The sequence below is a fragment of the Nostoc sp. ChiSLP03a genome (assembly GCF_034531215.2).
Classification (GTDB): Bacteria; Cyanobacteriota; Cyanobacteriia; order Cyanobacteriales; family Nostocaceae; genus Nostoc.
The window spans coordinates 1-57,671 of record NZ_JAVRBQ020000036.1; the positions used below are offsets into that span (position 1 = coordinate 1).

Here is a 57,671-nt window from a genome sequence, read left to right on the forward strand (position 1 = left end):
TTCTCTTCTTTACAAGCTTTACGCGAGCGCATCCAAGAAATCTTCGACCAACTCACATTTGAGCAGGTAATTTCTGTCTCTTCTTATAACTTTATCTTGGAAGCTCTATTCTATGCAGCTTCATATTAATTTGGTATCAGAAAGTTATATTAATTTTTGCATACAGCAATTTTCCTGTGGATGTAATACAGGTTCTCTCAATAAATGTTCTGTAGCTTGTACAGCTATTATGCTTGCTTCAAAAAATGTAATATGACGCGATCGCAGAAGTTGTGTTATAAACACGGGCAAAGTCTTACAAAATACAAAAATCTTTACTATAAAGCTTTTTCGGTAAATGCGTAATTCTTACAGTAATAGAATCAAATGCTACTGTCAGCAATTAAGCTTTAGCGTTTAATCATCAGTAATCTTTAAAAAATAGAAAAAATTATGTTAAGTATTCCTATTAACCTGAATTTACCTTCTATACCCCGTTTAGTAACTTCTTTACCTGGGCCTCGCGCTCAAGCAATTGTACAACGCGATCGCGCCGTAACTTCTCCTTCTTATACCCGCGATTATCCGTTAGTTGTATCTCGCGGTCAGGGCTGTATGGTAGAAGATGTGGATGGCAATGTATTTCTGGATATGACCGCAGGTATTGCCGTTACCACCACCGGACACGCTCACCCGGAAGTTGTCAAGGCAATTCAAGAACAGTCGGCGCGGCTGTTGCATATGTCAGGGACAGATTTTTATTATGAGCCGATGGTGGAACTAGCGGAACAATTAGCAATTCGCGCTCCTTTTCCCCACCCACAAGGTAATGCTGGGTTTCCTGCAAAAGTATTTTTCACCAATTCCGGAGCAGAATCGAACGAAGGAGCAATCAAACTAGCTCGATATTACACCAAGCGATCGCTAATCGTAGCCTTCTTAGGTGCATTTCACGGACGCACTTATGGAGCGATGTCTCTCACTGGTTCCAAAGCAGTGCAGCGAGCTAACTTTGGGCCTTTAGTTCCTGGGGTAACTCATATCGCTTATGGCACTCACGCTAGCTTAGATTACTTGGAACAACAGCTATTTACGACGATTTTACCACCGCAAGAAGTAGCGGCGATCGTCGTCGAACCGATTCAAGGAGAAGGTGGATATATCGTACCCGAAGATGGTTTCTTGCAGCGAATTCGGGAGATATGCGATCGCCACGGTATTCTGATGGTAGTGGATGAAGTACAAGCAGGAATGGGGCGGACTGGTCGCTTATTTGCGATCGAGCATTGGAATGTGATGCCTGATATCATTACTACTGCTAAAGGTATCGCCAGTGGTATGCCATTAGGAGCGATACTTGCTAGACCACAGTTAATGACTTGGCCTCCTGGTTCTCACGCTACTACATTTGGCGGCAATCCCGTAGCTTGTGCTGCTGGTATTGCCACACTGCGATTGTTAGAAAGTGGTTTAATGACCAACGCTACCCAGATGGGAGAATTCTTACAAGCTAGTCTTACCCAGTTGCATCAAAGATTTCCAAGAGTATCGCCGCCACGAGGTAAAGGTTTGATGGTAGCGGTAGATTTATTAGATGAACAGGGTAATCTCGATTATAAATTGCGCGATCGCATTATTCAAGAAGCTTTTTTACGCGGTTTATTATTGTTAGGTTGCGGTAAAGCAGCAATTCGTTTCTGTCCACCTTTAGTTATCGACAGCAACCAAATTCAAACTGCCCTTCAGATTATCAGCGAGATTTTAAGCTCTTAAAATATTAGGGGGAACAAAAAAGAAATAACCAGTGCTTAACGTCCAATGACAAATGACAAATGACAAATGACAAATGACAAATGACAAATAAAATAGCCCTTAATTTATGGAAATTACTTTGGCAAGAATACAGCGCTAGGGTAAATCATGCCCGTACCTACCAGCAAATGATTACTGCTGCTGGTGGGACTGTCACCAACGACCACATCGCCTTTCGGTCATTGCGTTTATTAGTAGATACTCCACAAGGTAAACTTAACTTAGGAATTGACTACCTTGGACAACTTGCAGAAGCCTTGGGTTACGTGGCGGCTGGAGAGTATATTTTTGCTCAAACTCATTTGTACGCCCGTCATTATCATCATCCGCAGCAAGAGGAATTTAATTTACCCAAGCTGTTTATCAGCGAGTTGATTGTCGAGGAATTGCCTAGCAATATTGCCCAACTCATCTCTAAAACAGTATCTTCAATCCCAAAGGAACTGACCTCACCCCTTACTCTTCTACAAAAAGACGCGGACTTGGAAATTATCGCCAAACAACTCCAACAAGTCTTCACCCGTCCTTGGCTACCTCCCCAGCGTTCTGTTGTCGAAGAGGTGAATCAGGTTACTCAGTATGGGGCTTGGGTGTTGCTGCATGGATATGCCGTCAACCACTTTACAGGTTACGTTAATGGACAGAATACCCCAGAATATCCAGACATTGATACTACTGCTAGTGGTTTGACTAACCTGGGTGTACCAATGAAAGCAGAGATAGAGGGAAATGTTGCTTGTGGTTTGCGGCAAACTGCAACTCAAGCAGTAACAGAAATGGTGACGGTATTAGATGATAACAGTGGTGCAGAAATTCAGATTCCTTGGACTTATGCTTATTATGAAATTGCCCAGCGCTATCTAGTAGAAGTGGAATCTGGAAAGCAGCAGCTTTTTGATGCTTTTCTAGGAAGTAATGCCCAGCAATTGTTTGAAATGACTCGTCTATCTAAATAGCCTAAAGATGTTAATTAAAAATTTAATTTCAAAGTTTTGAGTTAGTAGTTTGATGTTCTGAACTCAAAGTTTGCTGTTCCAAGCGAATTACGCTTGAATAATAAAACGTGCTCTTACGTCCAAACAAGCTAGGCGCAGCCTCTTGTCGAGAAGCGTTAGTGAATCTTCTCTGCAACCTGCTCTTGCGTTCGAGCGTCACAGTCTGTCGTAGACATTGCACTCTTTTTTACAGATTGGGTTGAGGAATCAAACCCCACATTTGCGCGTTTGTTGACTAACACTGTGGTTCAATACAACTTAAATCACAGCGTTAGTAACTAAAATGGTGATTTTGTAACAAAAATTTCATGCTTGTAACAAAAATAATGAATTTAGTAACCAAAATGGTTTTTTTCTCACAAAATTTATAATGTTTGTAACAAAAATAATGAATTTAGTAACCAAAATGGTTTTTTGTAACGAAAATTCTGATGTTTGTAACAAAAAAATGGGTTTTTATAACGAAAATTGCGACTTGAGTTAGTTAAGTCGCAATTTTTATAACTAAAATTAGGGTTAATGTTCAGAGAATATTGCGTTTTGCCAAATATTGGTACGTTTGCCAACGCGCATCTACTTCAGCTTGGGCTTGTTCTAATAAGTATTTGGCAACGTCGGGTTTGCTCTTGGTGAGCATTTTGAAACGATTTTCTTGATACATCGAATGTTCTACAGATTGCGTAGGCGATCGCATATCCAATTGCAATGGATTTTTACCCTGGTTAAGCAACTCTGGATTATGCCGATACAGCAACCAACGACCTGATTCTACCAGAGTTTTCTGATGATTCATTCCTGTGGTCATATTAATGCCGTGGGCAATGCAATGGCTGTAAGCAATAATTATTGATGGGCCATTATAAGCTTCTGCTTCTAAAAATGCTTTCAGGGTATGTTCATCTCTAGCACCAAGCGCTACACTCGCTACGTAGACATTTCCGTAGGTCATGGCAATCATCCCTAAGTCTTTTTTTGGTGCTGGCTTACCACTGGCGGCATATTTGGCAACTGCGGCTTTTGGCGTCGCTTTAGAAGATTGACCGCCTGTATTAGAATACACTTCTGTATCCATCACCAAGATGTTGACATTTCGACCACTAGCAATTACATGATCGATACCACCAAAATCGATATCATAAGCCCAACCATCCCCGCCAACAATCCAGACGCTTTTTCTCACCAAGTAATCTGCAAGGGATTTGAGATTTTGGATTTTAGATTTGAGATTAGGATCGAAAGTTACGATTTCATCTAACTTCTGCTGCAACAGTTCTATTCTTTCACGCTGTTCCCAAATGTCAGCCTCAGATTTTTGTTCAGCTTTGAGAATAGATTGAACTAAATCTTCAGAAACTATTTCCCCACTTCCCAGTTGTTGCAACAATTGTGCCGCAAACTCAGCTTGTTTGTCGAGGGAAAGACGAAAGCCAAAACCGAATTCGGCGTTATCTTCAAATAAGTTATTTGACCACGCGGGGCCGCGTCCTTGGGCGTTGGTTGTCCAAGGAGTTGTAGGAAGATTCCCACCATATATTGAAGAACAACCTGTTGCATTGGCAATGACGGCGCGATCGCCAAACAATTGTGTTAATAATTTTAAGTAAGGTGTTTCACCACAACCTGCACAAGCACCAGAGAATTCAAATAAAGGTTCTTGCAGTTGTTGTTGGCGAATCTGGTTTAATTTTAGCGATCGCCTGTCAGGATTAGGTAAACTCAAGAAGAAATCCCAGTTTTTTCGCTCTTGCTCTTGTAAAGGCAACTGCTGCGCCATGTTAATTGCTTTTAGCGATGGCTGAGATTTATTTTTAGCAGGGCAAATATGCACGCAAATCGTGCATCCCGTGCAGTCTTCTGGGGCCACTTGAATGGTAAATTTTTGATTGGCAAAGTCTTTATCTTTTGCACGGATTGACTTAAAGGTTTCTGGTGCATTGACTAACTCATCCGCTTGATAAGCTTTTGCACGAATGGCACTGTGGGGACAAACCATGACGCACTTACCACATTGAACGCAGACATCCGGTTCCCACACAGGTATCTCTTCGGCAACGTTACGTTTTTCCCACTTGGCAGTACCTACGGGAAATGTGCCATCAACAGGTAGGGTGCTAACAGGTAAATCATCACCTTCCCAAATCATGATTTTGCCTAGAACTTCTCGCACAAATTCGGGAGCAGAGTTAAGTGAGGAGTTAGGAGTTAGAAGTGAGGAGTTAGAAGTGGGGATTGTTTGTGGGATATCTACTTTATGCAAGTTGTCTAAGGTATTATCTACAGCTTGCAAGTTCATACGGACAATTTCTGCGCCTTTTTTACCGTAAGTTTTCTCAATCGCTTGTTTGATTTTAGCGATCGCTTCTTCTTGCGGCAAGACACCCGCTAAAGCAAAGAAGCATACCTGCATAATGGTGTTAATTCTGCCACCCATACCACTGTCACGGGCAACTTGGCTAGCATTAATCACATATAATTTCAAATGCTTATCGATAATTTGCTGCTGCACCTTTAGCGGCAGATATTCCCAAACGGTATCTGCATCATAAGGACTGTTAAGCAGCAAAGTTGCCCCAGGAATAGCAGCCTTCAAAATATCTATGCGTTCCAGAAATCCCCAGTGATGACAACCAATAAAGTTGGCTTGGTCAATTAAGTAGGTGGAACGAATTGGCTCTTTACCGAAGCGGAGGTGAGAGACGGTCATTGAGCCAGATTTCTTGGAGTCAAAGACAAAGTAGCCTTGGGCGTAATTATCGGTTTCTTCACCAATAATCTTAATAGAATTTTTATTAGCGCCAACAGTACCATCAGCACCTAGCCCATAGAACATTGCCCGAACAACGTTATCCGATTCTGTAGAGAAATTAGGGTCAAAGCTCAAAGAAGTATGACTAACGTCGTCATTAATCCCAATCGTAAAGTGATTTTTCGGTTTAGCTTGAGCAAGATTGTCAAAAATGCCCTTCACCATCGCCGGAGTAAATTCCTTAGAAGAAAGACCATAACGACCACCGATGATTTTAGGCAGAGGGGAATCTAATCTTAATTGCTCCTCTGCTCCTCTGCTCCCCTGCTCCCCTGCTCCCCACCCCTCATACAAAGCTGTAACTACATCAAGGTAGAGAGGCTCACCAGCGCTACCTGCTTCTTTGGTGCGATCGAGAACTGCGATCGCTTGTACACTAGTTGGTAATACTGCAACAAACCTTTGGACATCAAAGGGGCGGTAAAGTCGCACTTTCACTACACCAAGTTTTTCACCACGGGCGTTCAGGTAATCTACTGTTTCATGGACGGTTTCACAACCTGAACCCATCAGAACAATAACGCGCTCAGCATCCTTAGCGCCGTAATATTCATAAATTTGATAATGCCTTCCCGTGCGTTCTCCAAATTCATCCATGATCCGCTGGACAATTTCTGGACAGGCGTTGTAATAAGGGTTAGCACCTTCACGTCCTTGGAAGTAGACATCGGGGTTTTGGGCAGTCCCGCGCAATACTGGACGATCTGGGGTGAGGGCGCGGCTGCGGTGAGCGAGTATTAAGTTATCGTGGATGAGCGATCGCAAATCATCATCTGAAAGCAGTTTGACTTTCTGCACTTCATGTGATGTGCGGAAGCCATCAAAGAAATGCATAAAGGAGACTCGCGCCTCTAAAGTAGCAGCATGAGCAATAAGAGCAAAATCTTGACTTTCTTGCACCGAAGCGGAACACAGCAGAGCAAAGCCAGTCGCACGAGCTGCCATTACGTCGCTATGGTCGCCAAAAATTGATAAAGCATGAGTAGCCAAAGAGCGGGCAGCAACGTGAACCACGGCGCTAGTCAACTCACCAGCAATTTTGTAGAAGTTGGGTATCATCAACAATAATCCCTGAGATGCCGTGAAGGTAGTACTCAGAGAACCTGTTTGCAAAGCTCCATGTACAGCACCAGCCGCTCCTCCTTCGCTCTGCATCTGCACGACGCTAGGAATAGTACCCCAGAGGTTGGGACGACCTTCTGCTGACCAAGCATCTGCCCATTCACCCATCGCTGAAGAAGGGGTGATGGGATAAATGGCAATCACTTCATTTAATTTGTAAGCAACACGGGCAACAGCTTCATTCCCGTCGATGGTTGCAAAGGTTTTGTTCATAATATGATTTTTGTCCCCGCCTCTAAGCTGCATTATTCAGAACACGTGAATATAAGAATCAGAAATAGCCAGTACTAGAAAGTAAATATATTATCTGCATTAAAAATTTCACGGTAGGATTTACTCCGTGTTTAAAGCATAGTTTGTTGATACCTTTAGGCTCTTAAATTAACTTTCAATCAATACTGCATCTATTAATATCTCATCTGCAATACTGCATCTATTAATATGTATTAATAATGTACTCAATGACAAAAGTCTTTGTTTTAAAAGACTTTTAGATAATTTATTCTTTTTTGTGGGGTATAGGGACGGGAATATTACATTACTAATCGCCGATTTCCATACCATTGACTCAAATCACCCTCAATCGCCTCAAGAATCGCGATCGCCTCAGTTATTGATTTTGTATCGGCAGCTAAAAGTGCAAACGCTCGCTCAACCCGTTGTTGATAGTCCTGCGGGCAAATAGTAAACTTATTAGCAATTGCAATCGCCCCTTTTTCATTCAACAGGTAATCTTCATTGAGCGCGAATAAAACTTGATTCATACAGGCCACACTGCGGAAACAACAACCTGCTGCGTAAACAACATCATCGCGTGCGATTGCCTTTTTTGCGACCAACAGCGAGAAACTTATTTCCCAGGCGAAAGTATCAATAGTTGCCTGTTTCAGCCCAACTGGATACGGTTTTGTTTTTACCTTCAAAGCTTCTAAAACACCATCAGGGTTGTAAAGTACCTGACAAAAAGCAATTTCCCCCATATAAATAGAGGACACAAAGCCATGAGGGTGTCCTGGTTGATAATCAATAGTAATGCGCCCGTTATGGCAATCATCAATAACACGATTTACCTTCACCAAATCGCGATAGAGAAAATCCACACCTACACCTTGAACCTTTAGCCAACCACCACCGTTAATCCACTTTCCCCATCCCCCGATCGCAGTAATCAAATTTACGCGATGGTTATCATCAAGCTCACAAGCGAGGTGATTTAGAGCAATTAAATCGGGCGGGTTTTCTGGATTGTAATAAATTCCCAAATCCACATCTGACTTTAGGGTATGGTTGCCCCGTGACCGCGAACCACCCAGTGCGATCGCTATAATTCCCTCAATCGATCGCAAACTTGAAACAATATAATTGATGAACTGAGGCGATTCTTTATTCATAGATTTTTGCATTGCGATCGCCATCCAATGCCAAGGGCGCAAACAAACTAATTACCTCTGCTTCTTGGTTCTAGCCGTCCTAATGCAGCTACTTTTTGAATGTTGGGTGTGGTTTCAACTGGCTCAGATTTCTCAGCTTGACCAACTAACCCAAACTGAGAAATCCCATAAACAATAATTCCAGCCGTAATAGCACTAGCTGCAATTACTAATGTTACATTAGCATATTGACTGCTGGTATGTAAAAACACGGTTAATCGATCTAAATCGAACATGCATTATAGTTTAATCTGTTTTGCCTTAGATGTAATATTTCTCAATTTTCATCTTTGCCACTTAAGTATGAAACTATGATTTGAATTGGAAATACTCCGTAAATTCTGGAGATAGAACAGTCAAATAAGAACCAGTATCTTTTTTATACGGTAAAATAATAATCAATGGATTTTTTATTAAGTGTAATTTATGACTTATCGGAGAAATTTTTTAAGGAGAGCAGGATACACAACCCTTTCTGCCTTATTAACTATGGGGTTTTTACAAAAGGATAACCAAAAACAAGACCAAAATACGAATGCTATTGCAGCAGATTATACAAATAAAAATTTAAATTCTCCCCTTCGGCAATTAGCTGCCGCCAAAGGAAAGCGTTATGGTGCAGCAATTTCTAATGAATTTTTGCTTAAAGATAAGGATTACGCGAGTCTCATGGCTCGTGAATGTTCGATTGTGACACCGAATGGTGAATTAAAATGGGACTCCACTGAACCACAGCCAGGACAATTTACCTTTGAATCAGCAGATGCGATCGCTAATTTCTGCCAAAAGCATAATATAGAATTGCACGGGCATACCCTTTTCTGGCACATGGGAAGACCAGACTGGGCAACATACCCTCCTACACTTAAGATGATCGAACGCCATGTCAAAGGAGTCATGGGACATTATCGCAATAGTCCCGTTTTAAAGTCTTGGGATATTGCCAATGAAATTATCGCTGATAGTGAAAATGAAACTGATAATGCAACAATCGGTTTGCGTAAAGGGGTAAAACCAGAATTGATTCGAGACTTATTTTTAATTGCCGCTTCAGTTGATAACAGCAAGAAATTTTACCTAAACGATTTCGGCATCGAAGGCGCTACATGGAAATCAGAGCGTTTCTTAAAAATGGTCGAATATCTGAAGAATAGTGGTGTTAAAATTGACGGGGCAGGTCTCCAATCACATCTATGGTTTTCTACTGCATATCCTTTTGACGAGAAAGGACTTAATTCGGTCTTAAAACGGCTTAACGATCTGGAAGTGAAACCAATAATTACAGAATTAGATATTATCATTGATACCCCGCTACCCGATAGTATCAAAAGCCTAGACCAAATGGTAGCCGATAGTTACAAGCGATATCTTGACCTATGCTTTGAGAATCAAGTCGATACTGTAATTACATGGGGACTTACCGACCGTCATACCTGGATACGTCACCCTGAGTGGATGCCAAGAAAAACCTTTAGAAACAATCCAAGTCTCTGGAAATTTCTGCGTCCGCTTCCCTTCGATGAGAACCTGCAATCTAAACCAGCTCGCAATGCTATAGCCCAGGCTTTTCAGGAATCAACTTAATACTCCACTTAGGTATAAAAATAGTATTTCCTCAGCAACTGAGGTACACCCAAATATTGTTTACCAAGCTTAGTAGCTTTGAAAATGTACCTCACTATGCCGGGAACTGCTATAGGATTTTTAAGTATTATTCTAAACAAAATAAATGCAAATATTTTTAGTTATTCACGATTATGAAAGTTGAATAAGGCTTCCTGACTAATCAATCATTAAACCTTAGTACAACATTTCATAAATTCGTGACAAATTGAGCGACCTACTGGTAAGAGTCTAAGAGACTCGATCAAGCTACGAACTTTTGAAATTTCGTACTTATAAATACCAGGAGGTTATTTTTTTTTCGTTTACTTGAGATACTCCAAATTTCTCGTAAAAATAATGTGCCAACAAACCAAGGCTCTAGTAAGTAACGTCTCCAAAGTCTTTTCGGTTCAGACAACAAGCGATACAACCATTCTAATCCCACCTTTCCCATCCAGCGAGGAGGAGTAGGTATTGCTCCTGCTATATAGTCCATACAGGCTCCACTAGTCAAAATAGTATTGGTATGAAGATGTTCAAGATTTTCGTAAATCCAATACTCTTGGCGTGGCATACCCATTCCCACCATTAATATATGAGGTTTGTAAGCATTAATTGCAGCTACAGTGGCGAGATTTTCTTGACTATATTTATCTATATCAATATAGCCATGAGCGCAAGCAATCTGTAAACCAGGAAATTTCTGGCATAAAATATTTGCTGCTGTTTCAGCAACTCCTGGCTTTGAACCTAAATAGAATACACGCCAGCCTTTAGTAGCAGCTTCTGCCATTAGAGGACATACCCAGTCAGCATAGGTTACTCTTTGTTCGCGTTTAATTGGAAAACCCAATAGCTTTCCAATAAACACCAAAGGCATACTATCAATATGGGTATATTCTGCCTTGGAATAAAAAGCTTGCATTTTTAGATCGTTATGGAAGAGATAAAGACTATGTAAGTTGTGATTAGCAATAATCCATTTTTCATCCCGATCAATAGATTCTTTAATCAATGAATTTAAGTCAAGGATAGACAGTGCATCTACTTGAGCACCAATAATTTTATAAGAAAATCGCTTTTTCATATCTTATTTTTCTTTTGATAAATATGAGATGTTATCTCAAAGTCAAGGTAAGTATTGTAAAATCAATCAGGAATATTTCAATACGAAAGTACTTAAATATTGAAATATCTCAGTTTTTTAGTTAAAAATTATTTTTTGAATATAACTAAAAAGCACTTATCCTTAGAAGGATGTCTGCGATATATTGTGCTTTTGCATTCCACGAATACTTTTCGGTAATTAAACTATATGCTGTATCTACAAATGATTGATATTTATCAATATTTGAAACAGCATCCAGTATTGTGTTAGCGACTTCTTCGCTAGAGTATCCTGTTACTAACAGATGTTCCAAGTGGCGAAATTCTTCTAAACCTCGCAAACCTTCTGGCGTTGATACAACTAATTTTCTACTAGCGAAATAATCTAGTGCTTTATTGCGAGCGCCACCTGCTACTGCTTGTTTTGAAAATGGCAATAAAGCAATATCTGCATATTTCAAATGGGCGATAAAATCTTCCCTTTTAGGTAAAAAGCCTAAAAAAGAAATATTAGAGGGTATTGGTTCTGAAATATCGCTACTATCCCTACCAATGACAACAAAATGTACTTTTTCCTGATAATTTTCAAGGTATTTAGCAACCTCAATAGCCATTGATACAGACATATCATTAGTTGGAAATTGAAATGTTTTAGGAGCAATGATAACGACTATTTTAGCTGGTCTGAATGCCTGATAGGGGTCTTTATCTGGAAAAACTTCAGTATTGAGTAAGTCTTCAGTAACTCCATTCCCGATAGAATAAATTTGTTGTGGAGTTTTTCCATACCATTGGGAAATTAGTTTAGGAATTGATTCACCTGCTGCAATAATTGGACTACCAGAAAATATTAAAATTCCCTGAGCAATATATGTCTTAATACATTGTGCAAACTCTTTGAAAGGATTGGCAACTGAAAACAAGCGCATCCAGTATTCATAAGGCGAAAATGTATGAAAATCTAAGACAAGATAGGAGCTACTGTGTTTTCTAAGCTTTAGTGAAATTAAAGCAGCCAATCCAGGTAGTGTTTCTTGAGCATACACAATGTCTGGACAAAACTCGTCGATGCACTTTTCTATGGATTGAATATATGACTTCAAGCTTCTCGATCCAGTAGAAAAAGAAGGTGCATAATTAACAGATGAACAATCTAAACCTAGCTGAAAAACATCAAAATATTTAGTAAGATATTGTCCTAGATAAAAAGGTCTAGTAAATGCACCAAATGGCTGACTAGAATCGAGGGTTGAAATAATCAGTAAGCGTTTACCCATAAAATAATTGTTGATTGTTTTATAATTTTAAATTACATTTGTCAAATGATTAAGATAGTTATAATTTCTCTAAATACCATCCATCAATAACTATCGTGCAATTATTAAGCTTCTGAGTTACTTTGATTAATATCCTCAGAAAATGTCGGAGAAGTTGCTAAATTTTTGTAACCAATAATTGCTCTAATATAGGGTAAGAACCAGTACAATATCCAGAATGGCCCAGAGTGTCTGCTACAAAATATAGTCCATGATTTCAATGGAAAAGCTTTGATTTGTAGTACTTTTTTCAAGCGTTCTAAGAGATTTAAATTGGTATCTGCCCAACTATTGCGGATAGAATTTTTAGTGCAAGTACCAATATACCCAGGAGCTACCCATATTTTACAACCCAATTTACGCGCTCTCAGAGCATAATCTAAATCTCCTAAACTATGAACAAAAGCTGTATCAATATTACCAACTTTGGCAGCAACACTTTTAGGAATTAGCACGCAGTTACCATACATAGCATCGCATTGTTGGATAACGGAGCTTGGTTCTAAAAATTCAAATTTATTAGAATACCACTTTTTAGATTTTACCGCTCCTCCATAGGTTGCTTTTCCTGTAATTGAGTCTTTAGTTGAACCAACTACAATTGAGTCTCGATAACCAAGTTCTGTCAAATTTTGATGAACCTGTAATAGTTTACTCAGAGCATTGGCTTCCAAAAATGTGTCATCATTCAACCATAGATAATAATCGTATTGAGATTTGATTGCCTCACTAAAAGCTAGATGCATTCCTCCCACCCAAAATAAATTGCCATTACCTTGAAGAATTTGTACTTCTGGATATTCTGCTTTAACAGCCTCTGTAGTCCCATCAGAACTTCCATCATCGGTTAAATAAACATCACAAAAATTTTTTTGCTGATATAAAGCATTTAAACAGGCAAGAGTTGTATTCCGTCTGTTATAACATGTCATAATTACAGCTATATTCGCTTTCTTCATCTCATTTTCCTGATAATAATATGTACAAAAAGAGTTAATCTAAATAATAAATTTAGATACGTTTTGGATGGATTTTATTCATAATCTCAATTATCAAAATTTTAACTTTCATATATCGTGATGTCAGTTTAAAATTTCACCCTGTTTTCTATCCATCTACTGAAATTAATATCTAAATTAAAGCTTTTTAGTTTTTGTTCCATTCTTCTGACTGCCAACAAATATCTATGCCAAACTGATACACGAGGCATATTAAGTTTGACAACTTTTTCACATAACCATTGATATTTATCTGAATTGAAATTAAACTTTTTCAATCTTTTTATTTGTCCACACCAATCGTTATAAAAAAATAAGTTGAAATAATGAATAGATACAATATCATCCCAATGTTTAATTTGTAGTTCTTTTGATAAACGGTTATGTAAAGGTAATGGATAACTATAATTAGGGGGAAGATGTTCAACGTTTTCTTCTAAGGCACATAAAGTTACAGACAAAACAGACTGCTCAACAAAATAAATACCCTGGGGAGGAGTAATATCCAAGCGCATTACTTTTTCAAAGTTCTCTTTCCAAGTTCTAAATATACCTGCACTTTTTCTTACAGCAATCAAACCAGAATTCCAGTAAGCTCTGATTCTCTTATTACCAATGGGTGTGTCAACAAACACCTCACGCTTTACTCCTAGTACTTCATATAGTTTTTGCCAATACCATTCTTGAGGATCTTGCAAACCTGTAGAACCAATTCCTTGGCCATACTCAGGACGCATCCGCACATTACAATCTACGGGCAATAAAAATTCTTTTGGTTCAGAAAAAAAGCATTTGTCACTGTCTAAAAAAACCAATATTTCTGCATCGATATTTTCTTCTGCATAGGCACAAACTAGGGGCTTATTAGCTAAATAATATTCATGGAATTCTTGATTTATCGGGATTTGTTGATGAGTCACCTGCAATGCTTCAAAGGCTTGTTGGGTTTGCTTTAAAATCGGTTCACCTACTCTAGGATGGAAACTATATATAGGTGTATTTTTCAATTCGCCGCAGAACTTACGAATACTTTCTGCAAGCATCAAAGATTGACCTTCTAAACGACCAGGTTCTGTACAAATTATAAAAGCTATAGGTATTGACATAGTATGAAGTATTGATTTAATAAGTTAATTACTCAATGAAGATTTCTTTGCTATCATCAATATTTCCTGAAACAAGGCTGAATAACGACGTGCTTGAAGTTCCAGGGTAAATTTTTGCTCGGCTTTCTCACGTGCATAAAATGACAGTTTTTGCAATCTCTGTTCATTTTCAAGAACCCAGGTAATTCCTTTGGCAAAATCTTCAACTTCATAAGGTTTAGCCAAATAGCCGTTCTGCTGATGATCGACAATATCTTTTAAGCCAGTAGAATTAAACGCCACAACTGGAGTACCACAAGCGAATGATTCTGAAGCTGTCTGTCCAAAAGATTCTTGAAGAGATGGTACAAGCATTACATCAGCAGCTGAGTAAACAGTTGCTAAAGATATAGCATCGTGCAAGTGTCCCAAATAGTGGGTTTTGAAGCCTAAATCAGGTGGATTTTCGGGTTGAGATGCTCCAAAAATCACAACTTCCAAGTCATCTTTCCAGCCAGATTTACTCAATTCTTGTAAAGCTGGTTGCAACAAATGAAATCCTTTATTTTTATCGCTTGTCGCTTCTATAGCTCCAAATAGTATCAGCTTTTTATTTTGAGGTAGATTGAGTGCTTCGCGGGCAAAATATTGATTAATCGGTCGATATTTTTGAGTATCTAATCCGTGAGGAATTACCTCAATTCGCAAATTCTGGAATAAAGAACTGGAACAAGCGCACTCTGCTAGCCAAGAACTTGGTGAAACCAGGGTTAAATTTAAATTTTTCCAAGCTTTTGCTTTGCGTTGCCATACCCAACGGGATAAATCCCATTCATTACCACTGTTGAGTTGAGGACAAGCCCCGCAGGATACTTTGTAGCGATCGCATTCTCCAGTAACGTGACATCCTCCAGTAAACCCCCACATATCATGGAGAGTCCAAACTAAAGGGCGCTTCAGTTTAGCAAAGGTTTCTATTTGCATAAAACCTCCGCTAATCCAATGCAGATTGATTATATCTGGATTAATTTGAGCGACTTTAGGAATAACTCTATCTGGCAACCATTGAGTAAAAAATGGGGTATTTTTCTTTTGACGATAAAGCTTTAATGGCAAACTTTCAACTGTCAGCTTTGCCTTAGCGATGCCTTGAAACAGTCTAACTTTAGGTGCAATTATTGTTTTATCATTACTAGATTTTTCCTGTACTAACATTTGTGACTGTAGCCCTATATTTTGTAAACCTGTGTGTAAACGATATGCAGCCCTAGCTGCACCGCCACTAATATCATGGGTACTAATATGTAAAATTTTCATTTTTATTAACTTAATATTCACTAAAAATATTTCTGATTGTCATAAAAACTAATTGAATAAAATCTTTTTATAATTTCGTTGAGATTCAACAGTTAAAGATAATGATGTGGTGATATACATTAACCAATTCCAGCTAGGAGTTAATAATCTTGCTTCTGAAAAATTCACTATGACAATAATAATTAGCATCTGCATTGGCCAATAATCTTCTGGCTTTTTAGCGACAGAAATAATTCGAGTCAATGCCATTACGAAAAACCGGACAAACCCTGCTGCAAAAGTCAAAAACCCTAAGAATCCCAATTCTAATAATAACTCTAAAAAACCATTATGGGCGTTACTTGCCCAATCGTAAGTAGCTCTTAATTTGGATGCAGCATTACTAGTCCAAAATCCCGAAAATCCATAACCTAACCAAGGTCTCTCTAAAATCTTAGAAATTACTAGCTCCCAGAGATCAGAGCGTCCATTGAAGGTAAGGTCTTTACCAGAAGTACCAACTACAGTTTCGGCATTATTGAGAAGTAATATTGAAGAAATCATCAGCAACATCAAAGTTGAAGTAATCGTAATAACTTGTAACTTATAATTAGTTTTCTTCAGGGATCTATAGACAGGTAAAAGTAATATCATTGTCAATAAAATCGTTAAAGATGTTGTTGAACGTGAAAGGATAATTAGACATATAGACATCCCACATAGTGCCCACATCAACCAACGATATCGATGACCACTAAGAGCCAAGTGCAAAAAAACCCCTGCACTCCAAGCCATCATGTAACCTAATTCATTTTTATGACCATAAATTCCACTCCACATACCTAGTAACTCAGGCGATTCGTGAATATAACCTGGTACGAATGCAGAAAATAGCATAGATAATGATGCAGCTACCCCAAGTGCCCAAGCTATCAGCTTAATTTGTTCCTTAAGGGGATAACGCATTGCTAAATAGATGGCAAGAAAATATATTCGGATTAGACCTCTTAAATAAGTGAGACTAGAACTTAGGTCTTCTGACCATAAAAGAGAAAATATAACTATTGCTAGTAATAAAAACTGTAGTGGACTTCTAATAATTACATAAATAAAACCTTTCCAGTATAAAGTTAGGAAATAAAATAGGATTAAATATGAAACTATATTGAACAAGGTTTCTAGTTTATCACCTCCAAGTGTAGACATTGAAACTTCTTGTGCAGGGTGTATTGTTAATGCCCCTACAGAAATTAGTAGTAGCAAGATAGTTAATATTTTTTCTGTTAGTTTTATTTTCATTTCGGAGATTTAATTAACCTATTTTTTATAGTGGAATAACTCAATTTTTTCTTCAATTCTTCTTTAAAAATATCTAATACAGTTGCTTTATAAACTGTTTTTTGTATAAAATTATCTGCTTCTACATTCCTGACAATAAATGGTGGATGCTTTAAGGGAAATTCCATCGCCTGCATGGGCGTATTGATAAAGGAAAATTCTTGATTTGAAGTGAAATGAGTTGCGTCTGCACCAACACCAACGTTAGAGATTAAATTGACATTGGGAATAATACTTAAGCTTCCCTGCATCCAACAAGCAAACGTCCATTGGTAATCCCAGGTTATACCTGTAGGATTGTCATAAACAGATTGAAATATTCGTTGCCAAGAATTTACCGCTTTTTGATCTATAAGAATGTCATGTAAAAGGTTTTCTGCTTGCACCTCTTTCCAGAGTTTGATAGTCAAATCATAATGTTGCCAAGCACGTCTCCAACTTGCCCAACCCCAGCAGTGGTTGTAGCGAGAAAAATAGTAACTGTAATTTGTATGTTTTTGTCCAAGTTGAAGATTTTGAGCAGAAATTGTGGCGATTCTGGTATCATTTCTATATTTCTCCAACAATTCTTCGCTAAACCTGAAAAAAGTGGAATGAGGGATACAATCATCTTCTAAAATAATTGTCTCTTCAACATTATTAAATACCCAATCTAAACCACTTGATACCCGTTTTGCACAACCTAAGTTGATATCAGAATAATTCTTAATTACTTCACATTCCCAATCAACTCTCTTAATAATTGCCCTAGTTGCTTCACACTTTTCTGCCTCGTCTTCTCGCTCATTGCGTGGACCGTCTGCAATTACAAAAAGTTTTGTTGGCTTGGCTTTACGAATAGCTTCAAAAACTTTTTCTGTTGTTTGGGGACGTTTAAAAATAATAAAAGTTACTGGTGTTTGCATAATATATATTTTAATTAATAACAATCAATATTTGTAAAAATGAATAAGCGATCGCACCTGAAGTTTAAATAGTTTTTGTGTTCTTGAATCAAATGCGTTGCATATAAAAGCAGCAGCAGCTTGAGATATTATTGTTGCGATCGCAGCTCCAAGCCCTGCATATTTGGGAATAAGTAATAAATTGAGAATAATGTTTAGTATTGCTCCAAATAAAGTTTTACCTAAAGAAACGTGGTTCAAACCTTCAGCAATGAACCAAGGTGATGTTGCAAGACCCATAAATACAAACAAAGAAGTCCAAACATGAACTGCTAATATTGCTCCTGCATCTGCATATCCACTTCCAAACATCACTATAATTATCTTGTCAGATAAAAAGGACATTGGAAGAGCAATTGCTAAAGATATACATGTCATTAGACTGAATAATTGTCCTATTCGCTGATAGTAAAGACTTTCTGATTTTTCTTTTGCTGCATAAATTGCCGGAGCAACAGAAGAAACAATAGCCCCTGGAATAAAATACCAAATTTCAGAAATACGCACAGCAGCAGAATAAACTCCGACCTCACTATCTCCGATCATTTGACCTAACATCACCTGATCTATTCTCATAAAAATCATGATGGCGAACCCCGAAAACATTAGAGGTAAACTCTCTTTTAAAAGAGTTTTAGCAGTTGCAACACTCCAACGCCATAACCATAATGAAGACCCTTTGACTTGGTAAACAATCAGTAAGCCAATAGCACTCATTGCAAATTCTGCTAATGTCACCAAAGCAAAAGCTAGCAACGGTGCTTTTGTTAAAATTAGTGCGATTTTGATAAGAGTATTTAGTATAAATGCTGTGTTTTTAGCAATTACAGTGTATTTTGACTGTACCTGTGATTGAAACCACAGTTCAATAGTATCAGATGCCCTAAAAACTCCTGCTATTCCTAAAATTACCACTAGCCATATCTTTAATGTTTCATGCTCACCCAAGAAAAACATTGTGCTAACTGCCGATAAAACAGAAGCAATTCCACCCAAAAATTTTAGCCAAAAAGTAGTTCCTAAAATTTCCTCTTTGTTTGATGATTGACGAACAAGGTGGCGAACTACTACGTCATCTAGTCCGAGAGTAAAAATTGGGCTGAATAAGGCAACAAAAGCTAAAGCATAGTTAAATAGGCCATACTGTTGTACTCCTAAATAACGTGCTACCCATACTCCTACAACCAAGCTTGCACCCATACGTAGAATGCGATCAGCAAATAACCAACCTGTATTAGCAATAATTGCACGCAGACCAGAACGAGATTGAAATTTCGATAAGTTTTTGATTTTTAATTTACTTAACATTATTTTTATGAACTAATCATCTGAAATTATTTGTATTTATCAATCTTAATCGTGCAAATATTCAATTTTAAAAACTAATTAAAGTGGATTTGTTCAGCAATTTATCTTATTAAACGCTTACAATATTTTGAATTTACCACTAATGAAAACTTTCAAAAAATAAATGAATAGAAAAATAATGCCCTTGATTTTCCAATACAAACTATATTCAAATAAAAATATTATTTTCAAATAAGTAACAAAATCTTGATATTTGGGGCATGGTATTGTTTGTAATTCATTAATAGATGTAAAAGCTAAAAATAAGGGAGAGTTAAAATTGTTTTTTTGCAAGATGTAATTAAAGAGAGAATTACGTTTCCAGAATCTTTTGTATTCATAGTTTTTGTCTGCATCTAAAAAGTTCTTATTATGATATTTATTATGAGCGTGTATTCTATACTTTACTAAAGGTTTAGACATATAAAACTTTTTAGCCCCCACCAAAGAAGCTCCCCATACCAAACAGTCATCAGCCCTAACACGCCAATCTTCCAAATTTGGAATAGGTAAAAATTTTTTGACTATTTCTTTACGTATTGATAATGTTGAAGTTATAGAACCAATCCATTCACCATTATATAAAGTTCTAATTACTGAATAACCCAAATCTAAATCAACTTCACCGTCTTGAAATATGCCTTCTACTGCTCCAAATTTTTTATACGCACAAAATAAAAAATCACATTCACTGCGTCTATTGTAAAAATTTAGGGCGTTTTCTAAATACTGAGGTTCATAAATATCATCAGCATCTAAAAAAAATATAATATCACCAGTAGCAGCTAAAAAACCTTCATTAAAAGATGATAGTTGTCCTTGATTTTGTTCTTTAAAAATAGATTGAACATTAACTGCTTGAGTAAATTTATTGATAATTTCCACAGAACTATCTGTAGATGCATCATCAACAATGATAATCTCATCAAATTTGACTGTTTGATTTAAAGCGCTATCAATTGCGTCAGATAAGAATTCAGCATAATTGTAATTATTAATTAAACAAGAAGTTTTGATTTTAGTTTTATCCATTATTCCTACAGTCACAAAATTAGGTTTAGATAGTTGTAGTGATGATAGCTTTCACAATTCTTAAAAAAACTTAACGCTCTTTGCGAAATTTAGTTAAGCTGCTAGAAAATACTAAATCTTGTTCAATTTGTCGTTTTTTAGTGTCATAAAAATAATTATTAGGTTCATTTTTAGTATTCACACCATTGATAACTATTCCTAATACCTTCTGACCTGACTGAGTTAAAAACTCTTTAGCTGCATTTGCACTGTTCAAGTCAACCACTCCAGGACGAACGACTAATAAGATACCGTCAGTCAAAGTGCTTAAAACAGCAGCATCTGCTATTCCTGACAAGGGAGGAGTATCAAAAATTACAAGATCGTAATCTCTCCCAAAGTTACTAATTAATGTTGCCATACGTTGAGAATCTAGCATTGCCACTGGATTGGGAGGCAAAACTCCAGAAGTAAGAACTTCCAGATTAGGCATGACTTCCTGAACAACTGTATCTAAAGAAGCTTGATTAATTATTACATTACTTAATCCCATTGTATTTGTTAGCCCCCAGATATGATGCTGTATGGGATGACGCATATCTGCATCCACCAACAACACCCTACGCCCCGCCTGAGCCATAGTCACAGCCAAATTTGCAGATACGTCAGACTTTCCTTCTTTGGCAACGGAACTTGTAATTACAATGCTTTTGAGCGGTTTATCAGAACAGAGGAACTTCAAATTCACTTGTAGTATTTGATATGCATTGCCAACAGGGAAGTAAGGAATATCTCTGCCAATAATTTTGGGAATAGGTCTATCAAGTCCTGGTATAGAAGAATGATCTTTACCATTTCTACCTTGTGTAGGAATCACTCCCAAAACACTGTATCTCAAGACTTCTTTGGCTTCTTTGACGGTCTTCACCGAGCGGTCTATCAAATCTAAAGTAAAGGCGACAATGATACCTAAGAAAAAACCAACTCCTGCTCCACCAATAATAAACAGCATTTTCCGAGGCCCTTCTGCTTTATCAGGGGTTAAAGCATAGGAAATAACACGAGCATTAGGAATCTTTTGATTCTGTGCAATATCAATCTCTTGGCGTTTCTTTAAGAGTGTTTCGTAAGTCGTTTGAGCTGCTTGCAGTTTCCGTTCTAGCTCTCGTTGACTTTGTTCTAGCCTGGGCAAATTATTTGCTCGTTTGATATAGGCATTTTGCTGTTGTTTGAGTGTGGCAATTTGTCTCTCCAGACCAACACGTTCTGCCTGAGCACGAGTAATATCTGCAATTAGGTTTTGCCGCAGTTGTCCAACCTGTAAACTTCCCTGTGTTATCTGTGCTCCACCAGCTACTTGTCCTGTCCGCTCTTTCAACAAGTTCTTAAGAGCTAAGACTTTTTCTTCTAAGTTAGTAATTGTAGGGTGTTCAGGTGAAAAACGGGTACGCTCTAGTGCAAGTTGGCTTTCTGTTTCTTGAAGTTGGGCTAGCACTTTCTGAACTCCAGGTGCTTGACTCAATTCAGATTCGATTACACCTTGCCGTGAATCTATCTGAGCTTCACTGCTTAACTGTTCTAGACGACCCTTTACATCATCTAGTTGAGCTAAAGCTTGAGAAATTTGGTTTCCTAACTTAGAAATGGTATCGACTGCTGCGGCTGCTTCTTGTTCTAGAACAACAACTTTATTCGTTTCTTTAAATAGCCGCAGTTTTGATTCGGCTCTTCTGACAACTTCCTCAGCTTTAGGTACTTCCGTTACAAGAACCTGTTTGGCTGTCCGCGCTTCATTCTGATTAGCCTTGATATTTAGATCGATATAACTGTCAATAACTTCATTAACGATTTTGGCAGCTAGTTCTGGATCGCCACCTTTATAAGAAAGTTGTACAACATCAGTGCCTTTAATTCCTTCTATTTTCAGTTGTTTTGCCAAATCTGGAATCGAAAGCAGTTTACCTTGACTATCTTTAAGGTTGAGGGAATTAATCGTTTTCTCAATTACTGGATTCGATCCAATAACTCTCACCTGAGTTTCCAGGGGATTGTCGTTCACATTCAAAGCTTCTAGGCGTCCTATGTCATCCGGCAAGCCTGTGAGTGAGGAAGAGCGATTTGTTTTAATCATCAAACTTCCTTCTGCCTTGTATGAAGGTTTTAGTGAAAATGCATACAAGCATCCAAGGCTAACAGATATGGCGAAAATTCCAACTAGAGGTAGCCAACGCCGTTGAAGAACTTCTAAGTATTTCTGAATATTTACTTCTTCAAAATTTGGTAAAGATTCCATCGTCATAATATATGTAAACTTTTATAAAAAGACTATTTACTTACAGCAGATTGTTCTCAAAATTGTGACTACAGTGCTAATAAAGTCTATTCCGCAATATTAATATTTGCGTTAATTCGTAGCTAATAACTTATTGTGAGGTTTTTCAATATCTAAAGTTAATTAATAGTTATGTAAGCTGTAATTTTAACTTAGATTGATACTATAATGAGAGCAAAAACAGGATAAATCACAATTTTATCTTTGATTTAGTCGCTTTCCATTTTTGGATCTTACTTAATTTTAGTTAAATTCGTTTTATGCTACTACTTACTAATGCAAGTATTGATTAGTAAGCTAACAATCACTATCATATTATGTAAAAACATTGATTTTTATAACTTTACAAAAAATTTATACAATATACTAATATATTCATTCTCAGTCTGCTGATTTTTAAAAAACAAGAGGAGTTAATTCGTTCAGGGTAAGGAATAGAACAATTGTGTCAGTCTATAAGCAATGGAAGCATTTCAAAGATAGGCTTTAGACAGTGAAAATAGATACCTAGAAAGACTGGATGAATCTTTACAGAAGCTACTTCAAAACTTTAATTAACAATTTATTTTTGGTCTAAATAATAGTCAATTTTGGTAATAATACGGTACTAGCAATCATAAAATTGCATAATTTAGGTATTGAACCTATAAAGACTCGCAATCAGTTTAATTTGCCTTTATGTAAAAATACATTCAATTTTGTAACATAAATGAACTATATACGATTACTAGGTAAATTGGCTCCAGCTTATATTTAACGCAGTCCAGCAAACGAGCATCAAATAACAGCGTGACTAAATCGAGAAATTAATTTATATCAGACTAATCCAAAACAGCAAAAATCCAGCTACTATCTCAATTAAGCAGACAAATAGCTCAAGCAACTTGTTCAAGGTAGGCAAACTTCCGTCAGATTCTACTAGATTTCACTATATTTTTAATGAAGTTTCCCTATATTTATTATCACCTGTGTTAATCTAAGGTACTCAAGCTAGCCTGCTATTTCTTGGTTTTTATATCTAGGCAATTGTAATTATTAAACTGACATTAAATGTTGAGAGGTTGAATTATGAAATCCTCTTCTATTATCTTAGCCATTGTGATTAGCGCACTCACTCTCAGTCAAAGTGCCTATGCTAATCAAGAGAATGTTCCCATAAAAATAGGCGATCGGGCTGGAGTTTTATTGACAGAACCAGCTACGATTAATACTACATGGAGTAATTTGAGCGGACAGACTAATAATTCAAAACAAACTACTGAATCAATTTCGCTAATGCAGGAGCGAGAATGCCAAAAAATTAACCCGCTTGAGTTCATCAATAACCCAAGCGCTTTTTTTAAGCAATGTCAGGAACCAACCAAGACTCAAAGTACTGAACCAATTGAGTATCTCAAGGTTCCGAAACTGGATTCTGGTATTAGTGTGACAGTTACTAAATTTTGATATAGGAACTTTTTAACAATAAATAGCTAATTTTCGCTAGTGTGATTTATCGATTTATCTAGATAATTTACGCTCAAATATGGATGAAATATTTATGCTGGCTGCTTTAGCTCAAAGCAGAAAAGCTTTGCCGGAATGTTTGCCGAACCCACCAGTAGGCTGTGCAATCGTATACGATCAGGAGATCGTAGCTCAAGGATACACGCAAGCACCAGAAAAACACTATGCTGAAGCTGACGCACTTAAACAGATTCAAGGCAAAGCTTTCAACTTGTTTAAAATGTATGTAACTCTTGAACCTTGTTCTTTTCATGGACACACACCTGCATGTGCTTTAGCGATCGCTAAATATTGTCGGATACATGAAATATATGTATCTATACTCGATCCAGACCACCGCAATAATGGTAAAGGACTAGACATTCTCAAGAATTGCAAGAAAAATAGTTAATATTGGGTTATGCGCCAATGAGGTGAATGCTTTTCTTAACCAATATCTACTAAAGTCATAGTTGAAGAGTTAGATTAAAACTTAAATATAGTACCATTTTCCCCAAAATCTTTGCAATAAGCCAACCATCTATGTAAATACATAACTGTGCTTTTGTGCAACTAAAAGTTAAAACTAGTAAGCGAGAAAGCTGTGAGATATTCCTTCATTAGGAGTTTTAGACTATTTCCGAATTCTCCAAAAAGTGGAAATGTTGTTGTTTAAGCTATGCTGCACAACAATCAACTAGATGCCCTTACACAAAAATCTTTTCGTTTCAAGAGAATATTAGTTAGAGCGATCGCGGGTGTTGCTGTCTTGCCAAGTATCATCCTGGATGTTAGTCTTACCACTGTTAGTACTTTTAGTCCATAAAATTTATCTAGGAGTAATCGAGTTGATTATACCGCATCCAATGCAGATTTCTGCGTTAAATTCTGACACAAATGCAATTGTCACAGATATCTGCGTCTTCTCGAGCGTCCTAAATCTCAGGAAAGAGATATGAGTAAGAATGAATGTACACATATAGCAGTGCTACGTCTGTGCAAGCGTTCTGGATATCGCATAATTAATTTCAGTAGATGCCTCATTACTAAAGTATTTGACCAGATTCTCAAAGAAAGCGGTTATTAAAGAGAGGAAGCAGGAGAAGTTCTTTCTTTCATGTTTAACGATCACCCACTATGTACTTGGCTTAATATGCTTAGATTGTATTACAAAAAAATGAGGTAAAAAATGGATATTTTTTATTTAATGAGTTTTTATTTAATGAGTTAAATTTATTAATAATTAGATTATAAACACTTGAAAAAATGAACTTGTTGCAATTTTTCAGAGTCGCTATTAATAATTTATCTTTTAGATAATGGAATCGTGGTTCAGTATTTTTTACTTTTCCAGTAAACACATTGGATAACTAGACTAAATTTAATTGTTAATTGGATTTAAAAAATGCAAAAATAAATAATAAAGGAATGTAATTCCTTTAAAGTATATGCTAATGATACTTTAGGTAATTGATTTGTGACAGATGATGATGTTATTATTAAAGGGTAGGTTGATTTTGGGTTTATTATCTCCAAGAATTAACTTGTAATGTATCATAGGCCAGAATTCATCAGTGTTGCAAATTGATTAGACCTTTTGCATAAATTGCAAACTAATAAACCCACCTCGCAAAGCGTAGCTTTGTCTACCTTACCCAAAAGCGGGAAGGAAATTAAATGATGGGATGTTAAGTACTTTTGCAAGATATCTATGATTAGCAGTGTGAAATGGCTGTGGGTCTGAATATCTAGACTTGATACCAATAAATTGATAAGGTTACAGAGGAGCAAATAACCATGAGCAACTTAACATCTCCACATACCGAAGTTCAAAAAACGAAGAAAAAAAGTTTAACCGCAGATAAAAAGCCTCGATCTACAGATGATATTGTGCGTAGTTATCTGCAAGAGATCGGACGTGTAGATTTGTTGACTCGCGAACAAGAGGTTATTTTTGCCCAACAAGTGCAGCTGATGATGAATTTATTAGCTGCTAAGGATGAATTGGCTGTCAAATTAAACCACGAACCCACGCTACAAGAATGGGCAAATCGGATGGAGTTAACTGTGGAGGTGCTAGAGCAACAGCTAAATTTAGGACACCAGGCCAAGCAGAAAATGATTCAGGCTAATCTCCGGTTAGTGGTAGCTGTGGCAAAGAAATACCAGCACCGCAACCTGGAATTTATGGATTTAATTCAAGAAGGTACTTTAGGTTTAGAGCGAGGGGTAGATAAATTTGATCCCGCTCTTGGTTATAAGTTTTCTACTTATGCTTACTGGTGGATTCGTCAAGGAATTACACGGGCGATCGCTCAACAAGGACGTACAATTCGTTTACCGATCCACGTCTTTGAGAAACTGAACAAAATTAAACGGGTGCAGCGAGAATTATCTCAACAGTTAGGTCGCGTTCCTACTACTGGTGAAATTGCCACTGCCTTATCTTTGACCCCTAGCCAAGTTCGAGAGTGTTTGTACTTAGCTCGTCAACCCTTCTCTCTAGAGGCGAGAGTTGGCGAACAACAAGATACAGAATTGCAAGACATACTGGAGGATGATGGCCCTTCTCCTGAAGATTATGCCGTTGAAGAATCTCTTCACCAAGACTTACAAGACTTATTGGCAAAGCTGTCTCCACAGCAGCGAGAAATATTAACCCTGCGCTTTGGTCTAACGGATGGGTATGAACTTTCTTTAGCACAAATTGGCGATCGCATGGGTATTAGTCGAGAACGGGTGCGTCAGATAGAACAAAAAGCTCTTAGTCTTCTCCGGCGCCAAAAAGAACAAGTACGTAGTTATCTAGCTAGCTAAGGTTATTTTTTCATAATTTAGGGCATTTAAACTCAGGAAGTCACCATCATAACTGTGTAAAATTCAGTCATTATGGGCGAAAATAAACTTAGATAATCTCTCTTAATGATTTGATATGAGCACATCAAAGACAGTGCAACAGTTGCAAGTGCAATGGGTGACTCCTGAAAACTTTCGGCCTTATGGACAGGTTATTTTTGCAAGTCTTGATGGGAAAACTTACGACGGGGAAGATGCCCAGTTAAACCTGCAAAACGGGATTCCACGATTTTATCTTATGCGGTTGGAGAGAATAGGACGAAAGTTTCACAAAATTACTCGCCATGTGCAATGCACTCAATGTCTGGGTTCTTTGGAAGGGAAGGATTGGTTAATTGCAGTTTGTCCTCCTCATAATGATGTGAATGAACCAGCATTAGAAGATATTGCTGCTTTCCGCATTCCGGGAAATTGTTTTATCAAGCTACATGAGGGTACTTGGCACGCTGGTCCCCATGTTGACCATGAAGCTGTGGATTTTTATAATTTGGAACTAGCTAATACAAATATGGTGGATCATTTCACCCATGATTTTCTCAAGAGTCATCAATTAGAGTTTGAGATGGTTTAAGTAAAATTAGGTTGAATTGATATATACAAGCCATTTTCTTGAATCAGTTTAACCATTTCAATCTACTTTCTACTAAAGGAAAGATTAATTCAAGTATTACGTCAGTTTGGTTATGATGTATGGATGTGTAATTTTAGCCTAGTAATTGTATCCCAGTAGAATAGTTGCGTAGAACTTTCCACTGCTTTTGAAATTTTTCTTAAACATTCATTTTATGTCTTCTTCCAATTCTCAATCTTCTGACAAAAGCTTTGTCTACCGTGAATTTGGCAACGACAACTCCGCCGCCATAGAAAGACCAATTCCAGAACTACCCCCACAACAACAAAACCTGAAAGTACAAGCTTCCCGCAAAGGACGCAAAGGCAAAACCGTCACAGTGGTTAGCGGTTTTCAAGCCAAACCAGAAACCTTAGCAGATTTGGCGAAGCAGTTGAAAACTCAGTGTGGGACAGGTGGGACACTTAAAGACAACGAAATTGAAATTCAGGGCGAACACAAACAGAAAATTCTTGATATTTTGACCAAGCTAGGTTACAAAGCCAAAATTAGCGGTGGCTAATCTTGAGTGCGGTTTACCGTATCTAAACCGCAATCTAGATTAAGAGAGGGAATGTTATCTTTGAGAGGTACAAATATGCTTGAATAGTGGTGAATCAGTTTGCCAACAAGCTGTCTTTTCTGAGATAAACAGGAGGTTTAAATGGATTTAGTTCGGATTCTGTGTGCCATTTTCGTGCCGCCTTTGGGAGTTTTTTTACAAGTAGGTTTTGGTATAGACTTTTGGATTAATATACTTTTGACGCTTTTTGGTTACATTCCTGGAATTATTCATGCAGTGTGGATAATTGCGAAGAAATAATTTTTTGTCGGAATAAGTTAAGCGTATCCATCTCGGTGTTACTAATTCTGATAGAGGCAATTCATGAATTGCCTCTACAAATAATATTAGGAAATTAACTGTTCTGTATTCGTAATATCAGGTTTGCTTAATACTTCTAATGTTTGTAGGTTCTCTTGAGAAAGAAAACTCAATATTTGATGTTTGTTCATGTTCCGTTTCACTGGCATTTAATCCAACTTACATTACTATATTTTATTATCAGTAATCACCCGATCTTGACATTACTTTAATAAACAAAAAACTCTCACAATAATATTTTATTTTTTAAATATAGGTAAACACTGCCAATCAAACTCAATATTTAAATAAGAGTTGTAAAAACACTATTTATCAACTTTATAATGCACGCTTTGGTTTGGCTGAAAATACCGAATTAACTCTTATTTTTTAACATGGCATAGAGTCTAAACTCTAGAAGCAAGGGGCAGATGTGCAATTGCCATTGCACAGTTGAAACGTTTAAATCTTTGATTAACCCAGTGCGTATATCTAGTACCCAGCCGTGAATCATAGGTGCTTTTCGCTCATAGAGTACCTGACGCATGATGGAAGTTTGGTAAAGATTTTTCACTTGTGCCACAACATTGATTTCTGCCAAGCGATTTAGACGTTCTTCTCTTGTTGGCAAAGTATCAATTTCTTCTTGTTTCTCTAAATACAGTTCCCGAATTGGATTTACCCAGTTATCAAGAATTCCAATAGTTCTCCCTTCTAAAGCTGCCTTAATTCCTCCGCAATCATAGTGACCACAAACAATAATGTGTTCCACTTTCAGGTGTAAAATTGCGTATTCTAAAACGGCTAAAAAGTTTATATCCGTTAGAGAAACTTGATTGGCAATATTACGATGTACAAATAACTCTCCTGGTTCAGTACGGGTAAACTTTGTTAATGCCAGACGACTATCAGAACACCCAATGTATAGAAAAGGTGGTGTTTGCCCGTTAGATAATTCTTGAAAGTAAGTTGGATCTATAGCTAGCTTTTCGGCAACCCAAGCTTGATTATTTCTGAGGAGTTCATCAATGCTGTTGTATTTCATCTTTCGTCAAATTCGAGAGAGAATCTCATCAATATTTTATTTTAACCGATCTACAGTTTTGTCTAAATCAAGATGAACTTTCTCTGAACTAAAATCTGATAAAGATGACAATCTTTTTCAATCGGGGGCAACAACTTTGCTATCGTTATGATGATTGATTGACCAACGGTGATCGATAGTTACAGAGGAAAACTCGCAAATTTCTTCTAGTCGCTTTTGCTGTACAGCAGCTTTACGGAGAGTAATAATTAGCTGATTCACCTGATGTCGTAAATCTGGATTATCATTGACTGCTAACATAGTTTGTCTTTCTAAGAGTTGAAGTATAAGTTCGTAGTGAATAGGCGAAGGTAGAGGAATTTGCTCCATGAAGTTAACTTTTGATTTCATATTTGGGATTTTGTATTAATCACAGTTTATTTCTTGTTAATAAATTGTTACATAATAAATAACTAGTTGCTTATGGCTTTGGTTTGATTAGCAATGAAGATTTGGCAAAGATATTGATGATATTTGATAGCAAAGTGCTGCGTATATACGCATAGTATGCCCAATTGCTCAACTATTATGTGCAGTTGCCCTGCGCCTTTTAGCGCAGATGGGGTGTTTATTTCAAAAATTCTTCGGTAATATACGAGCGATCGCAGCGCCGGGATCTGCTTGTTTTACCAAAGATTCTCCAATGAGTACAGCAGATGCACCTGCTGTCAGCACTAAACTCAAATCTTCTGGGTTGTGTAGTCCTGACTCGCTGACAACAAGGATATTTTTCTCTTGCAATTGTCTACCTCTTGCAGCCAAAAGTTGGCAAGTAGTTTGCAGATCGACAGAGAAATCTTCCAAATTGCGATTATTGATTCCGATCAGGGAGACTCCATCTAAGGCTAACACCCGGTCAAGTTCTGCCAAACTATGGACTTCAATCAAAACTGCCATTTTCAGGTTGTTAGCAATTTTCAGGAAGTATTGCAAATCTTGATCGCTCAGGATAGCTGCAATCAACAAAATAGCATCTGCACCCTGAACCCGTGCTAAGTACATCTGGTAAGGATAGATGACGAACTCTTTACACAGTAGGGGCAAATCTACGGCAGCCCGGACTTTGGCTAAATTGTCAAAACTACCTTGAAAGAACTTGACATCCGTCAGCACAGAAAGACAACTAGCACCTCCTTGCTGATAAGATAGGGCGATCGCTACTGGGTCAAAATCTGCTCGTAAAACGCCTTTACTCGGTGAAGCTTTTTTAACTTCGGCAATCAATGCTGGCTTTGTCTTACCTTGACGCAAAGCGGCAACAAAATCACGGGTTGGTGGCGCAGAGAGTGCTTGATGTTGTAATTCCCGTAAAGGCAGCCTTTCACGCATTTGGTCAACTTCTACTTCTTTATGCCAGACAATTTCTTCCAAAATATTGTTTGGCGCTGCATCAGGTACGGCAGCCTGATAACGTAATATGGACACGGAAATAGCTGGGTTAGGTGAACGGCGACGGATTTGCATAATTAGTCATTAGTCATTGGTCATTAGTCATTAGTCATTGGTCATTGGTCATTGGTCATTTGTCCTTGTTTTTTGACAAAGGACAAATGACAGAGGACAAATGACTAAATGGCTCGTTTATAGGCTTCGTCTAGGACTTCCGAGAGTGTCGGGTGGGCGTGAACTAGATGTGCGAGACTTTGGACAGATTGACGGTTGGCGATCGCAGCTGAGGCTTCATGAATTAAGTCTGAGGCGTGTAGTCCGAAAATGTGGACGCCCAAGACTTCTCCGGTGTCTTTGCGATATATCACCTTGGCAATACCGTCAGCTTCATTTTCTGCCAACGCTTTGGAATTTCCTTTGAAGTAACTCCGACTGGTGGCAATTTCAAACCCCTCAGCTTGTCCTAACTCCTTAGCTGCTGTTTCAGTTAAGCCTACATAGCTGACCTCTGGGTGGGTAAAGGCCGCTGCGGGGATGCTGCGATAGTCTACTATTCTTTCCCTCCCGACTATATTTTCTACGGCGATGATGCCTTGAGCAGAAGCCGCATGTGCTAACATCATTTTTCCATTAGCATCGCCAATTGCCCACAAATGCGGTACGACTTCGCCTGCTGATAGTACTGCCATGCGATCGTCTACTGGAATAAAATTCCGCCGATCGAGTTCCACACCCACAGACTCTAAACCAAGATTTTTGGTCGCTGGGATGCGTCCCGTAGCCACCAAGCAAGCATCTACTTCGATGACATCTATATCTTCCTTGGTTTTGAAATCTGCTAACTCAATTACCACAGGTGAACCGGGGATGACTTTTTTGGCGTATATCCCGACTTTTGTTTCAATATCGCGGGGAGTAATTAGCACCCGTTCGGCAAGTTTGGCAATATCGCGGTCAAATCCTGGCATTAACTGATCTAGGGCTTCAATCAAAGTGATTTCACAACCCAAAGCTGAGTAAATATCAGAAAATTCTAAGCCGATGTAACCACTACCAATAATTGCTACCCACTCTGGTAGCGATTCCAATTTCACACCTTGGTCGCTGGTAAAGACAGTTTTACCGTCTACTTCAATCCCTGGAGGCACAAAAGGAATTGAACCTGGCGAAAGGATAATGTCTTTGGCTGTAATGGTTTTTTCACCGCCGTCTCCAGTAATAGAGACTTTTTGCGCCCCAGCGATTTTTCCCCAACCTCTGATGATATCGACCCCTAGACGTTTGAGGCTGTTGGTTAAGTCGCCTTGAAGTTTCGAGACAAGATTGGTAGCATGATCGGCGATCGCTTGGCGATCGAATTCTACGCTACCAATTTGAATTCCCAGTGACTTGAGGTGGTGGGCATTGCGTAACTCCCGCACACGTCCAGATGCTGCCAGCAGCGCTTTAGAAGGAATACAACCCCGATTAACACAGGTTCCTCCCATATCAGCAGCTTCAATAATTGCTGTTTTCAAACCACAACTTACGGCGTGTAAGGCTGCGCCATGTCCGCCTACACCAGCGCCGATAATTACTAAATCGTAATCATATCCTTGACTCACGTTAGTTTCCCCGTCTGCTTCGCCTATTTATTCTCAACTTGACCGACAATCAGCGCAACCCTTTTAACAGTTATCAGTTATCAGTTTTATCGCTGAACTCTAAATCCCTTACCTTACATTACCCTGACTGTTTACTGTTGACTGTTCACTGATTTCAGGTTTGGGTATTGCTAACTCAAATTATGATTCACTCACTTCTGGCGAAAATATGGATATTTTCATTATATGGGTTGGTTTTCCCAGAAAAGCGACAAGAAATTAAGTGAGTATTTGCAGGACAATGAAACTTCTTTCCAGTTCTGAGCTAGTTAATGAATAGAAATTGCAGTCTCATTCAGAATCTCCATACCTTTTTCTTTACAGCGCGTTAGCGTAACACTAAGCTGGACTTAGGATTGATCCAGAAGATTTACGCAGGCGATCGCTCGATGTCTATTCCCCAAATTAGTGAATTTACTATCCGCCGTCATGCCAACGCCAAATCTTTCCAGCGAGGCGAGGCATATTATAACGCTGGTGCTGTTAATGCCGTTATCCAACGTGGTCATCAGCTTCAGGCAGATGTTGTAGGCACCGAAGCTAGACCTTATCATGTCAACCTGAATTTCGATAGCAGTGGGTTAACCTCAGTAAAATGCACCTGTGCCTACGACTATGAAGGGTGGTGCAAACACATTGTCGCCACGATGCTCGTTTGTGCCCGTAACTCAGAAAATATTGAGCAGCGCCCCACCCTTGAGGAACTACTAAATCGCCTGAATTATATTGAAACTCAAAGGCTGCTGCAAGAGTTGGTAGCAGAATACCCCCCCCTAATTGAGGCGATTGACCGTCATGTAAGTTGGATGACGAATCCTGCTGACAACCAAACAACCCTAAAATTTGTACGCCGCAATACTCTCGATCCGGCTCCGTTTCGGCGGCAAGTACGGCAGATTCTCAAGGATACCGTGCGCTACTTTGAGGAGGGATACGAAGATGACCCAATTGGCGAAGATTTGCTGAGTGTAGTGCAAACTGCGGTTGATTTTAGCGAACGGGGAGAAGGTGAAAATGCGATCGCGATTTTGGAGGCGATTACTTCTACCTGTGCGGAAAATTGGGATGATGTTGCCGAATATGGCGCTGAAAATGATGAAGTTGTCGCAGAATTAAATAATGCTTGGTGTGAAGCAATTCTCAGCACCGAACTTACTCCAGAAGAAAAAGTTGATATTCAAATAAATTTAGAAGCTTGGCAAGATGAGTGGAATGCTGATTTTGGTCTAGTTATGGAGGCTTTACGCCAAGGTTGGGATTATCCACCACTGGTACAAGTTCTCCAAGGTAACATTACTGAAAGGGGAGCTTGGGAAGAAGACGTACCAGATTATGCTGATGATTTGGCATTAATTCGCCTGAAAATTCTCGAACGTCAAGAACGTTATCAAGAATACCTGTATTTAGCAGAAGCCGAAGGGCAAACCCAGCAATATCTGACAATGTTGGGGCGTTTAGGCAGGGTGGAAGAAGCAATTGATGCTGCTCAAACCCAGATGAACTCAATGGAAGAAGCCTTTGCCTTAGCGAAAACACTTAACGTTCAGGGGGCATTACACCAAGCACTAAATATAGCCGAGAGTGGATTAAATTTATCGGGTAATTGTCAGTACGAATTGGGAATTTGGACAAGTGATTTAGCTATTGAGTTGGGTAATAGTAAAGCTGCTTTATTAGCAATCAAGGCGGCTTTTCAAGTGAAGCCCTCCTTGGTAGACTACCAAAAAATGGCAGAATTGGCTGGGGAAAACTGGGGAAGTGTCAAAACAGACCTGCTGAGAATTATCCGTACTTGTAATGGTTGGGGAACAGAATCAACCAAGGTGGATATATTCTTGCATGAGGGGCTAATTGATGATGCAATTGCGATCGCTAATGAACTAAGTTCCGATCGTTCAGAGTTAATTCACCGAGTCATGGATGCTGCTATTTTTCATAATCCTGGTTGGGTAATTGCTAATGCTCGTCGCCGTGCCGAAAAGATTATGGATGCAGGTAAAGCCGAATACTATTATTACGCGGTTGAATGGTTGAAAAAGGCGCGTAATGCCTACCTGAAATCTGGGAAGAAAGCTGACTGGTTAAGCTATCGAGAAAACTTGATGCAAACTCACGCTCGTAAACGTAAATTGATGGGAATGTTTAAGGAAAGTGGTATGGAGTGAATGTGATTTGAACGATAATTTAGCCAAACGGTCACGAAATACTTCAGAAGCACTTAGGACAAGATATACTTCATACTTGAGACATGAGTTGTAAGAATGATAATCGTATAGTTAGGGGGAGACAAGGGTGAGCAAGGCTCACCCTTGTCTCATTAATAAAGAGAATGGGAAGAAGCTGCCGACGGCAGCTTCTTCCCCCACCCGCATGATTATCATTCTTATATCGTTGACTGTGATTCATGCCCAACAGTGTCTCGCTTGGGTTTGCGTTGTCCAACCCGTGTGCCTGACTTTTTCTCACGGCTCTTATCTGTTTGCTGTTGCGTGTCCTGGGTTATCGCCTGAAGGTCAGTACTAGAATTACTAAGTGGCGTTTCAGTAATTTCAAGATCAGGAATAGATGTAGTTTTCTTGCGAGTCTGCTTTTTCTTCGGGGCTGGCTCTACGGGGATATCGTTTGCTGTTGTGGTCGTAAATTCTTGTGGTGCAGGTACGTTTGGCTTTTTCCGAGTCCGCTTTGTTTTAGGTGGTGACTCTGTTTTCGATGAAGTGATTTCGCTACCAACGAGCGGAGTTTCAGAGGGAACTGCACTAGTCGGTACATCGGTTGAACCCATTCCTATTTGTAGCAAATGCCATAAGTGTTCGCGGCGGCTCTCCATATAGCTCAGTTTTTCTTCGCCTTCAGTTGCTTCTATTGCCATACGTTCGCACTGCGCTAGCGTTAGAGTATGCTCGTGTAATTGTTTTAAAGTTAAAGCTTTATTTCCATCATCTAATGCCGCAGCCACAGATCTGATGAGCCAGTCTTTTAGGACTCCAAGACAGCCAATAGAATGCTCATAGAAGTAAAGCCAATGCTGCATTAATTCGGGAATATTAATATCAAGAGGTACTTGCTTCAGGAGTGCCAATAACGCTGCCTGAAAATCCAAACGGTCTTGTTCATTTTGGTACAAATAGCGTGGAAAGTGGATATCCAGACCGCGCCGGGATGCTTGACCACTTAAATTCCGAAAATTTAACAGTTCGTAAGTACCAATCAGGATGTGTAAAACACCCGTAACATTGGTCATGGATTTAATCCAGTCCAACTGGTCTAAAAGCTTGCCAGAATTACTTCCAGTCCCAATCTTCATTAAATGTTGCGCTTCATCGAGGATAACCGCGCGTACACTACGTTTGGTCATCGCCTCTTCTAATGCGTGGCGTAGTTCTGGAGAATCATTAAACTGGGAAGTCTTGCTACTACGTCCACGCCCTTTTTTCTCCCATGCCTCCGACGTATCGATGTCTACAATGCTACGACGCTCGTAGAATGGCTCGTCCAAAAGCTTTAGCGCAGTCCGGTAATAGTCAGTTCGATTAAACACGCCACTATCAGGTGGACGTGTCTCTATGAGCAAAAGAGGTAATTGAGGTGCATAACCGTTGCGGTAGCTTGAGTCATTTGATACAGAATCCTCACTGTGAGGAGCATTTAAACGTCGAGCAATTTGCCGTATCATTGTCGTCTTGCCCACACCACTTGGCCCATAAACCAACACATGAGCAAATCCAGCAGGTTCTCTAATCGCACGCATGAGCAGCATATCTACCCGTGCTAACTGTGGATGTAAAACTGCATACTCCTTAAATTGAGTAAGTAAGTTTATGTTATTGCTAGAGCTTCCATTAAGGTTTAAATCCATCTATTTGTATTCCGCTAATATTGGCAGTGAACTTAGATCCAACGGTTCAACGTTTCGAGATGGTACGTGCTGCGATGTAACATCTTCACTCTGTTGTGCCAATACAGCAAATGTTGAATGAACTTGGTTTACTGATGGGTCAGAAGAATTACTAGACGTTAAATTGTCTAGTAAGCGTTTACTTTCCAAATCACGTAATCTTTGCAACAACAAGGCTTCATGTTCTTGGACATTGGCAATGAAGTCAGCTAAATGTTTAGCATTCAAATTCGTCGCCGTGGCGCTACGTTTGTTCAATTGCCTAATTTCTTGTGCAGCTAACAACACTTCTTTTTCAGTGCGTCCCACGAAAGTACTGTAATACTGAGAGATACATCTCACCCAGCGCCCATCAACATAGGCGTAAGCAACTCCCATATCAAAAGGGTCGTAGCGTACTGGTACTAATGTTTTTTCTACATTGGGATTGCGGAAAGCATCACTCCAATAGTAGAGATAATTGACTTTAATCCCATATCCCGGCTGAACTTTCGCCTGACCTTTGGGGGTGGAAGGACGTGTTGCCATGAGGAACTCTTCGTTATAGGCAATTCTTCGGTGTAAGCGTTCTCCGGCAATTGACAACCCTTCGGTATAAACAACGTCTGGAGACGCACCCAATGAGTCGTGATAATTTGAGTCGTAAATTGAGTAAGCCCATTGGGTCAGGTAAGTATATAAATCCCCCAAATTCCAGACAGCTAACTGTTTTGGGTCAACAGTTTTGGTGAGTTGGCGGGGCTGTTTACTTGCTTGGGTGTTACCTAGTAGGTTATAGATAAACTCAGTATTTGTCGTCCCAAATAATCGTTCAATTACTGACCCAAAACGGGGTTTACCACCTGGTCTTGTTTTCTTGGTGCAGTGATAACGTGCCAGCAATGTGTCAAAGTATATACTGTGGAATTCTTTGCCTCCATCAACAACAAGTGTTGAGGGAAAACGACCTTGGCGTTGGACTAAAATACGTAGCCCCATCATGCAAGACCTGTAAGAAGGTGCATCAAAAGTCAGATAAACTGCCAAGATTCGCCGGGAATAGGCATCAGTCAATAATGTTAGCCAAGGTCGTCCCAGTAACCGACCTGTAGCAAGTGATCGTAATTCAATATCAAGTTCGGTATGGTCGATATGAACTATCTCCAGAGGACGGTTTCCGTGAGGACGTGTATTTAAAGCTAGTTCCCAGACAAAAGGCTCTGTTGCGTATGCGGCTTTTGCTCCCTGACGCTTTAATGTCTGCTCATGGGTTGGGCGTTTTTTTAAACGCTGGTAGAAAGTCCGGTTACTAAGGGGTTGTATATTTAATGCTGTACAGGCTCTGACATACGCCCGATATACTGAAGCGCCTGTCGCTTGTCTTGGTGTTTCAAAATGCTCTTTAATAAATTTATCTAATAATTCACTTGAATCTGTTGGCGATTTTGGTTGACGATTCCCTTGCTGATGTGTCCGTGGTAGCAACCCGACATAACCGCAACCTAAACTTGCTTCTGCTTCACGGAACTGTTGTACCCATCTACGCAAGGTACGTGGGTTGATGTCTTGATAGATATCTGTATGGCGCTGAAAATATGCCTGTACTATATTAAATTTTCGGTTCGCTTCTTTTAAATGAACTGGAGAAGCGGTCTCCATTAAAGTCCGTACTGTTTCATTTATAGTTGCATCTGTAACTCCGTTATGGATTTTAATGGTGCCACTGTCGAATAACTGAAGAAAAAATACTGTGGGCAACTGTATTGGAAAGCCTGACTCTGGTAATAGCGTGGTTGTGGTCTCGCCATAGTTAACTAAAGTCCATAGCGCCGAATCCCACTCAAGGGCTGTGTTAGGTAGCAGTGTTGTGGGACTACTGGGAGTATTCTTTGTAGTTACAGATACAACAGATGCGTGTGTATAAGCGTCATGATTTTGTTGACTTACCCATAATCGTGTCCTGTAATGTTCAACTAAGGGGACAGCAGACAAATCCACGTACAGAAGCTCAGTTGCAATCATGATGTATATGTCATTGGCACATACATCATTTAATTCTTGTAGCAATGCCGCAATCGTTATTCCTGGATTTGCTTTTAGGTAAGCCAGAACTGAGTGTGTAACATCTGTTGTCAAATTTGATTTAAATCCCAGGTAATCTGACAAAAACATCAAGTTCTGGGTAAAGACGGGATTCAATTCGGCATCAGTACGAACGCAGTATTTTAGACCAAATTGTGATGCGTGTGCTTCTCCTGGTGGGCAACGCCAATGACCGGATGCTGTGTTTTGATAACGCCCAGGATATTTTTGTGCTAATTTCTCTAGTTCCTTAACTGTTTTCCACTCCTCCCAGCAAGCACCATCATGACGTAATACAAAAAAGTCAGGGGTATGATAGTGACCTATATTACGCCCTGCTTGATTTTTATACTGGATTTTGAATGGTGGTGGCTGGTCGTAGAACTCTAAAACTTGTGGGTCGTGTTCCATCAGGTAAATCGCCCACAATTCCACTGTATGGCTCTCGAATTGAATTGTGACCCCCATTTTTGAACTAGGGTACACGCCACAAACGTTCTTGGTTCGTCCTTGTACCCGACGTGAGGGCGGGGATTCCCTTATCTGTGCAATCAAATCAATGGTGTGGGTTGCTAGTTGCTGTTCCCTACACCAATCTTTAAACTCTAATTCGTTCATTTGAGCCTCACCTCCTTGGCGTGACCTATGTGATACAGGGAATTCACAAACTTCATAACAGTCTTCTCAAAACACCAAGAAGATGCGAATTGAATCATATCTTAGTCACTTTGAACCATATCTTGTCATCTAAGTTGTACCTATTAGTCATTTTTAGAGAATTATTCGGGAAAAGTTTTCGGTTTTTAGTTGTGACAACTCTAGGCTTTATTATGATTCACAATCAGGACACGCGGTCACAATTCTATGCAAAGTTTTATGTTCTGTTTAGGCTATAACCCTTGAAATGTCGTTAATTTTTGGTCAGGGTATGATTCAAAATTTGGTCATCTAGGGGTTAAAAGCACAAAAACCTTCAGTGGCGACTCAGAAGTAGCAGACCTAGAACAGGCAATTGGTCAGTACTTTACCTACCTTGCTGTAATGTCCCGCAATTATCCAGATAGAGTTTTATATATCGCTGTTCATGAGGATGTTTTTACTGACATTTTTGAGGAAGAACCGCTTGGTAAACTTATATTGGAAGATTACAAAATTCCTCTCATCGTTTTTAATCCAAAGCGGGAGGTTATAGTCCGATGGCTAATCTGGAGCAATACAGGCAGCTAATTTGCAGCGTTCTTACTGAACATACAAAGATTCCTTACTCTTACGGCAATATTCAGCATGAAACTATTTTTGATAAAGAACAGGATCGATATTTGGTAATGATTCTTGGTCGAGAACCAGTGCCAGAACTCTCTCCAACTGCAACGCGTCGCGTTCATGGCTGTCTAATTCACATTGATATTATTGATGGCAAAATTTGGATTCAACGTGATGGCACTGAAGAGGGGGTAGCAACGGAATTGGTGAAAGCAGGTATACCAAAAGATCGGATTGTATTGGGATTTCGGTCTGAAGAACTGCGGAAAGATTCAGAATTTGCCATTGCATAGCCAACGGTAGTTAAACTTCTGGATAATTGCCCATAGTATAGCGATCGCCATATTTTGTTTATGTAATTGTCTACAAAACTTTTGACCGAGCTATCCGTACAGAGCAAACCTCTAAATTGTATTTATGGGGGCTAGGTGCGGGCCTTCTTTTTCGCCGTCAGATTTCTTTTTAGTTTTGAATGTATGGGTTACTTGACACCTGCATTTTTCAGTATAGATTGATTTATTAATCACAAATATCTGGAATGGCTTTATGTAAATTCTTGGGGGTTGCCCGAATTCAATATAGTAACTTAGGTGAGAATGGATCTTGGGCAATTGTCGAAAAGGAAACTACAACAATTGTAGGAACAATCATTCTCAAACAATTGCCCGACAAAGATGGTTTACCTACTCAAGATTATGAGGTAGGCTGGCACTTGAGGCGAGCTTCTTGGAGTATTAAAGACTCATTCATTCACGAGTATCAAAGACTCATCCCCTATTTCCCATGCCAACGCCCAATAACAAATGACTAATGACAAATGACTAAAAAGTGGTTCCGAATTGGGATGGTGAGTGTATTTATTCTCTCACTTGCCTTACGGTTTTGGGGACTGGAGCGATTCAACACTCTGGTATTTGATGAAGTTTACTTTGCCAAATTTGGTAATAATTATCTTACGCATACACCATTTTTTAATGCTCATCCGCCGCTAAGTCAATATATGATCGGTATCGGCATTTGGATTGGCAGTCACATTCCTTTTTGGCACGATACGGTGAATGGGCTGACAGGTTCATTGCGATCGCCTTGGACTTATCGTTGGTTAAATGCCCTCATTGGCTCATTTATCCCTTTAGTTGTAGCTGCGATCGCTTATCAGTTAAGTTATCGTCGTACCTTTGCAATACTTGCAGGATTATTCACAGCTTGTGATGGTATTTTTCTAGTTGAGTCTCGGTATGCTCTAAGTAATATTTATATCGTCATTTTTGGTTTGTTAGGGCACTGGTTTTTATTATTGGCATTAGATAATCAAAATCGCCGACGTTCTTTTTGGTTAGTTTTTGCTGGCATTGGTTTTGGCGCCTCAGTTGGTACTAAGTGGAATGGTTTATGGTTTTTATCAGGTGCTTATCTCATTTGGATAGTAGCTTGGATAATGTATTTGATACATTCTTTCTCTAACTCCAAATTCTTTTTTCAATCCCCTTCATTAGAGCAGGAGGCAGGAGGCGAAAGTCAGGAGTCAGAAGACAGGAGGCAGGATAGCGCAGCGTTAGCGAGTCCGCGAGCGTCGGCAGGAAGCAGGAGTCTGGAGGCAGGAGTTTCTACTTATTCTCCCTCATTGCTTTCATCTTCCTCATCTCAATCACCACTACAAAATTTAATTCAGCTAAATATTTTTCAAATGCTGTTTTATCTAGGAATTATCCCAGCTTTTATCTATAGCATCATCTGGATTCCTCACCTTCAATTAGATAAAACTTATGGATTTATTGCAGTACATCAGCAAATTTTGAAGTTTCATTTACATCTAGGTGGTAATAGTCCTAACGTACATCCTTACTGTGCTGCTTGGTATAAATGGCCTTTGATGACTCGACCAATGGCATATTATTATCAAACGGCTGAAAGTATCAGCGAACCCTTACCTGTGATGGGGCCGCCTTTACCTGCTGGTGCTGGACAAGTTATTTATGATGTCCATGCAATGGGCAATCCATTTTTGTGGTGGTTTGGTGTTGCTGCTATGTTATTTTTAATAGGGATGCTGGTGTCACAAGCGGTAATTCCTTGGGTGAAAGAAAAGCGTTTTTCTATGCCTGCAACCCTGAGTGTTGATACTTGGATTGCTTTATATTTAGTTATAAATTATGCTGCGAACTTATTACCTTGGGTGAAAGTGACAAGGTGTGTTTTTATCTACCACTATATGTGTGCAGTGGTGTTTGTATTTTTAGCGATCGCTTGGTTTGTCGATCGGTGTCTTTGCAGTTATTATCAACAACTCCGGGCGCTAGGTGTCACCATTACTTTTATCATTCTGGCTGCTTTTATTTTCTGGATGCCCATTTATTTAGGTTTACCTCTTTCTCCTAACGGTTACAAGCTGCGAATGTGGTTCAATTCTTGGATTTGATTGAAGGGCATGGGGCATGGGGTATTGAAATAATAACTCCAAACTCCTAACTCCTAACTTATTTTTCAACTTAACATAGCTATACATATACAGAATTGTTTAATCACATGGTTTTTATATTTCTTATCGCTATGTAACTTTAGTCACTGTTAGACTTTTCAAAGCACAAGCAGATAAAACTAAGGCTGCAAAACGCAACACCAGGGCATGGGAAATTAGATACTAAGTAAAAATGATGAATGAAAAATTATAAAATTTTTACATTCATCATTCTGCATTATTATAGATACTCTAGTTTTGATGCTCCCGGACAACACAGGAGGATCGTCATGGAAATGAACTTACAATTGCCAGGTATTAATTTAATTAGCTTGAAAGAGGCACCGATTCATATTTCTAGCCAAATTCAGCCTCATGGTGTCCTGTTAGTCTTGGAGGAGCCTGAGCTAAAAATATTACAAGTTAGCACTAATACATTAAAGATTTTCGGAATTGCTCCCGAAAATATGTTGCACAAAAAACTAGAAGATTTACTAGATCCCTTTCAAATCGAGAGAATTAAAACAGGGCTGTCCGGGGAAAATCTTGATTTTATTAATCCCACCAAAGTTTGGGTGCGAAAAAAAGGTGATGAATACGTAGTATTTGATGCAGTATTTCACCGCAATACAGAAGGATTTTTAATCTTGGAGTTAGAACCTGCTCTTACTCAAGAAAATATCCCGTTTTTAAGCTTTTATCATCTAGCTAGAGCATCTATTAATCAATTAGAAAAAACAGCAAATCTCCGGGACTTTTGTCAAGTTATCGTTCAAGAAGTTCGGAAAATAACGGAATTTGACAGGGTAATGTTATATAAATTTGATGATGATGGGCATGGTTCCGTTGTCGCTGAAGAAAAGCTAGAAAGCTTAGAACCATATTTAGGGCTGCATTATCCAGAGTCAGATATTCCCAAACCAGCGAGAAAGTTATTTGCTGCTAATTCGATCAGAATCATCCCGGATGCTTATTCTCAGCCAGTCAAGCTTTTTCCTGTCAATAATCCAATTAGCGATCGCCCGATTAATTTAACCAACTCTATTCTCAGAAGTGCTGCTTCCTGCCATACCGAGTACTTGCATAATATGGGTGTTGGTGCTTCGCTTACTATCTCTTTAATTAAAGACCAAAAACTCTGGGGATTAATTGCTTGCCACCATCAATCTCCTAAACATGTTTCCTATGAATTGCGTAAAGCTTGCGAATTTTTAGGGCGAGTAATATTTGCAGAAATCTCGGCTAGAGAAGAGACAGAAGACTACTATCACCGGATAAATCTCACACACCTTCAATCAATCTTGATTGAATACATGTCTCAAGAAGAAAACTTCATTGATGGTTTAGTTAAAAACCCTCAACATCTTTTAGATTTGGCCAGCGCTCAAGGTGCAGCCGTTTGTTTTGGGGGAAATTGTACAGTAGTTGGTGAAACCCCTAGAGAAGAAGACCTGAATTTTTTAGTCCAATGGCTGAAAAATAATGTTGAAGAAGAAGTATTTTATACAGATTCTTTGCCACAGATTTATCCAGATGCCGAAAGTTTTAAAAATGTCGCCAGTGGTTTATTAGCTATTCCCATCGCCAAGCGCAATTATGTTTTGTGGTTCCGGCCAGAAGTAATTCAAACTGTAAATTGGGGTGGCGATCCTAATAAGGCGTTTGAAGTTAACCAGTTAGAAGGAAATGTCCGTCTGTGTCCGCGCAAATCATTTGAACTGTGGAAAGAAACGGTTCGCTTAACATCTTTACCTTGGAAAGATGTAGAAGTTAAAGCAGCATTAGAATTGCGGAAAGCAATTGTTAATATTGTCCTGCGTCAAGCCGATGAACTAGCTCAGTTAGCACAAGATTTAGAACGTTCTAACGCCGAACTGAAAAAGTTTGCCTACGTCGCCTCCCATGACTTGCAAGAACCACTCAATCAAGTTGTGAATTACGTCCAGCTGTTAGAAATGCGCTATAGCGAAGAACTTGACGAAGATGCTCAGGAGTTTATTAGTTACGCTGTGCAGGGAGTTAGCCTGATGCAGACGTTGATTGATGACGTGCTGGCATACTCGAAAGTGGATATGCAAGCGATCGCATTTCAAATGAACGATGTAGAGACAGCCTTAAATCGGGGATTGGGCAATTTGCGTCAACGCATTAATGAAACTGGCGCTACTATCACCCACGACCCCTTACCAGTAGTTATGGCTGACAGCACTCAATTAATGCAGCTATTCCAAAACCTTATCGGTAACGCCATCAAGTTTCATAGCGACCAGCCGCCACAAATCCATGTGGGAGCAGAAAGGATAGAAGATGCATGGCTATTCTCAGTTCGGGATAATGGAATTGGTATCGATCCGAAGTTTAGCGATCGCATTTTCGTAATTTTTCAGCGCTTACACACGCGGGATGAATATACTGGTACAGGTATGGGTTTAGCCATCTGTAAGAAGATTGTCGAATGTCACCGGGGGCGGATCTGGGTAGAGTCAGAACTGGGTGAAGGCGCAACCTTCTACTTTACGATTCCAGTTGGAGGACGCGAACTTGAGCGTAGAAACGGGAGAAAAACACAAAACCATCTTTTTGGTCGAGGACAATAAAGCTGACATTCGCTTAATCCAAGAAGCGTTGAAAAATAGTTCAGTGCCCTACCAAGTGGTAACGGTCAGGGATGGTATAGATGCTATGGCTTATTTACGCCAAGAAGGTGAATATGCTGATGCGCTACGCCCTGACCTGATTCTGCTAGATTTGAACTTACCTAAAAAAGACGGTCGAGAAGTGCTGGCGGAAATAAAAGCCGACCCACTACTAAAGCGTATTCCAGTTGTTGTGCTAACAACCTCAAAAAATGAGGATGACATTTTTCACAGCTACGATTTACATGTGAATTGCTATATCACTAAATCTCGCAACCTCAACCAATTATTTCAAATCGTCAAGAGTATTGAAGATTTTTGGCTCTCTACCGTGACGCTACCATCAGAGTGAGGCAGGGAGCAGGGGAGCAGGGGAGCAGGGGAGGTAGGGGAGAATAACTAATGACGAATGACGAATAACAAATGACAAATGACAAGATAGAGCAGCAATAGGGGGTGAAACCTGAAGATTATGGTTGTGAGCTACTCAGTAAAAATCTTGTTAATTGAGGATAACCTAGCTTCTGCTAGGTTGTTACAAGAGTTTCTGATGCAAGCACAGTCCCAAGAGTTTACTTTGGTTCATGTGATGCGATTGGGCGAAGCACTTCAGGAACTAAGTAAATGTAATTATGATGTTATTTTATTAGATTTAACTCTACCTGATAGCCAAGGATTGTCATCTCTACCTCCTCTGATTGATCGAGCGCCAAGTATACCGATTGTTGTTTTAACAAATACTAATGACGAAGAACTAGCAATTGAAGCAGTGCGGCAAGGGGCGCAAGATTATCTTGTCAAGCGACAGGTAAATGTAGATGTGTTGGTTCGCTCTTTGCGTTATGCGATCGAGCGCAAGCAGGTTTTAGAATCATTACGCACTGTCAATGAAACGTTACAAACTAGGGTTGAAGAACGAACTGCGGAACTCGTAAAAGCCAATGAACTCAACCAATTCAAATCTGAATTTGTCTCAATGCTCTCCCATGACATCCGCAATCCGCTAAATACTATTCTCTTGGCTGCTGGATTGCTACAAAATCAGGATGAAAGATTAACTAAAGAGAAAAAACAAAATCATTTGCAAATGATTCGCTCGGCAATTAAAAACATGGCGCAGCTATTGGATGAAGTTACATTCATCGGCAAAGCTGATTCTGGTAGACTCGGTTTTGAAGTCATCTGCTTAGATTTAGAAGCTTTTTGTCGCCAAATGGTCGATGAAGTTCGATTGATTGCAAACGATAAGCATCTGACTTTAGTGTTCGCCAGTTTTGGGCAATTAGATGAAGCTTTATGGGATGAAAGCTTACTGCGGCACATTTTGGGTAATTTACTTAGCAATGCTATTAAGTATTCACTACCGGGCGGCATGGTGCGCTTTGAACTAATTGGTCAAGAAAAAGCAGTAATTTTCCGAGTTCAAGATTGGGGAATTGGTATTCCTCAAGAAAACCAAAAACGATTGTTTCAGCCTTTCCGACGGGCGGACAATGTGGGAAACATCCCTGGTACTGGCTTGGGGCTAGCGATCGCCAAAAAATGTGTCGATGCACATGGGGGCGAAATTGTAGTTAATAGCCAAGTTGGAGTAGGTACAACCTTTACCGTCACTCTTCCTTTACTAGAAGTTTAAGCGGTTACAGCAATTTTCATATATGGGGAATACAGTTCATTATTGAGGCACAATAAATATATTGTGCCTTTACGTATGCAATCTCTCAAACGAATTTTCATCCGTGGTAATGGCAACTCCGTTATCACTTTTTTCTCTGCTCAGAAGAAATTTATATTTACAAAAAATTTACTAAAATTTAACAACTATTTTCGGAATTTACAAATTGGATTTGTAGCCTAATATAGGCTGACAAAAGGAATATTTAAAAACCGTTGTCAAACATATTACTTAACTCAATTATTGATTGCATAAAATAAAAAACAAATAGTAATAAGTATTACAGTTGCAAAAAAATTAGCTTTTGCAATATCTCTAGAAGTAGGATATTGCAAAATTCTGCATGGTTTAGAAAACATTTGTGTGTCCACAAATCTAGTTAATTATACGTATATGTCGGACTGCCAAAGTAAAATTGAAACAAGATACATAAAAGTAATTAACAGTAAGTATTTAACATCATTTCAACGGAAATTACTGTTAGCAAGTTTGGAAAAAACTTTACCCGAATCTTACCAACAACGTATTGAAATCATGTTGTTGGCAGATGAGGGAAAAACCCAAACTGAAATTTGTCAAATTTTGGGGTGTTGTCCAGCAACAGCAAGGCATTGGATGCACATAGCCCGAACAGGGATGGCGCACCAATGGCAAGATTGCCCCATTGGTCGCCCGAAGGCAATAAATGACGAGTATTTAGAACGTTTGAAAGAACTGATTAAAGGTAGTCCCCGCGATCATGGGTATTCTTTTAGACGATGGACAGCTAACTGGTTAGGGAAACATCTAGCGAAAGAATTTGGGATTGAGGTGAGCGATCGCCATATCAAACGACTGCTCAAACAGATGGGATTATCCACAGTACCAAAACCCAGCAATTCTGAACAAAACAGCACTGAACAGACTCAAGGTTCCAAAATTTTGATTAGTGACCTGAAATCGGCAGTTATTCCTGATAATTCCGAATTTTTATCTATTAACTTTGCAAAATTAGCAAAAGATGTAGACATTCATGGCGCAAGATATATCCGCTCAGTTAGTAACTCTACAACAGTTCAACAAAATTCTGGGGCATTCTCTTTCGACAGATGAATTTCAACACTATCTTCAACAAGTTAAATTTATCAACCCGAAAGTCGGCAAATTATGGCAAGGAACCGATGTTCAACCAGGAATCTATATTGCGATCGCTGGTAAAGTCAGGTTGCTAGATAGCGCCGATGAGTTAATCGCCACTTTAGAAACAGGTGACTCATTTGGGGAATTTACCTTGTTTAAGGAGGGAGACTTTAAACCTTACGCTGCCAGGGCTTCAATCAACTTGCAACTGTGCTTTGTTCCGGGTGAAGTTTTATGGCCATTGATGGCTAAATATCCTCAAATTCAGGAGCATTTGTGGGCTAAAGCTCTATCCCGTAATCGTCAACAGGTGGACTCAGCTTACCCAGCATCTGACTCAAAACAGGTTCATGAAACGAGTATTTTGTCAACGCCAGCAGTAAAGCCACGCGATAAAAAAATAAGCAAAGCCTATTTTCCCAACTCCACACAGCGAGTAGGGCATTTATTACAGCGTGTGATTCGGCGCTATCCGTTTTTTGCCCAACAGAGTGGATCGGATTGCGGTGCAGCTTGTTTAGTGATGGTGTCTCGCTATTGGGGGAAAAACTTTAGTGTAAATCGGCTGCGGGATATTGCCAATGTTGACCGCAATGGCTCGTCACTGCGGGGGTTATCGGCGGCAGCGGAAAGTATTGGGTTTAGCACGCGACCGGTGAAAGCGAGTCTTGACCAATTGGCGAAGCAAAAATTACCTGCAATCGCTCACTGGGAAGGCAAGCATTACATTGTTGTCTACGAAATTACCCCCAAACACGTCATTGTCGCCGACCCCGCTATTGGTCAACGTACCCTCAGCCACCAGGAATTTAAAGCTAACTGGACTGGTTACACATTGCTGCTGCAACCGACAGCAATGCTCAAGGATACTAAAGAAACTTCTACCCCCTTTTGGCAATTCTTTGAATTGATGAAGCCTCACTCTTTAGTGATGCTGGAAGTGTTTGTCGCTTCCTTATTTATCCAGATATTTGGACTTGTTACTCCCTTATTTACCCAGTTAATTTTAGACCGCGTAGTGGTACAGCGTTCTGAACTAACCTTAACGGCGGTGGGGTTAGGGTTACTGATTTTTAGTTTATTTCGTGTAGCGATGACAGGGTTGCGACAATATCTGTTAGACCACACAGCTAATAAGCTCGATTTAGCACTAATTGTCGGATTTATTCGCCATACCCTGCGGCTACCCTTGAGTTACTTTGAGTCGCGTTATGTGGGAGACATTATCTCTCGCGTACAAGAAAACCGTAAAATTCAACGCTTCCTCTCTGGTGAGGCGTTGTCCATCCTCTTAGATTTAGTTACTGTCTTTATCTATTTAGGATTGATGTTTTGGTACAGCTGGAAAATGGCGTTGCTGGTGTTGGTGATTGTACCGCCTTTTTTGCTGCTGGCATTGATTGCCACACCTTTTTTACAAAGGATTTCTAGGGAAATATTTAATGCTGTTGCTAATGAAAGTAGCTATCTAATTGAAGCTCTTTCTGGTGTGCGAACAGTTAAATCTACAGCAGTAGAGCAAACAGTGCGTTGGCATTGGGAAGAGTTATTAAGTAAAGAAGTAAAAACTAATTTCTCTGGGCAAGTTATCAGCAATCGCCTGCAAATATTTAGCAACACAATTGAAGCAGTGGTAACTACTGTATTGCTGTGGTTTGGGGCGTATCAAGTGATTCACAATCAGCTAACCATTGGGCAATTGGTAGCATTTAATATGTTGTTGGGAAATATTATTAAACCCTTCCAACGATTAACAGTTTTGTGGAATCAATTGCAAGAAGTGGTGATTGCAGTGGAACGCATTAATGATGTGTTGGATGCAGAACCAGAAGAGGATTTGCAGCATCAAGCGCGGCAATCTTTACCACCCATTCAAGGTAACATTCGCTTTGACAACGTGACATTTCGCTATCATCCTGAAAGCGATATCAATGTTTTAGAAAATCTCAGTTTTGAAGTCCAGAGTGGGCAAATGGTTGCCCTGGTGGGACGGAGTGGTTCGGGTAAAACCACGATTTCTAAATTAGTTTTGGGATTATATCCCCCCACGGATGGCAAAGTGTTGATTGATGGACAGGATATTACCAGTATTTCATTGCGTTCTCTACGCGAACAAGTTGGGGTAGTTGACCAAGATACCTTTTTGTTTGGCGGAACGATTCGGGAAAATATTAGCTTGGCACATCCTGGGGCAACTTTGGCAGAAATTATTGAGGCGGCGCGATTGGCGGGTGCTGATGACTTTATTAAAAAGTTACCTATGGGTTATGAAACCCAGATTGGTGAAGGAGGGGGGATGTTGTCTGGAGGACAGCGACAAAGAATTGCGATCGCTAAAGCGTTATTAGGCAATCCCAAGCTGTTGGTTTTAGATGAAGCGACTTCCCATCTGGATGCAGAGTCAGAAAGGATTATTCAGACGAATTTAAACACAATTCTCAAAGGTAGAACCACCTTAGTAATCGCCCATCGGCTTTCAACTGTCCGAAATGCAGATTTGATTTTAGTGCTGGATCGCGGCGTGTTGGTTGAGAGTGGGATTCACCAAGAGTTGATGGCGAAGCGGGGACATTATTTTTATCTCAATCATCAGCAGATGGATGTTGCGGGATGAAACAAGAGGATAGGCAGAAAGCTTTCGTTGTCTCCCAAAATCCCAAATTGATATCAGGAAAAATCATGCCAAACACATTGAATGGAAGGGTTAAAACCCAAGTTTATAAGGTAGAACAGCGCGAGGAAGTTTTAACGGAGCAAACACCAGCCATATCAACTGATGATTGGGCTTATGCAACCAAGGATTTACTTGATAGCTTGCCCCAGGTTTGGACAAGAGGATTGCTGTATTTTTTGGTGGTGTTTGTGTCGATCATTTTACCTTGGGCGATGCTATCTAAGGTGGATGAAACGGGTACAGCCAGAGGGCGACTTGAACCAAAGGGAAAGACGGTTAGGCTGGATGCTGCTGTAGCGGGTACTGTTGCCGAAATTCGGGTAAAGGAAGGTGATTTAGTTAAAGCTGGGCAGACTTTATTGGTGTTGGAATCAGAATTAGTTAAGGCGGAGTTACGGCAGGCACAGGACAAATTGGAGGGACAATTAAATCGACTTTCTCAGTTAAATTCATCTAAAAGTCAGTTAATTGTATCTTTGACAACTCAAGAGCAACAGAACCAATCTCAACAGTTAGAAAAGCAAGCTCAAATTGACCAAGCACGACAGAATATGAATGCTCTAAGAAATTCCTATGATTTACAAAAAGACGAAAAATTGGCTCAAGTCAATCAGGCACGGCAAACTCTTGAGCATAGTCAAACAGCTAATAAGTTAGTAAACAGTAGTTTGGCGAGTACCGAACGAGAAGTTGAACGCTATCGCAGTCTTTGGCAATCAGGAGTCGTTCCAGAAATTAATGTTGTGCAAAAGCAAGATATAGCTAAAGACAAGCAACAGTTATACGAACAAAATCAGTCAGATATTCAGCAGGCTAAACTACGTTTGGTAGAACAACAGAGTAGTTATGAGCGGACTATTCGGCAAGCAAATGCAGATATTGAGCAGGCACAGTTGCGACTGAAAGAACAAGAAAGGAGTTATCAGACATTAACTCGTTCCAACAAACTTGCTTTGCTAAAAATTGATGAACAACAGAAGAGTTTGGAGACAGAAATTACTACGCTTCAGGCAGAAATTTCTCAAACTAAGAGTCAGATTGTCTCGTTAAAATTTCAGTTAGGACAACGAGAGTTAAGAGCCACCGTCAATGGAAAAGTGTTTCAGTTACCAATACAACGGCCTGGCTCTGTAGTGCAACCTGGAGCAATGATTGCGGAGATTGCACCTCAAGGTTCGCCTTTAATAATTCGGGCGCAAATGGCGACAACTGAGAGTGGTTCTTTGCGAAGAGGATTGCCAGTAAAGTTAAAGTTTGATGCTTATCCGTTTCAGGATTATGGAATAGCGAAAGGAGAATTATTATATATTTCTCCTACTACCATAGAGGTGGAAACACCTAATGAAAAGGTGGCAGCTTATGACTTGGAAATTTCCTTAAAAGAAAATTGTATTTCCTCAGCTAATAAATGTATTGCCTTGCATCCTGGAGATACGGCGACAGCTGAAGTAATTGTGCGCCAGCGTCGAATTATTGATTTTCTACTTGATCCGTTTAAGAAGTTGCAACAGGGTGGGGTGAAATTGTAGGTATTTCACGCTACTTTTAGATTTCTCAATTTCATCAGCCATCCCTATTACTTTTGAGGTAAAGAAGTGATTATTTTACTTCTAATTTAGTTTACTTAATTTCAGGATAAACATCATGTCACAATCTATCACTATTACCAACGAAGATATTCTTAATCAAGTCAAGCTATCTTGTAAAACTCCTGAGATCATTGAAGAGATTGTTAACCGCAAGGTTATTACATCTGCTGCTGAAAAAGCTGGGATTAAAGTAGAGACAGAAGAATTACAAAAAGCAGCGGATTTATTACGGTTAATAAATAAACTCACCAGTGCTGATGATACATGGCAGTGGTTAGAAAAACATGGTTTATCCTTAGATGATTTTGAGGAAATGCTCTATCACGGTATACTTGTTGGTAAATTAAGCCAACATCTGTTTTCAGATAAAATCGAACCTTACTTTTTTGAACATCAGCTAGAATTTGCTGGTGCGGTTATGTATGAGGTAGTCTTGGATGATGAAGATTTGGCGCTAGAACTTTTCTACGCTATTCAGGAAGGTGAGATGAGTTTTTATGATGTTGCTCACAAATACATCCAGGATACTGAGTTACGCCGAAAATGTGGATATCTGGGGATACTGCGCCGCGAGGATTTGAAGCCGGAAATTTCTGGTGCTATTTTTGCAGCTAACTCACCACAGCTTCTCAAACCCATTGTGACATCTAAGGGTATACACCTGATTTTAGTAGAGGAACTAATTCAGCCAGACCTAAATGAAAAACTCCGCACAAATATCATTTCAGATTTATTCTCCGAGTGGCTGAAACAACAAATTGAACAGTCTGAAGTAATTCAAACCTTTTAAACAGATAACTATTCATCTCTCCAATTGACTATCCAGATGTTTTTCGCTACTAAAAAATACCTGCATCTGAGTTTGAAGATGCAGGTATTTTAACTTTCAACTCTTAAAAGAGTCAATTAATTTCTACTTAAGCAAGTAGGTAATACCAACACCAACAGCAACGCCAGCAAAAAAGACGGCTGGAGTAAGACCACCTTTAGTGATATCCAGTTCGCTATCGGTCAAATCATTCATAAAGCTTTCAGAACCATCGAACAATTCAGCACCAGCAGGACGTAGATTAGAGATGACGATGTTAGCCATTGTTAAATTACTCCTAAATAAAGTTTTTTCAGTTGGAATTAGACTTTTAAATTTTCTATTCCCTTAATATAATAATGTGTTTAATCTATTATTTAAAGGTTTGTATTACTAAACAATGTGCCATAAATAATGCACTTATAGCTTTGTTTATTACAAAATGTAGTGCGTTATTTTTCCAAAAATAAAAATTTCATATTTATTTGGATAAAGCACCCTGTATTTTATGACATATATAAAATATTTATGACCTTTTTTATTCTTAATTGCTTAGTTTATTAATACAAATTAGAAAAACCAATAAAAAATCAGTCCAAGAATCCTCTTAGACTGAACAATAAAAATTTAGGGTTATTTCATTCTGGCAGTAGAACCAAACTCCATGCTATTCGCTACAATCTGTCGAACTCAAATGAGACGTGCTGCAAACTGCGCGATCGCATCAGTTAGATCAATTGAATAAGTCTGATATACTCATATTGTACTTATCAAACTGATTCCTAGCTATGAGGTAACATGACCACGCCAATATCATCTAATCCAGAAACGGTAGAAACCAAGCGACAGAACTTCAACATTACTCCAGAACAAGAAGCAAAGCTCAACTGGCTACGTGATGCGATCGCAGCTCCTAATACCAAAGAAACAATCCTGCGTTCCATCGACCTAATGGTCATGCTCAAGCGCCACATGCGTCCTGGCACTCAACTGTTTCTCCACACAAGAGAAGAGCAAGTCCGCCTACTTATCCCGGAACTTGAATCTTCACAAATAGGCGACTGGCAATATCTGGTGGAACGTACTCACCCGTGGCGGCGGCAACTTTACATTAAAGGGCGAAAATTACTTGCCTCGACTGTTTGGCAGGATATGGTTGTTAACCAAATGTCAATAGAAGAGGCAGCAGACAATTGGAACCTTCCCCTTGTTGCGATCGAGGAAGCTATTCACTATTGCGAAAATCACCAAGAACTCTTGAAACTGGAAGCAGAAGAGGAGCGTTACCGCCTCGAACAGCAAGGAGTCTCCCTTGAGCCTAAAACTACTCATTGATGAAGACTCCCAGGCAAAACATTTAGTTAATTTGTTACAAAGTGCTGGTCACAATGTTTTGACAGTCAACGAAGCGGGTTTGATGAGCAAGCCTGACTCAGTTGTACTTGACTATGCAAGACATCAAGAGCGTGTGTTACTGACTCGCAACTGCGATGATTTCCAAACTCTCCACAAAGTAAACCCAAATCATCCCGGTATTTTAGCAGTCTACCAGCACCCTGACCCATCAAAAAGTATGAGTTACCTGAGTATTGTCAAGTCCATCGCTAACATCGAAGTATCGGACTATAGTCTAGCCAATCAGTTTATTCCCCTTAACCACTGGAACTACTAATAAATATCTTTTGAATTGGCATTAATATAAGGGCGCTGCAACTCAATTCCCAAACGAGAAAATTGCCCAAAGATAGCCTGCATTCTAAGCTCTGGCAAGTCATTCCCATGATACCAAGCTTCCAGTAATCCATTCGCCACGATCTGGCAGCGATTCATACCAAAACTTTCTTGAACAGCAAATTTTTGGTCTGGTTCTTCTGCCAACCCCAACCCTAGTGCTAGTTGTTTGGTAAATAAAGGAATTTCTGACTTAAAATGCAATTGATGTTCTTGATAAACAATTTTTAAGAGTTGTCTAACAACTTCATAGTTTTTCTTGTCAAAGTAAAGCACTCCTGAATCGTAGCGTTGGTATTCCTTGGGGTTATACAAAACCTTAAAACTGAAAGGAATTGCTAACTCATTCAATCCTTGTGTTAAACTCCTCATCACTGCAACAGCACCTTCAGGAGTTACATTGATATAAATTCGTACAGTTACAGGATGAATTTTAATATCTTTAATACGACTCAAGCCTGCATTGCCAACGGCCACATAAAAGCCATTTTGCACTAGATTCTTCGGCATCTTGATAGCGACAGAATCACCTACCATAGCTGCCACTTCAGTAGGTTGAAGATGCTTATTCCGTTCAATATGTAGCCTCAAACCGCCTTTATTCACGGCTAAACTGCCATCACTTTCTTCTCTCAAAACAGACCAACCAGGGTCAAAGTAGCCCTCTCCAAAATTACTTTCATGCAATCGTTTATAAAATCCCACATCTACCCCTAAAACAGTATTATTCTCCAAATCCAGGGGCAAACCATTTCCCTCTCTATCTAGTGCCAACGTACTTTGCATAGAACCGTTGTAATAGATACCGTAAAGAAAAATCCGCAATTGCAGACTCAGATATTTCTGTTGCATCTGGGTTGGCATTTTCTGAAAACGTTCTACTGCCTCAGATGGTAATTTTAAAGGTTTGTAATCTGGATGGTGGATAGAGAAATCAGATTTTATCTCAATTTTTTGAACAATATCTTGCAGAATATCCAGTAATTGCCCAGTTAAACCAATTTCTAGTTGAGTTGGAGGAGAATTTAATAATTGCATAACGATTACTTTAGTAATAACAAAATGATTTAAACAGCAGAACTACTCAGGTGAATTAATTCAACAGCAGCATCACCAAAAATTGTTGGCATTGATTGTACAGGACGGCTTAATAACGTCTTAGCAACCTGAAGCATAGCAATCCCCATATTGCCAAAAGATTTTTGATATTGAATCATTGCCTGAATCTGTTGAATCAAAGCGAAACCAGTAAATTGCACCACCCGTGGCAAAAAATCAGGGCGGTGTTCTAGAATTTCTGGAAAAGTGTTTAAATAAGCTATGGTTAATGTACCAATTGAAGGCTGAAGCAGTTCTAAAGGTATTATTGCCAAACGTAGAGACTCTTCAATACTTAAAGAATTACTGATAACCAAGCTACCAAGCCAGATTTGTACATAGCTGCCAAGAAGTGTTCCCAAATCAAAGGCTGGATCTCCCCAAGTCGAGCGTTCCCAATCAATTAGCCGAACAATATTATTACTGGAATTCTGCCAATCTTTGTAAAGGAGAATATTATTTAGTTTCAAATCATTATGGGTGAGACAAGAAGGCGTTACACTATTACCTAATTCTGCGATCGCCTGCCCCAAGCTATCATAACGTTGATATAGAGCAAAAAACTTTAACCCATCGCCAGGAACTATACTAAAAATTTCCGGTTCAAGCCGTTCTAATCTCCAAACTAAATATGATACTTGGTCAGCCATGAAATTATCTGAATTTTTAGAAAAGAATTTCTGATATTCTTGACGGTTAAAAGTATCACGATGGATAGTCCCTAAAATATTACCAATTGCTGTAGCGATTTCTGTAGGAAAGCTATTTTCCTTGATGTATAAATCCATTAAATCTCGATAATCATCCAGATATCTGAAGACAATAATGGAATTCTCGGCATCAAAATGCAGTACTTCTGGTAAAAATGAGCAGTAGTTGCTAAGGTTTGGGAATCGTTGTAAAAACTCTTGAATTCGCCACTCACTTAAAAATTCACCAGCTGCTTTCCCTTCTTGATTAAGCCGCTCTTGCTTAACAAGTAGCTTTTTATCATTTGGTAAAGTAACTAATAAATTAAAATTTTTAGCTGTAACTGGTTCTACCTTACTCGGTAGTTTTTCTGACTGATTAAATAATTTTTGTGTAACTAAATAATCTACAACATTATGAGAGTTTAAGAGAAATGTCATAAGTTTTAAATCTATCAAACAACTTCGATGTAGAGAAAACTGTGGTAGTTGAGTTACTACCACAGACTGTTTTTGCAAGGATTCTTAAAACTACTACTACAGGGTCAATAAACCACCCATTCCAAATTAATCAAATGTCTGCGGTATATCAATTACAAATTACGCATAGCAGTATTAACCCAGTAAATAGCCACTGATGAGAACGATCGCATCTCTTAGTGCTCTATCTGTAATGTTTTTCTATTCTTATTCAGACAATTCTGGGAGCAAGTCTTGTTCTAAAACTTGTTTTCATCTTGCTGATGCATTCATAACAGCTTCTTCAATCAAGTTCGTAATTTCAATTTGACTTGTAAGATGTTTGTGATGAATGTTCATTGATATAATATTCTCCTTAAATTACTTAAATAAACTTTGTAGCTTTGCTTAACTAGCAGTTGGTGTCGCCACTTTCAGTAGTAATTCAGAGGGATTGTAATTATCTGTAATAACTTGTGGACAACGCATACAAGCTGCCTTACCTTCCTGCTGCCACCATCGGCAATCTCGGCGTATGGAACAAGGTGGTAGATCGTCTACTACCTTTGGCAAATTTTCTACAACTCGCATTGCTAAACGACAATCTTTACCATCAAAATGTTGACAACCCTTAGTTGCACAAGGTGCAGCCGTCCGAAAAATTTCAGTGGGTGTTACTGGACTAGCCTTTGCTATTAGTTCATCTGTGACAGGTTGGGGGTGCTTAAGATAAGCTACGCGGGGTTCTGTGACTGTGCCACCAACGACGCCGAAAACAACACTGTCTTGCCATTCTGGTCTTGCACTAGGGCAAAATGTAGTCTTTTCAGTAGCGATGTCTTCCATAAATTGAACCTATAGTGAATTGTATTTTTAAGCTGATGGAGATTTACACCTAGTTTCGGATCGGACTGCTCTCCATCAACCTAAATAAGCAAATTAAATGTCCAAGAGTTTAATAGTTACTACCAACTTAAAAGGCTTGTGCATTTGAGTTCGGGTCTTGTGCAATTATTCCACAAGTAATCGGTTCTCTCACAAAAATACCACCTGCAACGAACGGT

At 39.1% G+C, this 57,671-nt stretch carries 47 protein-coding genes and 1 pseudogene (1 of these 48 running past the window's edge); 24 read left to right on the forward strand and 24 right to left on the reverse strand.

Annotated elements, in window-relative coordinates:
* The first annotated feature begins 432 nt into the window (after positions 1–432).
* Complete coding sequence (locus RMY32_RS05415; protein WP_322713088.1) at positions 433–1,752, forward strand: acetyl ornithine aminotransferase family protein; 1,320 nt, start codon at positions 433–435, stop codon at positions 1,750–1,752.
* A gap of 80 nt (positions 1,753–1,832) precedes the next feature.
* Complete coding sequence (locus tag RMY32_RS05420; RefSeq protein WP_322713090.1) at positions 1,833–2,747, forward strand: DUF1338 domain-containing protein; 915 nt, start codon at positions 1,833–1,835, stop codon at positions 2,745–2,747.
* A gap of 562 nt (positions 2,748–3,309) precedes the next feature.
* Here the strand turns inward: RMY32_RS05420 and nifJ are convergent.
* The 3 genes from nifJ to RMY32_RS05435 all read right to left on the reverse strand — a co-directional run bounded on the left by nifJ (position 3,310) and on the right by RMY32_RS05435 (position 8,380).
* On the reverse strand, positions 3,310–6,927 hold the full coding sequence (gene nifJ / locus RMY32_RS05425) for a pyruvate:ferredoxin (flavodoxin) oxidoreductase (protein ID WP_322713091.1): 3,618 nt from the start codon (positions 6,925–6,927) through the stop codon (positions 3,310–3,312).
* A gap of 320 nt (positions 6,928–7,247) precedes the next feature.
* On the reverse strand, positions 7,248–8,105 hold the full coding sequence (locus tag RMY32_RS05430) for a nucleotidyltransferase domain-containing protein (protein WP_409882307.1): 858 nt from the start codon (positions 8,103–8,105) through the stop codon (positions 7,248–7,250).
* 47 nt (positions 8,106–8,152) lie between these two features.
* Positions 8,153–8,380, reverse strand: coding sequence for a hypothetical protein (locus tag RMY32_RS05435; protein WP_322713094.1), 228 nt, complete (start codon positions 8,378–8,380; stop codon positions 8,153–8,155).
* Positions 8,381–8,570: 190 nt separating this feature from the next.
* On the opposite strand from RMY32_RS05435, the gene RMY32_RS05440 reads away from it, so the two are divergent.
* Positions 8,571–9,728 carry an endo-1,4-beta-xylanase gene (locus RMY32_RS05440; protein ID WP_409882309.1) on the forward strand — a complete coding sequence of 386 codons (1,158 nt, stop codon included), beginning with the start codon at positions 8,571–8,573 and terminating at the stop codon, positions 9,726–9,728.
* 283 nt (positions 9,729–10,011) lie between these two features.
* On the opposite strand, the gene RMY32_RS05445 is transcribed toward RMY32_RS05440, so the two are convergent.
* From RMY32_RS05445 to RMY32_RS05490, 10 genes are all read right to left on the reverse strand, one after another.
* Complete coding sequence (locus RMY32_RS05445) at positions 10,012–10,836, reverse strand: WecB/TagA/CpsF family glycosyltransferase (RefSeq protein ID WP_322713098.1); 825 nt, start codon at positions 10,834–10,836, stop codon at positions 10,012–10,014.
* A gap of 145 nt (positions 10,837–10,981) precedes the next feature.
* A complete protein-coding gene (locus tag RMY32_RS05450) occupies positions 10,982–12,133 on the reverse strand; it encodes a glycosyltransferase family 4 protein (protein WP_322713099.1) in 1,152 nt (383 codons plus the stop codon).
* 104 nt (positions 12,134–12,237) lie between these two features.
* Positions 12,238–13,131 (reverse strand): glycosyltransferase family 2 protein, encoded by an 894-nt coding sequence (locus RMY32_RS05455; RefSeq protein WP_322713101.1) that lies wholly within the window; start codon positions 13,129–13,131, stop codon positions 12,238–12,240.
* A 128-nt stretch (positions 13,132–13,259) separates the two neighbouring features.
* Positions 13,260–14,276: a hypothetical protein gene (locus tag RMY32_RS05460; protein WP_322713102.1), complete on the reverse strand. Its 1,017-nt coding sequence runs from the start codon at positions 14,274–14,276 to the stop codon at positions 13,260–13,262.
* Between the two features lie 24 nt (positions 14,277–14,300).
* The gene (locus RMY32_RS05465; RefSeq protein ID WP_322713103.1) at positions 14,301–15,572 is read right to left on the reverse strand and encodes a glycosyltransferase family 4 protein; all 1,272 of its coding nucleotides are present in this window, start codon (positions 15,570–15,572) and stop codon (positions 14,301–14,303) included.
* A gap of 48 nt (positions 15,573–15,620) precedes the next feature.
* On the reverse strand, positions 15,621–16,850 hold the full coding sequence (locus tag RMY32_RS05470) for an O-antigen ligase family protein (protein ID WP_322713104.1): 1,230 nt from the start codon (positions 16,848–16,850) through the stop codon (positions 15,621–15,623).
* Positions 16,847–17,794, reverse strand: a complete 948-nt coding sequence (locus RMY32_RS05475; RefSeq protein WP_322713176.1) for a glycosyltransferase family 2 protein — start codon at positions 17,792–17,794, stop codon at positions 16,847–16,849. Before RMY32_RS05475 ends, RMY32_RS05470 begins: the two co-directional genes overlap by 4 nt.
* 24 nt (positions 17,795–17,818) lie before the next feature.
* Positions 17,819–19,141 carry a flippase gene (locus RMY32_RS05480; protein WP_322713106.1) on the reverse strand — a complete coding sequence of 441 codons (1,323 nt, stop codon included), beginning with the start codon at positions 19,139–19,141 and terminating at the stop codon, positions 17,819–17,821.
* A 117-nt stretch (positions 19,142–19,258) separates the two neighbouring features.
* Positions 19,259–20,212, reverse strand: coding sequence for a glycosyltransferase family 2 protein (locus tag RMY32_RS05485; RefSeq protein WP_322713108.1), 954 nt, complete (start codon positions 20,210–20,212; stop codon positions 19,259–19,261).
* Positions 20,213–20,282: 70 nt separating this feature from the next.
* Complete coding sequence (locus RMY32_RS05490) at positions 20,283–22,490, reverse strand: polysaccharide biosynthesis tyrosine autokinase (protein WP_322713109.1); 2,208 nt, start codon at positions 22,488–22,490, stop codon at positions 20,283–20,285.
* Between the two features lie 1,101 nt (positions 22,491–23,591).
* Here RMY32_RS05490 and RMY32_RS05495 point away from each other — a divergent pair.
* The 7 genes from RMY32_RS05495 (at position 23,592) to RMY32_RS05525 (ending at position 28,297) form a co-directional block, all read left to right on the forward strand.
* A complete protein-coding gene (locus tag RMY32_RS05495; protein WP_322713110.1) occupies positions 23,592–23,969 on the forward strand; it encodes a hypothetical protein in 378 nt (125 codons plus the stop codon).
* A gap of 94 nt (positions 23,970–24,063) precedes the next feature.
* Positions 24,064–24,420 carry a riboflavin-specific deaminase gene (locus RMY32_RS05500; RefSeq protein ID WP_409882316.1) on the forward strand — a complete coding sequence of 119 codons (357 nt, stop codon included), beginning with the start codon at positions 24,064–24,066 and terminating at the stop codon, positions 24,418–24,420.
* Between the two features lie 267 nt (positions 24,421–24,687).
* Positions 24,688–24,834, forward strand: a complete 147-nt coding sequence (locus RMY32_RS05505; RefSeq protein ID WP_322713113.1) for a hypothetical protein — start codon at positions 24,688–24,690, stop codon at positions 24,832–24,834.
* Positions 24,835–25,805: 971 nt separating this feature from the next.
* Positions 25,806–26,825, forward strand: a complete 1,020-nt coding sequence (locus tag RMY32_RS05510) for an RpoD/SigA family RNA polymerase sigma factor (protein ID WP_322713114.1) — start codon at positions 25,806–25,808, stop codon at positions 26,823–26,825.
* Positions 26,826–26,940: 115 nt separating this feature from the next.
* Positions 26,941–27,435 carry an ureidoglycolate lyase gene (locus RMY32_RS05515; RefSeq protein ID WP_322713116.1) on the forward strand — a complete coding sequence of 165 codons (495 nt, stop codon included), beginning with the start codon at positions 26,941–26,943 and terminating at the stop codon, positions 27,433–27,435.
* Positions 27,436–27,649: 214 nt separating this feature from the next.
* Complete coding sequence (locus RMY32_RS05520; RefSeq protein WP_322713117.1) at positions 27,650–27,997, forward strand: translation initiation factor; 348 nt, start codon at positions 27,650–27,652, stop codon at positions 27,995–27,997.
* 141 nt (positions 27,998–28,138) lie between these two features.
* Positions 28,139–28,297, forward strand: a complete 159-nt coding sequence (locus RMY32_RS05525; RefSeq protein ID WP_322672109.1) for a YqaE/Pmp3 family membrane protein — start codon at positions 28,139–28,141, stop codon at positions 28,295–28,297.
* Between the two features lie 415 nt (positions 28,298–28,712).
* On the opposite strand, the gene RMY32_RS05530 is transcribed toward RMY32_RS05525, so the two are convergent.
* From RMY32_RS05530 to lpdA, 4 genes are all read right to left on the reverse strand, one after another.
* Positions 28,713–29,381, reverse strand: coding sequence for a carbonic anhydrase (locus RMY32_RS05530; RefSeq protein WP_322713118.1), 669 nt, complete (start codon positions 29,379–29,381; stop codon positions 28,713–28,715).
* 117 nt (positions 29,382–29,498) lie between these two features.
* Positions 29,499–29,750, reverse strand: coding sequence for a DUF5340 domain-containing protein (locus RMY32_RS05535; RefSeq protein ID WP_069072137.1), 252 nt, complete (start codon positions 29,748–29,750; stop codon positions 29,499–29,501).
* A 243-nt stretch (positions 29,751–29,993) separates the two neighbouring features.
* Positions 29,994–30,884: an indole-3-glycerol phosphate synthase TrpC gene (gene trpC / locus RMY32_RS05540; protein WP_322713119.1), complete on the reverse strand. Its 891-nt coding sequence runs from the start codon at positions 30,882–30,884 to the stop codon at positions 29,994–29,996.
* Positions 30,885–30,988: 104 nt separating this feature from the next.
* Entirely contained in the window at positions 30,989–32,413 is a 1,425-nt protein-coding gene (lpdA, locus tag RMY32_RS05545) for a dihydrolipoyl dehydrogenase (protein ID WP_322713120.1), read from the reverse strand.
* A 428-nt stretch (positions 32,414–32,841) separates the two neighbouring features.
* Here lpdA and RMY32_RS05550 point away from each other — a divergent pair, with 428 nt between their 5' ends.
* Positions 32,842–34,617 carry an SWIM zinc finger domain-containing protein gene (locus RMY32_RS05550; protein ID WP_322713177.1) on the forward strand — a complete coding sequence of 592 codons (1,776 nt, stop codon included), beginning with the start codon at positions 32,842–32,844 and terminating at the stop codon, positions 34,615–34,617.
* A 218-nt stretch (positions 34,618–34,835) separates the two neighbouring features.
* Here RMY32_RS05550 and RMY32_RS05555 read toward each other — a convergent pair whose 3' ends face one another.
* Both RMY32_RS05555 and RMY32_RS05560 read right to left on the reverse strand, forming a co-directional pair.
* A complete protein-coding gene (locus RMY32_RS05555; RefSeq protein ID WP_322713121.1) occupies positions 34,836–36,308 on the reverse strand; it encodes an ATP-binding protein in 1,473 nt (490 codons plus the stop codon).
* On the reverse strand, positions 36,309–39,026 hold the full coding sequence (locus tag RMY32_RS05560; protein ID WP_322713122.1) for a TnsA endonuclease N-terminal domain-containing protein: 2,718 nt from the start codon (positions 39,024–39,026) through the stop codon (positions 36,309–36,311).
* A 360-nt stretch (positions 39,027–39,386) separates the two neighbouring features.
* Here RMY32_RS05560 and RMY32_RS05565 point away from each other — a divergent pair.
* From RMY32_RS05565 to RMY32_RS05615, 11 genes and pseudogenes are all read left to right on the forward strand, one after another.
* A pseudogene (locus RMY32_RS05565) lies at positions 39,387–39,635 on the forward strand (element excision factor XisH family protein); the annotation flags it as partial.
* Positions 39,605–39,964, forward strand: coding sequence for a XisI protein (locus tag RMY32_RS05570; protein ID WP_322713124.1), 360 nt, complete (start codon positions 39,605–39,607; stop codon positions 39,962–39,964). The pseudogene RMY32_RS05565 and the gene RMY32_RS05570, both read left to right, overlap by 31 nt.
* A gap of 245 nt (positions 39,965–40,209) precedes the next feature.
* Entirely contained in the window at positions 40,210–40,482 is a 273-nt protein-coding gene (locus tag RMY32_RS05575) for a hypothetical protein (RefSeq protein WP_322713126.1), read from the forward strand.
* A gap of 6 nt (positions 40,483–40,488) precedes the next feature.
* Positions 40,489–42,090, forward strand: a complete 1,602-nt coding sequence (locus tag RMY32_RS05580) for a dolichyl-phosphate-mannose--protein mannosyltransferase (protein ID WP_322713127.1) — start codon at positions 40,489–40,491, stop codon at positions 42,088–42,090.
* A 329-nt stretch (positions 42,091–42,419) separates the two neighbouring features.
* A complete protein-coding gene (locus RMY32_RS05585; protein WP_322713129.1) occupies positions 42,420–44,726 on the forward strand; it encodes an ATP-binding protein in 2,307 nt (768 codons plus the stop codon).
* A complete protein-coding gene (locus RMY32_RS05590) occupies positions 44,671–45,117 on the forward strand; it encodes a response regulator (RefSeq protein ID WP_114080291.1) in 447 nt (148 codons plus the stop codon). Before RMY32_RS05585 ends, RMY32_RS05590 begins: the two co-directional genes overlap by 56 nt.
* Positions 45,118–45,237: 120 nt before the next feature.
* Positions 45,238–46,401: a hybrid sensor histidine kinase/response regulator gene (locus tag RMY32_RS05595; RefSeq protein WP_322713130.1), complete on the forward strand. Its 1,164-nt coding sequence runs from the start codon at positions 45,238–45,240 to the stop codon at positions 46,399–46,401.
* A gap of 528 nt (positions 46,402–46,929) precedes the next feature.
* Positions 46,930–47,532, forward strand: a complete 603-nt coding sequence (locus tag RMY32_RS05600) for a helix-turn-helix domain-containing protein (protein ID WP_409882323.1) — start codon at positions 46,930–46,932, stop codon at positions 47,530–47,532.
* Positions 47,453–50,173: a peptidase domain-containing ABC transporter gene (locus RMY32_RS05605; RefSeq protein WP_322713134.1), complete on the forward strand. Its 2,721-nt coding sequence runs from the start codon at positions 47,453–47,455 to the stop codon at positions 50,171–50,173. Before RMY32_RS05600 ends, RMY32_RS05605 begins: the two co-directional genes overlap by 80 nt.
* A gap of 65 nt (positions 50,174–50,238) precedes the next feature.
* Positions 50,239–51,762 carry an HlyD family efflux transporter periplasmic adaptor subunit gene (locus RMY32_RS05610; RefSeq protein ID WP_322713136.1) on the forward strand — a complete coding sequence of 508 codons (1,524 nt, stop codon included), beginning with the start codon at positions 50,239–50,241 and terminating at the stop codon, positions 51,760–51,762.
* Between the two features lie 115 nt (positions 51,763–51,877).
* Positions 51,878–52,612: a peptidylprolyl isomerase gene (locus RMY32_RS05615; protein ID WP_322713137.1), complete on the forward strand. Its 735-nt coding sequence runs from the start codon at positions 51,878–51,880 to the stop codon at positions 52,610–52,612.
* 123 nt (positions 52,613–52,735) lie between these two features.
* On the opposite strand, the gene RMY32_RS05620 is transcribed toward RMY32_RS05615, so the two are convergent.
* Positions 52,736–52,915: a hypothetical protein gene (locus tag RMY32_RS05620; RefSeq protein WP_322713138.1), complete on the reverse strand. Its 180-nt coding sequence runs from the start codon at positions 52,913–52,915 to the stop codon at positions 52,736–52,738.
* Between the two features lie 513 nt (positions 52,916–53,428).
* Between RMY32_RS05620 and RMY32_RS05625 the strand changes: the two genes are divergently transcribed.
* Both RMY32_RS05625 and RMY32_RS05630 read left to right on the forward strand, forming a co-directional pair.
* Positions 53,429–53,965, forward strand: coding sequence for a hypothetical protein (locus RMY32_RS05625; RefSeq protein WP_322713140.1), 537 nt, complete (start codon positions 53,429–53,431; stop codon positions 53,963–53,965).
* The gene (locus tag RMY32_RS05630) at positions 53,943–54,302 is read left to right on the forward strand and encodes a DUF5615 family PIN-like protein (protein ID WP_322713142.1); all 360 of its coding nucleotides are present in this window, start codon (positions 53,943–53,945) and stop codon (positions 54,300–54,302) included. The genes RMY32_RS05625 and RMY32_RS05630 overlap by 23 nt, the downstream gene beginning before the upstream one ends.
* On the opposite strand, the gene RMY32_RS05635 is transcribed toward RMY32_RS05630, so the two are convergent.
* The 4 genes from RMY32_RS05635 to RMY32_RS05650 all read right to left on the reverse strand — a co-directional run.
* A complete protein-coding gene (locus tag RMY32_RS05635; protein ID WP_322713143.1) occupies positions 54,299–55,399 on the reverse strand; it encodes a T3SS effector HopA1 family protein in 1,101 nt (366 codons plus the stop codon). The two genes, RMY32_RS05630 and RMY32_RS05635, sit on opposite strands and share 4 nt — an antisense overlap.
* 29 nt (positions 55,400–55,428) lie before the next feature.
* On the reverse strand, positions 55,429–56,589 hold the full coding sequence (locus RMY32_RS05640) for an aminoglycoside phosphotransferase family protein (RefSeq protein ID WP_322713144.1): 1,161 nt from the start codon (positions 56,587–56,589) through the stop codon (positions 55,429–55,431).
* A 426-nt stretch (positions 56,590–57,015) separates the two neighbouring features.
* The gene (locus RMY32_RS05645; protein ID WP_322713145.1) at positions 57,016–57,453 is read right to left on the reverse strand and encodes a nitrogen fixation protein; all 438 of its coding nucleotides are present in this window, start codon (positions 57,451–57,453) and stop codon (positions 57,016–57,018) included.
* A gap of 127 nt (positions 57,454–57,580) precedes the next feature.
* On the reverse strand, positions 57,581–57,671 hold the 3' end of the coding sequence (locus tag RMY32_RS05650) for a hypothetical protein (protein WP_322713146.1). It continues 194 nt past the right edge of the window; 91 of the gene's 285 nt are visible here — the last part of the coding sequence; the start codon falls outside the window, past its right edge — the gene reads right to left on this strand; its stop codon occupies positions 57,581–57,583.

Excerpts from the sequence above, each read along its gene's own strand:
- RMY32_RS05430 (WP_409882307.1), bottom strand. The coding sequence starts at position 8,105 with ATGAATAAAGAATCGCCTCAGTTCATCAATTATATTGTTTCAAGTTTG.
- RMY32_RS05560 (WP_322713122.1), bottom strand. The coding sequence starts at position 39,026 with ATGAACGAATTAGAGTTTAAAGATTGGTGTAGGGAACAGCAACTAGCA.
- RMY32_RS05510 (WP_322713114.1), top strand. The coding sequence starts at position 25,806 with ATGAGCAACTTAACATCTCCACATACCGAAGTTCAAAAAACGAAGAAA.
- RMY32_RS05605 (WP_322713134.1), top strand. The coding sequence starts at position 47,453 with ATGGCGCAAGATATATCCGCTCAGTTAGTAACTCTACAACAGTTCAAC.
- nifJ (WP_322713091.1), bottom strand. The coding sequence starts at position 6,927 with ATGAACAAAACCTTTGCAACCATCGACGGGAATGAAGCTGTTGCCCGT.
- RMY32_RS05555 (WP_322713121.1), bottom strand. The coding sequence starts at position 36,308 with ATGGATTTAAACCTTAATGGAAGCTCTAGCAATAACATAAACTTACTT.
- RMY32_RS05585 (WP_322713129.1), top strand. The coding sequence starts at position 42,420 with ATGGAAATGAACTTACAATTGCCAGGTATTAATTTAATTAGCTTGAAA.
- RMY32_RS05520 (WP_322713117.1), top strand. The coding sequence starts at position 27,650 with ATGTCTTCTTCCAATTCTCAATCTTCTGACAAAAGCTTTGTCTACCGT.
- RMY32_RS05440 (WP_409882309.1), top strand. The coding sequence starts at position 8,571 with ATGACTTATCGGAGAAATTTTTTAAGGAGAGCAGGATACACAACCCTT.
- RMY32_RS05640 (WP_322713144.1), bottom strand. The coding sequence starts at position 56,589 with ATGACATTTCTCTTAAACTCTCATAATGTTGTAGATTATTTAGTTACA.
- RMY32_RS05480 (WP_322713106.1), bottom strand. The coding sequence starts at position 19,141 with ATGTTAAGTAAATTAAAAATCAAAAACTTATCGAAATTTCAATCTCGT.
- RMY32_RS05415 (WP_322713088.1), top strand. The coding sequence starts at position 433 with ATGTTAAGTATTCCTATTAACCTGAATTTACCTTCTATACCCCGTTTA.
- RMY32_RS05515 (WP_322713116.1), top strand. The coding sequence starts at position 26,941 with ATGAGCACATCAAAGACAGTGCAACAGTTGCAAGTGCAATGGGTGACT.
- RMY32_RS05615 (WP_322713137.1), top strand. The coding sequence starts at position 51,878 with ATGTCACAATCTATCACTATTACCAACGAAGATATTCTTAATCAAGTC.
- RMY32_RS05500 (WP_409882316.1), top strand. The coding sequence starts at position 24,064 with ATGCTGGCTGCTTTAGCTCAAAGCAGAAAAGCTTTGCCGGAATGTTTG.
- RMY32_RS05455 (WP_322713101.1), bottom strand. The coding sequence starts at position 13,131 with ATGAAGAAAGCGAATATAGCTGTAATTATGACATGTTATAACAGACGG.
- RMY32_RS05570 (WP_322713124.1), top strand. The coding sequence starts at position 39,605 with ATGGCTAATCTGGAGCAATACAGGCAGCTAATTTGCAGCGTTCTTACT.
- RMY32_RS05595 (WP_322713130.1), top strand. The coding sequence starts at position 45,238 with ATGGTTGTGAGCTACTCAGTAAAAATCTTGTTAATTGAGGATAACCTA.
- RMY32_RS05550 (WP_322713177.1), top strand. The coding sequence starts at position 32,842 with ATGTCTATTCCCCAAATTAGTGAATTTACTATCCGCCGTCATGCCAAC.
- RMY32_RS05535 (WP_069072137.1), bottom strand. The coding sequence starts at position 29,750 with ATGGAGCAAATTCCTCTACCTTCGCCTATTCACTACGAACTTATACTT.
- RMY32_RS05625 (WP_322713140.1), top strand. The coding sequence starts at position 53,429 with ATGACCACGCCAATATCATCTAATCCAGAAACGGTAGAAACCAAGCGA.
- RMY32_RS05620 (WP_322713138.1), bottom strand. The coding sequence starts at position 52,915 with ATGGCTAACATCGTCATCTCTAATCTACGTCCTGCTGGTGCTGAATTG.
- RMY32_RS05490 (WP_322713109.1), bottom strand. The coding sequence starts at position 22,490 with ATGACGATGGAATCTTTACCAAATTTTGAAGAAGTAAATATTCAGAAA.
- RMY32_RS05580 (WP_322713127.1), top strand. The coding sequence starts at position 40,489 with ATGACTAAAAAGTGGTTCCGAATTGGGATGGTGAGTGTATTTATTCTC.
- RMY32_RS05465 (WP_322713103.1), bottom strand. The coding sequence starts at position 15,572 with ATGAAAATTTTACATATTAGTACCCATGATATTAGTGGCGGTGCAGCT.
- RMY32_RS05460 (WP_322713102.1), bottom strand. The coding sequence starts at position 14,276 with ATGTCAATACCTATAGCTTTTATAATTTGTACAGAACCTGGTCGTTTA.
- RMY32_RS05435 (WP_322713094.1), bottom strand. The coding sequence starts at position 8,380 with ATGTTCGATTTAGATCGATTAACCGTGTTTTTACATACCAGCAGTCAA.
- RMY32_RS05450 (WP_322713099.1), bottom strand. The coding sequence starts at position 12,133 with ATGGGTAAACGCTTACTGATTATTTCAACCCTCGATTCTAGTCAGCCA.
- RMY32_RS05530 (WP_322713118.1), bottom strand. The coding sequence starts at position 29,381 with ATGAAATACAACAGCATTGATGAACTCCTCAGAAATAATCAAGCTTGG.
- RMY32_RS05445 (WP_322713098.1), bottom strand. The coding sequence starts at position 10,836 with ATGAAAAAGCGATTTTCTTATAAAATTATTGGTGCTCAAGTAGATGCA.
- RMY32_RS05645 (WP_322713145.1), bottom strand. The coding sequence starts at position 57,453 with ATGGAAGACATCGCTACTGAAAAGACTACATTTTGCCCTAGTGCAAGA.
- RMY32_RS05475 (WP_322713176.1), bottom strand. The coding sequence starts at position 17,794 with ATGCAAACACCAGTAACTTTTATTATTTTTAAACGTCCCCAAACAACA.
- RMY32_RS05470 (WP_322713104.1), bottom strand. The coding sequence starts at position 16,850 with ATGAAAATAAAACTAACAGAAAAAATATTAACTATCTTGCTACTACTA.
- RMY32_RS05495 (WP_322713110.1), top strand. The coding sequence starts at position 23,592 with ATGAAATCCTCTTCTATTATCTTAGCCATTGTGATTAGCGCACTCACT.
- RMY32_RS05575 (WP_322713126.1), top strand. The coding sequence starts at position 40,210 with ATGGCTTTATGTAAATTCTTGGGGGTTGCCCGAATTCAATATAGTAAC.
- RMY32_RS05610 (WP_322713136.1), top strand. The coding sequence starts at position 50,239 with ATGCCAAACACATTGAATGGAAGGGTTAAAACCCAAGTTTATAAGGTA.
- RMY32_RS05485 (WP_322713108.1), bottom strand. The coding sequence starts at position 20,212 with ATGGATAAAACTAAAATCAAAACTTCTTGTTTAATTAATAATTACAAT.
- trpC (WP_322713119.1), bottom strand. The coding sequence starts at position 30,884 with ATGCAAATCCGTCGCCGTTCACCTAACCCAGCTATTTCCGTGTCCATA.
- RMY32_RS05420 (WP_322713090.1), top strand. The coding sequence starts at position 1,833 with ATGACAAATAAAATAGCCCTTAATTTATGGAAATTACTTTGGCAAGAA.
- RMY32_RS05525 (WP_322672109.1), top strand. The coding sequence starts at position 28,139 with ATGGATTTAGTTCGGATTCTGTGTGCCATTTTCGTGCCGCCTTTGGGA.
- RMY32_RS05635 (WP_322713143.1), bottom strand. The coding sequence starts at position 55,399 with ATGCAATTATTAAATTCTCCTCCAACTCAACTAGAAATTGGTTTAACT.
- RMY32_RS05505 (WP_322713113.1), top strand. The coding sequence starts at position 24,688 with ATGCTGCACAACAATCAACTAGATGCCCTTACACAAAAATCTTTTCGT.